The following is a 57,671-nucleotide window of genomic DNA, read 5'->3' on the forward strand; positions in this document are numbered from 1 at the left end:
ACCGGTATGGACGGGCGCGGCCCGGCCTCCCCGCACGACGTACCGGCCGAATGGACCGAACTGGCCTGGCTGGACTCGACGTTCGACTACCCGCTCAGCCACTCCCCGCAGGCGTACGCGATCTCGCTGCGCGGCATCGCCGCGGCGCAGCGGGAGACCGCCAACACCCTGCTGAGCCGCTACGACGGCGAGATCGCCGGCAACCAGCTCTATCTGCTGCGCGACCACTGAACCCGGAAGGCTTCCCAAGGTGACCACGACCACCGCAACACCGGCCCAGACGCCCAGGCCTTCCGCACTCTGGTCCTGCGAGGGTGCCGTCCTCGGCGCCCTGCTGACCGCACGGCAACTCCCCTGGCTCGACGCACCCGCCCGCGCCCTCGGCGTCCGGCCGTTGACCCTGGACGGCCTCACCGAGCTGCTCGCCGGGCACCTGAACCGGGTGCACGCCGGGCATCCGCTCCGGCTGCCCACCCCGCTCGGCACCTACCTGGTGCCGGTCAGCGCGACGGACGCGAGTGACCTGCTCCGGGCTGCCGGTGCGGCCGGCGCCCTCGGCCCCGGTGAGGGCCTCGACCAGGCGGGCCGCCCCCGCGGACAGCTCGCCTGCGCCCCGGTCTTCTACCCCGTCCGGGCGCTGCACCGGGCCGCCGCCACCGTCGCCGTACAGGAGAGTGACCGGCTGCTGACGCGCCGGGACTCCGAGGATCTGATCGCCGCCGAGGACTGGACCGAAGCGGCCCGGCGGATCGCCCGTCGCCTGGTGATGGGGGAAGCCGCGGCCGACGACACGGTGCTCAGCCGCCTGGTCGCCGCCGCCGTGGACACGACCGGTACGCGCCGGCAGGCCGACTGGGCCGACGCCCTGCACCGTCGCCTGACCCCCTACCTGGACAGTTCGGCCCGCAGCGGTCTGGCCGGCTACCTGGCCCGGCGCAGCGAACAGCGGCCCGCCGGGCCCGCCCTCGCACACACCCTGGCCGTGGTGACCGAGGCGCTCTGCCACACCGTCCCACTCGCCCTCGCGCTTGCCGTCGCTGCCGATACGGCGACCGGCGGGGAACCCGCCGAGGACACCGTCCGGACCGCGCTCGACCTGTGGCCGCCGATCGCCGCCACCGTCTACCGGACGGGTAAGGCCGTCGAGTGGCGGGGGTCCAAGGTCCCGGCCGGGTCCAGGATCCTGTGCGCCTCCGCCGTGCTGAACGCGCTGGCCCGGCAGCAGCGGGACGAGGCCCGGCCTGCTCCCCTGCCGTCGCCGCTGTGCGGCTCACCCGAGCCGTGCCCGGCCACCGACCTGGCCGTCGCGGTGGCCGGGAGGGTGGTCCAGGCCGTCCTCGAAGCCACCCGGCCGGCCCTGCTCGCCCCGGCGCTGGACCGTGACCGGCTGCCGGGGACGCTCGAACCCGAGGCAGTACGGCTGGCCTTCCGCGACCCTGTCGACGGGCCGGTCCGCGAGCGGCTGGAGCCACGCCGGTCCGGCACCTCGCGCGACCTGGCCCCACAGGGTGAACCGACCTCCCAGTACGCCCGGCTGGCCTCGGCCGGTGCACTCCGGCTGGCCCGGCACGCGGCGGACCTGGCCGAGTGCGCCGAGGACTCCCGGTGGAGCGGCCCGGTCGGTGAGCGGTTCCGGCTGGCGCTGCTGGGCCATGCGCGCCGCTGCACCGTTACGGCGGCGGACCTGAAGCACGCCGCGGACCTCCTCGGCCGGCTGCCGGGCGGGCCGGAGGGAACCCGGCGGCCGTGAGCACCTGTGCCCCCCTCCCCGACCGGGGTCCTGCTACTGGTCGGGGAGGGGGGCACGGATACAGGTGCAGATACAGGTGCAGATACAGGTGCAGGTGCAGGGTCAGACGCGGGCCCCGGGTGTCAGCCGAAGCCGCCGTTGCGGCGACGGCCGACCCAGGAGTCCAGGGTCGTCTGGATGACCGAGCGGACCTGTCCGCTGAGGGCCCCGGCGCGCTCGCGCATCGCAGCGGCGCCCGTCGCGGGTTCGGTCCCGATCGGTTCGCCGAAGACCAGGGTGATCTTCGCGGGCAGCGGCAGGAGTCCGGCGAGGCCGAGCAGCGGCAGGGTGGGAGTGACGGGGGCGTACGGCAGGTCCAGCAGCCGGGCCAGCGGCTTGTAGTTGGCCAGCACCGGATACGCCTCCTCGGTCCCGATCACGGTGACCGGGACGATCGGCACCCCGGTGGCCATCGCCACGGCGGCGAACCCGCCGCGTCCGAAGTCCTGGAGTTGGTAGCGCTTGGCGTAACCCTTCCCGAGCCCTCGGGTGCCTTCGGGGTACGTCAGCACCAGCTGACCATCCGTCAGAAGCCGTTTGGTGGCAGCCGGATCGGTCGCCCAGACCTGGCCGGAGCGCCGTGCCTGCTCGCCCAGCACCGGGATCTTGAACAGCAGTTCGTCGGCGATCGCGTGCACGGTCCGGGCCCGTGGGTGATGCCGGCGGACGGAGGAGACGATCAGCACCGAGTCGAGCGGGATCATGCCGGCGTGGTTGGCCGCCAGCAGCGCCCCGCCCTCGTCCGGCAGGTTCTCCAGGCCGATCAGCTCGATGCGGAAGTAGTGCCGGGCGAGGAACTCCACCGCCGCGTCGACGAGTTGACGGGGATGCCAGGGTTCCCAGATGGGGTGCTGGGCGGTGCTGTACATGTGTGCGGGCTCCCGGTGGGGGTCGTCAGAACGAGGTGAGAGCGAGGACCGCGTTGTGTCCGGCGAAGCCCAGTGACTGGCTGAGCGCCACCCCGATCCGTTGCGCTCTGGGCTGCCCGGCCACCACGTCGAGGTCGATCTCCGGGTCGAGCTTGTCGAGGTTGGCGGTCGGCGGTACCAGGCCGTCCCTGATGCTCAGCACGGTGCAGGCCGCCTCGATCGCACCCGCGGCGCCCAGCGGGTGGCCCGTGACGCCCTTGACCGAGGTGACGCTCGGGGTGGACCGGACGGCGGCCCTGATCGCCCGGGCCTCGGTGACGTCGTTGAGGCGGGTTCCGGTGCCGTGCGCGTTGATGTGGTCGACCTCGGCCGCCGAGACTCCCGCGTCGGCCAGCGCTCCCCGGATCGCGGCGGCGGCCCTCGTGGCAGCCGGATCCGGAGCGGCAGCGTGGTACGCGTCGTTGGTCGCGGCGTACCCGGCCACCGTGGCCAGCGGGCGGGCGCCCCGGCTCCGTACCAGATCGGCGCTCTCCAGTACCAGCACGGCGGCCCCTTCGCCCATGACGAAGCCGTCGCGGTCGGCGTCGAACGGCCGGGACGCCCCGGCCGGATCGTCGGCCCTGCGGGAGAGCGCCCCCATCCGGGAGAAGCCGGTACTGATCAGCGGGGTGACGGAGGCCTCGCAGCCACCGGCGAGCACCACGTCGCAGGCCCCGGTGGCGATCAGCTGCCGTGCCTGGCCGATCGCACTGGTTCCCGACGCGCAGGCCGTGCAGACGATGTGGGTCGGCCCGTGCACACCGAACTCGATGGCGATCGGCGCGATCGGCCCGGTCGGCAGCGCCATCGGCAGGAAGTACGGGCTGACCTTGGCCGGCCCCTGGGCCAGCAGCCGTTGGTGCTGCGCCTCCAGGGTGTTCGCACCCCAGCCGCCCATGCCCAGCACCAGACCGACCCGGGTGCCGTCCCAGTTCCGGTGATCGAGACCGGATGCGGCGACCGCCTCGCGGACCGCCGTCAGCGCGAACTGGGAGACCCGGTCCAGCCGATGGGCCGGGCCCGCGCCCAGCAGGGCCACCGGGTCGAACTCCGGTACCCGGCAGGAGATCCCGACCGGGGACTCCCCGAGCAGCGGATCTGCCTGTGCGACAGAGCGGCCGGCGCGGATCCCGGCCCAGCTGCGCTCCGTTCCCACACCGGCCGGGGTCACCATCCCGATTCCGGTGACCACGGCTCGCCTCATCCGGACACCGACCCGGCGGCGGACGGGTCGCCACCACTGTGCCCGGCGGCGCTGTGGGCGGCACCGCTGTGTCCGGCGGCGGTCAGCTCGGCGCCGCTCAGCCGGGCGGCGAGCTCCGCCAGCGGCACCCGGGCGAGGTCGTCCGGCGCGGCCCCGGCACCGCCGAACTCCTCGGCGGCCAGCAGCACGAACTCCTCCGCCGCGAGGGAGTCCAACTGCATGTCGGCCAGGGTGGCTTCGGGCGAGATCAGTGCGAAGTCGACCTCCAGCGGGCCGATCAGCAGGCTGATCAGGCGGTGGTACGCGTCGTTCGGGTCAGTCACGGGAGTCCTCCGTACGGGAGTGGGCAGGCGTCGTCGCCGCGGAATGGGCGGGACGGGCAGGACGCGGGAAGGTCCGGTCCAGGGTGACCGGCAGTGCGAGCGCATCGGTGAAGCTCGGTCCGCCGCGGCGGACCAGCGGCCCACCGCGCCGGACGGAAGGGAGGTGTGCGGCGAGGCTCTCCAGGAAGGCTTCCGCCTGGGCTCTGGCGAGGGCCGCGCCCGGGCAGAAGTGGCCGCCCTGGCCGAACGGGAAGCCGGGGCGGTGGTCCCGGTCCGGGTCGAACGTGTCCGGGTCCGAGTCCGCAAAGGCGGCCGGATCTCGGTGTGCGGCGCCGACCATCAGGTGCAGCACCGTTCCCTCCGGGATGGCCGACTCACCGAGTTGAGTGGGGTGTTGGGCCCGGCGGGTGGCCAGTTTCACCGGCGGGTCCCAGCGCAGTGTCTCCTCGATCAGTGCCTGGCGGCGTTCCGGGGCGGTGGCCTTGCGTTGTTCGCGGGGGGTCATCGCGAGCAGCCGGTCGCAGAGGTTGCCGAGGAGGTGCGTGGTGGTGAAGAGGCCCGCCGCGATCATGACGAACAGCTGGCTGCTGGTGAACGGGGTGATGTCCGGGCCGGGTGCGTGTGCGGGGCGCGGCGCGGCGGCATCCCGCTGGGCGGTGAACCTGCCCAGGTAGCAGAGGAGTTGGTCCACGGAGTGGTCGGCCGACCCGAGTTCCTCGACCGGTCGGCGGATCTCACCGCCGGTGGAGATCGCCGTGGCGAGTTCCGCCAGCAGGCCCGCGTCCCGCTCGGGGAGGCCGGTCAGCCGGCACAGCACCTCGGCGGGCAGCCGCTTGCACAGGTCTTCGATCAGATCCGCCGTGGTGTCCCGGTGCAGTTTCCGGGCGAACTCCTCGACGGCGTCCGAGACCTGTTCCCGGATCGGGTCGCCGAGCAGTGTCACCGAGCGTGTGGTGAGCGCGGCCACCAACGGGCGCCGGTTGACCGGGTGTTCCGGCGGGTTCTGCATCAGCAGTGAGCCACAGAGCGCCGTGGTCGCCGCGCTCTGCCGCCAGCCGGGCGTGTGGACGTCCCGCCAGGACGCGTCCAGCATCACCAGCGCCGGATCGACCAGTGCCCGCCGTACGTCCTGGTGTCCCGGGACCAGCAGTGCACCCCAGGGGGTCCGCACCAGTGGCCCGGCTCCCCGCAGCCCGGCGTACACCGCGCCGGCCTCCGCGGGATCCGTGGTCCGCAACCAGCGGCGTACCAACTCCCGGCGCAGTGCGACCGAGTTGCCGGTCAGCACCCTGACACCGGCGCCTCGACAGCACGACTTTTCGGGCCGCACCTCAAACGAATACCTGTCCAGCGGAGGGGAATTCGCGGTTGCGCGAATTCAACGCCCTTGTCCAACACGCGAATGACTCACTTCGTATCGCCCTTGGAGCCGACCACAGCCCACCTGTGGTCGGGAAGACTCTGCGTGACACCGTGCCGAAAGTCCAATTCCCGTAACGGGTCGCGCAACGGAATCCCATTCACTGTCGGAATTCGAATGAATGGATGAGTTCCGCGTCGGGAGCCGGTGTCCGCCGGTGCCTAAGGGGTGCAGGTGGGAAGCACGGCGGTGAGCTGGTTCAGGTGATCGGGGTGGATGCGGATTCCGGGGAGCCAGAGGTGCTTTCCGTTACGGGTGACCTGGACCCAGATGCTGGTGTGCTTGTGGTTCTCGTCGGTGACGGCGACGCCGTTGGCGACCGTGCAGCGGGCCTGGAGGAGGTCGTGGTGCCAGACGCGGTCGGCGGAGTTGGAGGTGATGTAGGGGCGGTAGGGGCTGTAGGCGAGGGACAGTGCGCAGGAGTTCGTGCGGGGTTCCTGGCACTTCTTCTCGACGTTGTGGACCAGGACGCCGGCGTGGCCGCCGGTGTCTGCCTCGGCCTCGGCGCCCTGCGAGGGCTCTCCGCCGGGCTTGGCCTGGAAGGGCAGCAGGAGCAGCAGGGCCGCCACGAGTGCCGCCGCGAGGAAGGGGAGTACGACGGCGAGCGCGGTCCCGCGTCCGGAGAGGCTTCCCGCTTCACGCAGCCGCCGCCATCGGGTGGGGCGGGGCGGGGGTGCCGGAGCGAGGGCCACGGCGGCGGTGGCGGAGGGGGCTGGTTCGTCGGAGCGGTGCGGGTCGGCGGCTTCCCACAGGGCTCGGTAGGCGGAGGGGTCCGCGTCCAGCGCCCGGCACAGGTCTCTGACCACGGGCCAGGTTGGCACGGTCTCGCCGCGGAAGTAGCGGGAGAGGGACGAGTCGCTGATCCGGACCTGGCTCTCCAGGCTGCGCAGGGGGCGTCCCGATTGCTGCTGAAGGCTCCGTAGCGCCTCTCCCAGTTTCCGTGCTGCCGCTCGCTGGTCCGATCGCTGGCCGGTCATCGATGGGGGCGCCCTTCCGCAAGGCGGGGTTTTCGGCGTCCCGCCATCTGTCCCGTGTCCCGGGACGGAGACGTCCCAGCAGGTCAGGAATGTATTTATCCCGACATCGGTGAAGCAAGCGGGATCCGGTTGTGAAGGTGCAGCTTCCTGCGCAAACTCGGCATACCGGCCCAGCAGACCACCCCTGAGGGTGAGCGTGCCGGTGGTCGTGGCCGTCCCTGCGGACGCCGTACGGGCCGACTTCACGACCCAGCCTCTGATCGAACCCCTGACCGAAAAGGAACTTCGTCATGCGTGTACGCCTCGCACTCTCCGCCCTCGCAGCACTCTCCGTGGCCGGGCTCGGCCTCGCCTCGGTGACGCCGGCGGTCGCCGCACCCGTCGCGGCGACCCCTCAGGCCGCCACCGTCCAGGTCGCCGCCATCCAGGGGGCCGAAGGCCTCGACATCCACCGCGGCAAGTACTGGACCCTGGGCGGCTGCCAGACGGCCGGCCAGCAGGGCATCGACCGTGGGCACTGGGACCAGTACCAGTGCGCCGAGGGGTGGATGTGGAACCTCTGGACCAATCGCTGAGCAATTGACCTGCTCCCCGGGACGATTCCCGGGGAGCAGGCCTTAATCTGATGGGCCATCAGTTCACAAGTTCATGGCCATCGGCTCATCGGAAGTGGTGACGGATGATCGACACCCTCGGCACGGACGTCCCCGAAGGACAGGAGCGGTTGCGCCTGGACGTCGGGGAGGACGGGATCGGCACCGTCACGCTCTGCCAGCCCGGCAAACTCAATGCCTGGAGCTGGGAGTCCACCCGCCAGCTGGGCCTGCTCGCGGACCGGATCAGGTTCGACGACCGCATCCGGGCGGTCCTGCTCCGGGCCGAGGGGAGGGCCTTCTGCGCGGGCATTGACGTGACGGCTCCGGGCGGTGCCATCACCGGCCGCTCGGCCGCGCAGCGGACCCGTAACTACGCCGAGGGAATCCGGTGGGCGCACGAGCGGTTCGCGGCGTTCGCGCGGCTGCCGCAGCCCGTGGTCGCGGCGGTCCAGGGCTACTGCCTGGGCTTCGGGTTCGAGCTGGCGCTGATGGCCGACATCCGGATCGCCTCGCACGACGCGGTCTTCGCGCTGCCCGAGGCCCGGCTGGGCGTCGCGGTGGACGCGGGCGGCGACCTTCGTATCGCGCGGGACGCGGGGGCGGGCTGGGCGAAGCTGCTCGCGCTGACCGGCCGCCGTATCGACGCGGCCACCGCCGAGCGGCTGAAGCTGTTGCAGGAGGTCGTCGCGCGGGACGAGCTGGAGAGGACGGCCCGCGCCGTCGCGGCCGAGATAGCGGCCAACGCGCCCCTGGCGGTGCAGTCCGTGAAGCGTGGCATCGACGCCTACGCGGACGCGGCGATGGCCTCCACCCTGGACCGCACCGCCCTCGCCGCCGCCCTCACCCTCACCTCCGAGGACGCGGGCGAGGGGTACGCGGCGGGGGCGGAACGCAGGACGGCGCGTTTCGAAGGAGCGTGAGCCGGTCGCACTACACGAGCCCCTCCGGCCCGAACGGCCCGCGCCCCAGTTGCTCGCGCACCACGACAACCGGCGGGCTCACCACGCCCCGCCGCTGCCAGTTCGCCCCGTCGACGACGAGGGTGTGCCCGGTGATGTACCGGGCGTACGGGGAGGCGAGGAAGGTCGCCGCCCAGCCCAGCTCGCGCGGCAGCCCGACCCGCAGCGCGGGCTGCCGGGAGCCGAGACCGGGGGGCGTGTCCGGGGTTGCGGTGGCCTCCGCCATGCGCAGACCGCCGCGGATGTCGGCCGTCATGTCCTCGTGCGGCATCAGCCCGGGGACCAGTCCGTTGATCTGGATGCCGTACGGCCCCCATTCGACGGCCAGCGTCTCCACCAGGTTCTTCACCCCGGCCTTGGCGGCCGAACTGTGCGCGAATCCCGGGCCGCCGGTCCACGCGTACGACGCTCCGACGCAGATCACCGACCCCGGCGTCCCGGCGGCGAGGTGCCTGCGCCCGAACTCGCGGGTCATGAACCACGTCCCCGTCAGCGTGATGTCCACCACCGCCCGCCAGGCGTTCGGCGACATGTCCTCCGCCGGTACGGGGAAGTTGGCGGCCGCACTGTTCACCAGGATGTCCGGGGTGCCGTGCTCGGCGAAGACCTCGGCTATCCGCTCGGGGTCGCGGATGTCGCAGGTGGCCGTCCGCACGGCCCTGCCCAGCGACGCCAACTCGGCCTGTGCACCCGCCAGATGACCCTCGTCCCGGCTGACCAGCAGCAGATCCGCGCCGAGCCGGGCGAACTCCGCCGCGATCGCCTTGCCGAGTCCGGTCCCTCCCCCGGTGACGAGCACGGTCCGTTCCTGGTACGTCGCCGGGGGCAGCGCACTCGTACCCGCCGGCGGCGGCGCGGGCATCCCCTGCCGCGCCGGGCCGCCGACGGGGACTTCCGCTTCCGGCTCGCTCGCTTCACTCATTGCGGCATCCGAGCCCATGGCGCACGAAAAGGGAAGGCGCAGGGGGCCGGTCCCGCCTCTCGGAGGTTGTGTCCGGAGGCTCTCAGCGCAGTTCGGCCTGACGGACCGCGCGGGAGGTGAGGGCGAAGGCGGCGCCGATGATGCCGAGGACGCCGAAGGACAGGAAGGCGGTGGTGAGGTTCCAGGTCGTGGCCACGTGGTTGAAGAGGGGGTAGGTCAGGGGGGCCAGGCCCAGCGTGGTGAGGGTCATGACCGAGGTGATGCGGCCCAGGTAGGCGGGGTCACCGAGGGTCTGGACCAGGGCCTGGGCGAGGCCTCCGTGAATACCGGCGGCCAGGCCGCACAGGCTGGTCAGAGCCGCTGTGGTGAGGAGGGACGGGGTCAGCGGGAGGCAGGCGAGGCCCCCGGCGCCGAGGATCAGGCAGTACGCCTGGACCAGGCCCGCCCGGGGCAGGGTGCCCCGCAGGATGATCAGCAGTGCGCTGGCTCCCGAGCCGATGCTGTACGCGCCGAGGAGCCAGCCCGCCCCGGCCGCTCCCCAGCCCCTGCCGTTCGCCAGCAGGACCAGCCCGATGTTGAGTGACGCGATGCCGGAGAGCTGCCCCAGGGAGATGACGGTGACCAGCCGGGCCAGTACCGGGTGGCGGCGGAGGTAGCTGAGCCCGCCGCGCAGGTCCTCCCAGAAGGAGGTACGGGCGGGAGCGTCGGTGCCGGCGGGGGTGGCGGGTGGGTGGGGCGGTTTGAGGCGGAGGGTGATCAGGAGCAGCAGGGAGAGGCCGAACAGGGCGGCTGCGGTGCCGAACGCCAGCGCTGTTCCGTTCAGGGCCATCGCCAGGCCCGCCAGGGGGCCTCCGGCTGTGGCGCCGAGGCGCAGGGCCAGGGCGCGCAGGCCCTGGACCCTGGCCAGTTGGTCCGGCGCGGTGAGGCGGGGTGGCAGTGCGCCGATCGCGGGCAGGAAGAGTGAGTCCACCACCCCGAACACCAGGGCCGCGGCGATCAGGAACCAGAGCCCCGGACTGGCAAGGGCGAGTGCGGCTGCCAGCGAGAGCAGGACGAGGAAGCGTACGGCGTCACTGGCGATGACGACCTTGCGCGGGCCGATCCGGTCCGCGACCACTCCCCCGCCGAGCATCAGGGCCACCCGGGGGACCGCGCCGACGGCCAGCACCAGGCCGACGCGGTCGGAGCCGCCGATGTCCAGGGCCGCCCAGCTCAGGGCCAGGAAGTAGATGCTGTCGCCGACTGTGGAGAGCGTGTAGGCGGCGAGCCAGCGCAGCACGTTGACGTCGCGCAGTGCGGAGCGCCCCGGGGGAACCGGGGGGCGGGTCTGCGAGGGAGTGCCGGTGGCCTGCTGTGGGTCGTGGGGTGGGGCCGCCATGGTGGCCGTACTCCCTTCCTTGCGTGGGCGGGGTCCTCCGGTCGGTGGAGGGTTCAGCGAGTGGTGACGGGTTCGGCGGTCGGTTTCGGCAGTCGGTTTCAGTGGGTGGTTTCAGTGGGTGGTGAGGAAGGCGGCGAGGGCGGCGGCGAGGTGGTGGGGGTCGTCGGCTCCGCAGAGCTCGCGGGCGGAGTGCATGGAGAGGCCGGGGACGCCGACATCCACGGTGGTGATGCCCAGTTGGGCTGCGACCAGGGGACCGATGGAGGTGCCGCAGCTGCTGGAGTTGTTGGTGACGAAGGACTGCCAGGGCACCCCGGCCCGTTCGCACGCGGTGGTGAAGACGGTGTGGCTCTCGCTGTCGGTGGCGTACCGCTGGTTGACGTTCAGTTTGACGGCAGGGCCGCCGTTCGGCAGCGGGAGATGGTCCGGGTCGTGGCGCTCCGGGTAGTTGGGGTGGACGGCGTGGCTCATGTCGGCGGAGACGCAGTAGGCGCCGGCCCTGGCCCGCTCCCAGTCCTCGTCGCTGCCGCCCCGGGTGCGCACCGCACGGCGCAGCACGCTTTCGAGGAGGGGGCTGCTGGCTCCGGTGGCGGAGGTGCTGCCGGTTTCCTCGTGGTCGAAGGCGGCCAGGACCTGCACGGGCTGCGGGGCGGACCGGTCGGTGGCGGACCGGTCGGCGGCGGCGTGCAGGAGGGCGGTGAGCCCCGCGTGGGTGGAGACGAGGTTGTCCAGCCGGGAGCCGACCAGGAACTGTTCGCCGTCGCCGAGGAGGGCGGGGGGCTGCAGGTCGTGGAGCATCAGGTCCCAGGCGGCTACGTCGGCGGCGTCGAGGCCCGCCGCCGCGGCCACCTTGCGGCGCAGGTCTCCGTCCGTGGCGGGCCCCAGACCCCACAGCGGGCGGATGTGGTGCTGGCGGTCCAGGCGGAGGCCTTCGTTGGTGTCCCGGTCCAGGTGGATCGCCAACTGGGGGACGCGCAACAGGGGTTGGTCGATGCGTACGAGGCGCGGGGTGCCGTCGCGGAGGGTGAGGCGGCCGGCCAGGCCGAGGTCACGGTCGAGCCAGGTGTTGAGGGGCACTCCTCCGTAGATCTCGACGGCGATCTGGCGCCAGCCGGCGGCGCCGGTGTCGGGGCGGGGCTTGACCCGGAGATTGGGAGAGTCGGTGTGGGCGCCGACGATGCGGTACGGGGCGTGGGCGGGGGCGCCGCCGGGGACGTACCAGGCGATCAGGGTGCCGCCGCGTACGAGGTAGCGGCCGCCGGGGCCGTCCTGCCACGCGTCCCTGGCGTCCACGCGGACGAATCCGGCCTCGGTGAGGCGCCGTCCGGCCTCGGCGACCGCGTGGTACGGGGTGGGGGACGCGGTGAGGAAGGCCATCAGGTCTTCGGTGTGGGTGGAGGTGTGGTCGAACGCGGGGCGGGGCGGGGCCGCGGAGGCCCGGGAGGAGGCTCCGTTGGAGGCGGCGGCCCGGGAAGGGGCTTCGTCGGGGGCGGGCGTCGGGCCGGTGGGGCGGGGGGCCACGGGGGTCTCCGTTTCGGCGTCGGAGGAACGTCGTACGACGGCTCCCAGCAGGTCTTCGAGCGGTTGGCCAGGGTCGGCGCACACCTCGTCGAGCAGGTCCGCGTACCAGGTGAGGAGGCGCTCGGCGGTTTCCTCGTCCCACAGGTCGGCGGCGTATTCGAGGAAGGCGTCGTAGCCTCCGCCGGGCGCGGGGGCCAGGCCGAAGGTCAGGTCGCCCCGGGAGGCGGGGGCCGCCACGTCCTCGACCAGGACGTCCAGGTCCGGCATGGAGATGTCGGTACCCAGGGAGCTGTTGAAGGCGAAGCCTATGGGGAACCGGTCGGGGACCTCCGGGACTGCTGAGGCGCGGAGGGCTTCGACGACGCGGTGCATCGGGGTCAGGATGCCGAAGGCGTGGTAAGCGGACTCGGCGGTGTGGGCGACGAGGGCGTCAAAGGTGGGGGCGTCCGATCCGCCGAGGCTGTCCGATCCGGCATGTCCGTCCGATCCGCCGAGGCTGTCCGATCCGGCATGTCCGTCCGATCCGCCGAGGCTGTCCGATCCGGCATGTCCGTCCGATCCGTCCTCTCCGTCCCGCCCCTCCGGTTGGCCCGGTGCGTCGCCGCCGTCGAGCCGGATGCGTACTCCGGTGGCCATCGCCACGCAGGTGACCAGGGTTTCCTGGTCACGGCGTTCCCGGTTCGCGTAGGGGATGTTGAGCAGGATGTCCCGGGTGCCGGAGAGGCCGGCCAGCATGACGGCCACCGTGGCGGCGGTGACGGCGAACGCGGTGGTGCGCAGCCCGCGTGCGGTTGCCTCGACGGCCTGCCGGGTGGCCCGGGTGATCGGGAGGCGTACCGTGCCGCCGCGTCCGCTGGGGCGGGCCGGGCGGCGGCGGTCGGCCGGGAGGGCGAGACGGAAGGGTACGCCGTCGAGATAGGCGCGCCAGGCGTCGAGGAGTCCCTCCCGGCCCTCCGGCGGGTACTCCTTGTGCTGCCACTCGGCATAGGTCGTGCACTGGGAGCTGGGTGGGGGTAGCGGCGACGGCGGCCGGTCGGCCGGGGTGAGGGGGCGGCCGGACTCCAGTGCGTACAACTCGCTTATTTCGGACAGGAGTTGAGTGAGGGACCAGCCGTCCACGCTGATGTGGTGCAGGACGAAGAGGAGGGCCCAGCGCTGGGTGTCGAGGCGCAGGAGCTGGGTGACCGGAAGGGTGGTGCGGGTGAGGTCGTAGGGCGCGGAGACGACAGTTTGGGTCAACTCGGCCGCGCGGGCCGCACGTTGGGATTCGGGCAGGGTGGTGAGGTCGTGCAGGGGGAGGGCGAGGGGCGGGGCTTCGTGGATCTCCTGCTGCCAGGAGCCGTCCGGGGTGCGGGTGAAGCGGCAGCGCAGGGCCTGGTGGCGTTCGATGAGGGTGGCCAGGGCGCGGGACAGCGCGGGGACGTCGAGGTCGCCGGTGAGGGTGAGGCGGGTGGGGACGTTCCAGACGTCGGGGCGGGCGGTCTGGCCTGCGGCGCGCATTGACGCGGCCTGCTGGAGGGTGACGGGTGCGCGCGCCACGATGCGGCCCGGCGGGCCGGTGAGGAGCTCCATCACCTCCCGCTTGTGGGTGCGCAGTTCGGCCAGCAGCGGAGTGGTGACGGCGGTGCGGGGGCCGTCGTAGCGCAGGAAGTTGCCGTCGTCGGAAACGGTGAGTTCGACTCCCAGGGTGCGGGCCCTGTCGAGAAGTTGCTGGGCGTTGCCGGTCGGGTTCATAGTTCGCCCCTTACGCGGACGTCGGCCGAGGGAGTGTGCGGGGCGGGGGGTGCGAGGCGTTCCGCCATGGCGCGTACGGTCGGCTCGGCGAAGAAGTCCGGCATGGCGTAGTCGGTGCTGAACTCCTCGCGCACCCGGTTCAGCAGGCGCATCGCGAGGACCGAGTGCCCGCCGAGGTCGAAGAAGTGCTCGTCGTCGGAGAAGTCGTCGGTGCCCAGGACGTCCTGCCAGAGCGCGCGGACCCGGCTGAGCGCCGAGGTGGGCGGTGCCGTGGGACTGGGCGCGGGGGTGTCGGTTGTGGTGGGGGCGGCCCGGGTGGCGGCCCGGTCCCATTTGCCGTGCGCGGTGACCGCGAGGGCGTCGACGACGGTCCAGCATTCGGGGACCATCGGCCGGGGCAGGATGCGGGCGAGCGCCCTGCGCCAGGCGCGTTCCTGGGTGGACCGGTCGGGGACCGGGTCGCGGGGGACGACGTAGCAGTGCAGCAGCGCGGCGCCCTCCGGGTCCAGACCGCCGGCGACCCGGGCCTCTCGTACGTTGTCCAGGGTGCGGACGGCCTGGGCGACTTCGGCGGGTTCCACCCTGACGCCCCGGATCTGGACCTGTTCGTCGGTGCGGCCGACGTAGTGGAGCTGTCCGTCGGGCAGCCAGCGGGCCAGATCGCCGGTGCGGTACCAGCGGGTGCCTTCGGTGTGGGTGACGAAGCGTTCGGCGGTCAGCGCCGGGTCGCCGGGGTAGCCCCGGGAGACCTGGCCGCCGCCGACGTGGATCTCGCCGATCGCGCCGGGCGGTACCGGCAGGTCCCGGGCGTCGCGCAGGGCGATGTCGGTTCCGGCGACGGGGGTGCCGATGGGGGGTGGTCCGGCGCCGTCGGGGGTGACGCGGGCCGAGGTCACGTAGGTGGCGGTCTCGGTGGGGCCGTAGACGTTCAGGAGGGTGAACGGGGTGGCCGCGGCGGGCCGTTTGCGCAGCCGCTCACCGCCCACCACGAGGGTGCGCAGGGTGGTGTCGGCGGGCCAGTTCTCGTCGAGCAGGGCCTCGCCGATGACGGTGGGCACGAACGCGACGGTGATGCGCCACTCGTTCAGCCAGCGGCTCAGGGCGCCGGTGTCCAGCCGGAGGTGCTCGGGCACCACGTGCAGGGTGGCCCCGGTGGCCAGTGCGGGCCAGATCTCCAGGTGGGCGGCGTCGAAACCGGTGCTGCTGTACCAGGACAGCCGGTCGTCGGGGCCGATGGCGAGGTCACTCAGGTAGTGGGCCAGGATCTGCGCCACGTTGCCGTGTTCCAGTACGACGCCCTTGGGGGTGCCGGTGGAGCCCGAGGTGTAGAGGCGTACGGCGGGGTCCCCGGGGGCGGGTGGCGCCGGTTCGTGGGCCGGAGCTCCGGGAGCGGCGCCCGGGAGTGCGAACTCGGCGACGCGCAGCCGCGGGGTGTCGTCGGGGACCGCTGGGTGCGGGGTGTCCTCGCAGATCACCGCGGCGGGTTTCGCGTCGGCGAGGATCGCGGTCAGGCGGGGCCGCGGCTGACCGAGGTCGAGCGGCAGGTGTACGGCGCCGGCCCTGAGCACGCCGAGGAGCGCGGCCACGTAGGCCGGGCCCTTGGGCAGGGCGGCGGCGACGGTGTCCCCGCGCCGGACACCGAGGCCGGACAGCCGGGCGGCGACGACGGTGGCGGCGGCGTTCAGCTCCTTGCCGCTCCAGGCGTGCGGGGCGGCTGCCCCGTCGGCCTCGGCCGGCTCTCCGGCCGGGTGGAGGAGTGGGCGGTCGTCGTCGGCGGGGCACAGCGCGGTCAGGGTGCCTTGGTGGCGGACGGGCGGGCCGCCGTTGCCGAGGGCGCGCAGTTCCTTCTGCTCGCCCGGGGCGAGCGCGGGCAGGTCAGCGACGCGCTGGGCGGTGCCCCGGGCCATGGCGGCGAGGACGGTCACCAGGTGGGCGAGGAGGCGGTTGGCGGTGGACTCCGGGTACAGCGCGCTGTCGTACCGCAGCCGCAGCCGCAGGCCGGTGCTGCTGCGGGTGGCCATCAGGGCGAGTTCCAGCGGCGCGGACTCGGTGCCGCCGTCGACCGGTTCGGCGCGCAGGCCGGGCAGGTCGAGCCTGGGCAGCGTCTCGGTGTCCAGGTCCACGGAGGTCGCGGCGAGCGGGGCACCCGTGCCGGACTGCGCATGGTGCGCGGCGAGCAGCGCGTCGAGGTCGGCGCCCTGGTGGCGGGCGGCGGCCATGAGGGTGTCGCGGGTTTCGCGTACCGCGTCGGCGAGTTCGCTCCCGTCGGTGACGGCGGCCCGCAGCGGCAGGAGTACCGCGTGGAAGCCGAGGGTGTCGCGGGTCGCCTCGGTGCGCTCGCCGAAGGTGCTGCCGATGACGAAGTCTTCCTGTCCGGAGAAGCGGCGCAGCACGAGGCGCCAGGCGGTCACCAGTGAGGCGAGCAGGGTGACGCCCTGTCGTCCGCTCCACTCCTGGAGCGCGCGCAGCTGGGCCTTGTCGAGATGGGTGGCGGCGGCGGCTCCGGTGGGTTGCCCGGGGCGCCGGGGGGCGGGCTCGCGGGTGGGCAGCTGTACGGCTTTGGGGGTGCTGCCCAGGTGAGTGCGCCACCACCGGAGGCTTTCCGGTCCCGCGACCGGCTCGGGCGAGTCGAGGGGGGAGCCCGCGGGCCGGGCGAGCGGGAGGGGCGGGCCGTCGAGTGCGGCGCGGTAGAGCTCCTGGAGGTCGGCGGCCAGCAGCCGTGCCGAGTGGCCGTCGGTCAGGAGGTGGTGCATGCCGAGGACCAGGGCGTGGTCGTCGGTGCCCAGGCGGAGCAGCCGGGGAGTGAACAGGGGCCCCCGGGCGAGGTCGTAAGGGCGGTCGCTCTCCTCGCGCAGGGCGGTGCGGAGGGCGTCGGCGGGGGTGCGGTGACCGGTGGTGTCCGTGATCCGCAGGGGGATGCGGAGGTCGGCGTGCACGGTCTGGTGGACGGGGGCGTCGTGGGGGTCGCTCGCATCCTGTTTGGTGCTCGCGTCGTGCGCCGAGCTCGCGTCGTGCGCCGAGCTCGCGTCGTGCGCCGAGCTCGCGTCGTGCGCCGAGCTCGCGTCGTGCGCCGGCCTTTCGTCGTGCGCCGAGCTTTCGTGGAAGACCGTGCGGAGTACGTCGTGGCGGGCCACCAGGGCGTCGATGGCGGTGCGCAGGGCCTGTTCGTCGAGGTGGCCGTGGAGGCGGACGGCTTGGACCTCGTTGTACGACCCGGGGGCGGCCAGCCGGGAGGCCAGCCAGAGCCGGTGCTGGGCGCGGGTGGCGGGGGCGGTACGGGTGCGCGGGCGGGGCGGCGCGGGGCTGTCCGGAACGGCCGATGCCGGTGGTGCGCTGCTGGAGCCGCTGACGGCGGGGGCGGGAGTGGGCGTCGTCCGCCGGGTCGGGGCCGCGCTCCGGGTGGGCGTCGCGGGCTGTGCGGGCGTCGCGGACTGTGCGGGCGTAGCGGGCTGTGCGGGCGTAGCGGGCTGTGCGGAGTGGAAGTCCTCGCGCAGGGCGTTCAGTTGACGCAGGCCCGCACGCAGGTGTTCCGGGGACATTCCGAAGTCGACCAGGGCCGCGATCTCGTCCGCCCCCGCCCGGTGCAGTGCCTCGATCATCGGGGCGCAGCTCTCCGGTGAGCCGATCAGTGCACGGTCGTCGCAGTAGCGGCCGTAGGCCCGCCGGAAGAGGTAGTCCAGGTCGTCCTGCGACGCCGAGGCCACGTCCTTGGCGCTGTGGCCCGCCGCGGTCGCTGCCGCGCGCATGGTCAGTGAGGAGCGCAGGTAGGTGGTCATCGGTTCGCGCGCCTGTGCGCGGGCGGTGGCGGCTTCGGGGCCGAGGTAGGTGTGCAGGAGCACCGTGACCCGGCCGGTGGCCGGATCCAGACCGTGCTCGGCGCGGGTCTCGCGGTACAGGGCGACGTTCGCGGCGAGGTCGTCGACGTTCTGGTGCATCAGGTTGGTGAGGACACCCAGGTCGTGGCGGGCCGCCTGGGCGTACGAGTCCGGCCGGCCGGTGGTGGCGAGCGCCATCGGCAGGGTGGCCTGGAGCGGACGCGGAAAGATCCGTACGTCGGCGTCGGCGCCTTCTCCGGTGCGGCGGGTGAGGGCTTCGCCGCGCCACAGCCTGCGCACCTCTTCCAGGTGCCGGAAGCTGATGTCCCGGCGGTCGGCGAACCGGTCGGGATGCAGCACGAAGTCCTGTGCGTGCCAGCCCGTCGCGCAGCCCATCCCCACCCGGCCGCCGGACAGGTTGTCGACCATGGACCACTCTTCGGCGATGCGCACCGGGTCGTGCAGGGGCAGCACGACGGAGCCCGCGTTGATCCGGATGCGTTCGGTCTGGGTGGCCAGGGAGGCGGCCAGTACCGCCGGGTTGGGGAAGACGCCCCCGAAGGAGTGGAAGTGCCGCTCGGGCAGCCAGACGGCGTGGAACCCGTGGGTGTCGGCGTAGCGGGCGGTCTCACCGATCACGGTGTACTTGCCGGGGGTGGGGGTGGGGGTGGGGGTGGCGCGGTCGGCATCGTCGGCGTAGTCGCCGAAGAAGGCGATGCTGAAGTCGGGGGCGGCACGGTGGGGCACCGGGGCGGACGGCGCGACCGTGGCGGCGGCGGTCGGCCTCGGCGTGACCGTGGCTGTGGATGTGGCCGTAGTCGTGGCTGGGGCTGGGGCTGGGGCTCTGGTTGTCACCGCGGTCGGCGGGTTCACGGTGTCCGGTGCTGCCGGTGCCGCGGGCGTGACCGTGCGGGCGGGCGTCGGACGGGTGGTGGGCTTCCGGGTCTGGAAGAAGCCACCGTCCCGCAAGGCGGTGAGGGAGTCGCGGACTGCCTGACCGATGCCTTCCAGGTCCGCTTCGGTGTGCGCCGTCGAGAGGTAGAAGCTTCGCCATTCCCAGACGTACAGGCCCCGCATCAGCAGGTGCGGGTAGAGCAGGTCCATGTCGGCGCGGGGCGTGAAGCGGAACATGGAGCCGAAGTGGTCGATGTGGAGCGGGAACTGCTCTTCCCTGAAGAAGCCGTTGAGGGAGTGCGCGAGGGTGTCGGTGCGCCCGTTGAGGGTCTGCTGGAGTGCGGGGCCCGATTCCTTGAGGTGGGTGAGGACCGCGCGGGCGGCGGCCATGGACAGCGGGTGCTGCATGTAGGTGCCGCCGAAGAAGGTGGTCTCGTGCGGGGGGCGGCTGTCGTCGCCGTACTGCCAGAAACCGCCGTCGATGCCGTCCATCAGGTCCGCCCGGCCGGCGATCGCGCCGATCGGGAAGCCGCTGCCGAGTGCCTTGCCGTACGTCGCGAGGTCGGCCTGCACGCCGAAGTGGTGCTGGGCGCCGCCGGGGTGGGGGCGCAGCCCGGTCAGCATCTCGTCGAAGACAAGCACGATGCCGTGGCGGCGGGTGATCCGGCGCAACTCCTTGAGGAATGCGGTGGGTTGGAGCGAGGGGTTGCGGCACTGGACGGGTTCCACGATGACCGCGGCGAGGCTGTCACCGAGCGCGTCGATGGTGTGCAGGCTCTCCTCGGCTCCGTACTCCAGGACGGAGAGTTCGGCCACCGCGCTGTGCGGGATGCCCCGTGACACCGGGACCGCCCGGTGCGGGGTGTCGCCGCTGCCGCCGGGGCGGCCGAGTACCGGGTCGATGTGTCCGTGGTAGGAGCCGCGGAACATGACGACGCCGTCGCGCCCGGTCGCGGCGCGGGCCAGTCGCAGGGCCGCGGAGTTCGCCTCGGTTCCGGAGGCGGCGAAGGCGACGCGTTCCATGCCGGTCAACTCGGCCAGCAGGGACGCCACTTCACCGCAGTCGCCGCTGCGGGGGCCCAGCCGCAGGCCGTCCGCGAGGTGGGCCCGGACGGCTTCGCGGACCGGCCCGGGGTCATGACCGAGCAGGAGGCTGCCGAAGCCCATGGTGATGTCGATGTACGCGTTGCCGTCCACGTCCGTGAGGCGGGAACCGTGGGCCTCGCGTGCGGAGAGCGGGTAGAGCATCTCCTTGGTCGCGTTGCGGAAGCCGACCACGGCGCGGCTGTCGGCGAGTACGGCGCGGGTGCGCTGGGTGGCTTCCTTGGAGGTGCGGGTCCGGGCGGTGAACCCGGCCACCAGGTCTGCCACATGGGCCTGTTGACGGCTGCTCGCGGTCGGCCCGGTCATGCCCGAGGCGGGGCTCACAGTGACCTGGGGGCCGTGTTGCGCGGGGGCGGGCTGCGCGTCGGCGGGCTGCGCGGGAGTGGCCTGTGCGGGGGCGGCGTCGCTCGCGCCCGAGGGGGTTGCCGGCAAGCCGGCCCGGGCCGCTGCCAGCTGTTCGGACACCTTGCGGGAGAGCTCTTCGACGGATGCGATCCGGTCGGTGAGTGCGGTGCTGCTGCCGGTCATCGGATCACCGAACCGCGGTCGGCCGTCAGCAGGGCCAGGACGTCGGAGAGCTGGGTCAGCATGCGCGACTGGGTTTCCGCGACGACTCCGATGTGGCGTACCAGTTCGTCCACTTCGGCCCGGGTGGCGAATTCCGGGGCGTGGTCCTGGGGCGCGACTTCCGGGGAGCGGTCCTGCGGCTGGGCCTGGGCCTGGGCCTGGAAGGGGGCCGGGCTCGCCTCGGGGGCGGACTGCTGCGGGGCTTCCCCGGAGGCGCCGTCCGCTACGGCCTCCGCTCCTGCCTCGGAGCGCGAGGCCAGCATCCGGGCGGCCAGGCGGAGGGTTCCCGCGTCCTCCAGCAGTTCGTGCAGGGCTATCTCCGCGTCGAACTCGGCCTCCAACTGACGTATCAGCCCGATGAGTTGGAGCGAGTCCGCACCGAGCCCGACGAAGGTGGTGTCCACGTCCAGTTCCTCCGGCGGGTAGCCGAGGTGGCGTGCGGTGAGTTCCACCACTCGCTCCAGTACCTGGGCGGCGCTCTCTTGCGTCATCGTGTTCTCCGCATCAGTGGGGCTGTTCGTCGGTCGGTCTTGCGGCGCGGGTGTGTCCAGTGGCGGCGGTCCCAGCCAGTGCGGCGTGGGCCGGAACGCGTAGCCGGGCAGGGGCACCCGCCGCCCCGCCGCGCCTTCCAGGAGGACCCGCCAGGTCAGCTCCGCGCCCCGGCAGTGCAGGGCGGCCGCCGCGTTCCACAGCGCGCGTGGGCGGCCGGGTGCGTCCTTCCGTTCCTGGGTGGGGACGGCCGGTGTCGCGGGGAGGGCGCGGCGTGCCATGCCGGTGAGGGAGGCGGTGGGGCCCAGTTCCACCAGGGCGCCGGGTCGGGTGGCGCCCAGGGTGCGCAGTACCTCGTGGAACTCCACGGGCTCCCTTGCCTGCCGGACCAGGAACGCGGCGTCGGGCAGCCAGCCCGCCGGGTGGGTGGCGCCGTCGAGTCCGCTGACGAACCCCTCGCATACCGGCTGGAACACCACCTGCTCGGCGGCGGCGCGGAACTCGTCCAGGACGGGTTCCAGGAGTGCCGAGTGGAAGGCCCGGTCCACCGGTACGGGGTGGGCGTCGAGCCCCTCCTTCGCACAGCGGCGGGCGGCCTCCTCGATCGCCTCGGGCGGCCCGGCGAGCACGTGATGGGCGGGCCCGTTGACCAGGGCCAGCTCGACCTCCCCGCTCTGCGCGGCGATTTCGGTGCAGAGGTCCCGGGAGGCGAAGACGGCGAGCATGCGGCCCGGCCGTACCTTCTCCTGCATCAGCCGTCCGCGCAGGGTCAGCAGGCGCATGCCGTCCGCGAGGGAGAGGGCGCCCGCCGCGTGCAGTGCGGCGTATTCGCCGACGCTGTGTCCGGCGACCGCGGCGGGCCGTACGCCGAGGCTCTCCCACAGCCGCAGTTGTGCCGCTTGCAGGGCGAACAGGGCGGGCTGCGCCAGGGCGGTCCCCCACCGCCAGGGGCCCTGGATGCCGAACAGCGCGTCGGCGAGGGCGGGGCCGCCGCCGGCCTGCCGGTGCAGGTCCAGGCAGGCGTCGAGGGTTTCGCGTACGGCCGGGTGGCGGTCGGCGAGGGGGCGGCCCATGCCCGCGTAGGGGGTGCCCTGGCCGCTGAAGAGGAAGGCGACGGGCGGCGGGGCGTGGCCCTCGGACGTGGGGGCGGGGGCGATTCCCGTGGCGCAGTGGGGGGCGGGGGTGGGGCTCACTCCGGCACCGGCACCGGCACCGGCATCGGTTCCGGCGAGGAAGCCGTCCAGTGCGGCCGCCTGGGCCTCCGGGTCGGCGGGGTCCGCCGTGACGACGAGGCGGTGCGGCAGGGCGGGGCGGCCGAGGGCGAGAGTGGTGATCAGGTCGCGGGGCGCGGGCGGCTGGGGTGCGCGCAGGCGGTCGCGCAGCAGCCGGGCGCCGTCGCGCAGGGCGTCCCGGTCGTGGGCGGAGAGGGTCAGCAGGGCGGGCGGAGAGCTCTGGTCGGGGAAGGGGCCGGGCCGGGCCGGGGCCTCTTCCAGGATGACGTGGGCGTTGGTGCCGCCCATGCCGATCGAGTGGACGCCCGCGCGCCTCGGGGTGTCTCCGCGCGGCCAGGTGCGGGCCGCGGTGGGGACGGTGAAGGGGCTCGTTTCGAGGTCGAGTGCCGGGTTGGGGCGGTTGAAGTTGACCAGGGGAGGGATCGTGGCGTGGCGCAGCACCAGTACCGCTTTGACGAAGCCCGCGAGCCCCGCGCAGGAGTCGAGGTGGCCGATGGCCGGTTTGGTGGAGCCCAGGGAGCAGAAGCCCGTGCGGTCGGTGTGGGCGCGGAAGGCGCCGCGGAGGGCGGCGAACTCGATGGGGTCGCCCTTGAGGGTGCCGGTGCCGTGTGCTTCGAGGTGGCCGATGGAGTCGGCGGATACGTCGGCGTCGGCCAACGCGCGCAGTACGGCGTCCTGTTGGCCGCTGACGCTCGGGGCGGCGAAGCCGCGTTTGGCGGCGCCGTCGTTGGTGACGGCGGAGCCCCGGATCACCGCGTGCACGGTGTCGCCGTCGGCGAGGGCCTCGTCGAGCCGCTTCAGTACGACGGCGGCGACGCCGTTGCCGCCGACGGTGCCGTCGGCCTCGGCGTCGAAGGCCCGTACCGTGCCGGTCGGGGAGATCGTCGAGCCCTTCACATGGACGTGCCCGGTGACCTGGGGCAGGTGCAGGGCGGCGGAGCCCGCGATCATCAGGTCCGCCTCGCCCGCCCGCAGCGCCTGGCAGGCGAGGTGGACGGAGACCAGCGAACTGGAGCACGCGGTGGCCACGTTGAGGACGGGACCGGTGAGGCCCAGCCGGAAGGCGGCGCGGTTGGCGGTGAAGTCGGGGTAGTTGCCGACCTGCACACCCTTCACTTCTACCCAGTCGTCCGAACCGGCCTGTGCGGCGAGGTTGTTGGCGAGGTAGCTGTGCAGTGAGTACAGGCGGTAGCCGCTGCTCGCGTACACCCCGATCCGGGTCTCCTCGTCCCGGCCCGCGTAGCCGCCGTCCTCCAGGGCGTGGTGGCAGCACTGGAGGAAGAGGCGTTGCTGGGGGTCGGTGACCGCGGCCTCCCGGCCGCTCATGCCGAAGAACGCGGCGTCGAAGCGGTCCACGCCGGACAGCGGGGCGCTCGCGCCGACGTATCCCGGGGCACCGTACTGGGACTCGGGTATGCCCGCCGCCGCGAACTCCTCGTCCGTGAAGCGCCGTACGTGCGAGACGCCGTCGCGGATGTCGCGCCAGTACTGGGCGGGGGTGTCCGCCCCGGGGAAGCGGAACGACATGCCGATCACGGCGATCGGTGCTGCCGCCATCAGCGGCTCCTCTCCGCGTCGGGGGTCTCCTCGGCCGGTGTCCCAGGTGCGTTCCCGGCCGGCTCGGGCGGGGCGAGCCGGGGCTTGCGCAGGACGACCACCGCGAGGAAGACCAGTGCGAGCGCGATCGCCGCTCCGTGCGACCAGGCGACGACCGGCAGCGGCCCGTGCGAGTCCAGCAGGGCGGACACCGCGATCATGCCGATGCCGAACCCGAGCGACTCGACGGTCGCCGACAGGGCGAACGCCTCGGTGCGCAGCTTCGTCGGCAGGGTCTGCAGCTGACCGGTGTACGAGACCTCGGTCAGCCCGTCCGCGCCGCCCGCCACCAGTGCCACCGCCACGGCGGCCACCAGCGGGAAGCCGCAGAAGGCCAGGATGAACGCGGACGACATGACGACCGTGCCGACGCCGAAGCCGACCGCGCCGACGGCCGCCCTGCCCCGGCGGGCGCGGCGCCGGATCACCTGCTGGACGAGCACGTTGCCGATGGCCCAGCAGCACCAGAAGGTACTGACGAACACGGCCGGGCTGTCCGGGTCGAGTCCGCTGGAGTAGACGGGCAGGGCCGCGTTGTGGGACGAGGAGCCGAAGGCGTCGACGGCGCGCAGACACACCATGAGCAGCAGCGCGGGGGTCGCCGCGAGGGCCACCAGCGCGGCGCGGCGCGGACCCGGCTGTCCGGCGGCCTGCGGCTGGGCGGACCGGGTGGTGTCCTGCTCCTCCTTCGGCGACGGCAGGGCGGCGACCGCCGCGACGCACAGCAGGAACGACACCCCGTCGATCACGAAGGCGGCGGTGTAGCCGAGGAAGGACACCACCAGTCCCGCCGAGGCGAACCCGGCGACCATCGCCAGTGAACGCCCGGTCACGGTGAGGGAGTTGGCCCAGTCGCGCCGGTCCTCCCCCACCAGGTCCGGGATGGCGCTGCGCAGCGCGACCATGAACACGGTGGCGCACGCCCCGGCCACCACCGCCGAGGCGAACACCGCGCCGGTGCGCCAGGCGTCGGGCGCCAGGACGAGCAGGAACAGGGCCGCCGCCTGGAGGATGTTGGACCACAGCATCACCGATTTGGTGCCGAACCGGTCGACCAGGGTGCTGGAGGCCATGCCGCCCAGGACGCCCGACACCAGCCGGGCCGCCATGAACAGGCCCATCGACAGGGCGCTGCCGGTGGTCGCGTAGACGAACAGGTTGAGCGCCACCATGTTGAGGAAGCTGCCGTACGAGGAGAGGGCGAAGCCGAGGATCAGCAGCCGGAACCGGCGGTCCACCTGCTCCTGGCCGGCCCCGCCGGGCCGCGTACCGGCTTCGTCCAGGTCCGTCCCGGCTCCGTCCCGGCCCGTACCGGTCATGCCGCCACCGCCGTGATCCGCGCGACCGCCGCGTCCAGCGCCTGGCGGGCCGTCGACCAGCGGGTCCGACGTTTCTCCAACTCGGCGTCCAGCCTCGCGAGTTCCGCCTCAAGTCGGCTGAGGGTACGGCTGACTTCGCCGCCGCCGGGGCCGCCGCCGTACGCACATGCCTGGGCGACGTTGGCGGGGTCGAGCCAGTCGGCGCCCCGGTCGCCGGGGCCGCCGGGGCGTTCCTCGGCGGCCTGCGAGAGGGTGTGTCCGTGGTCGAGGGCGGCCAGGACGGTGGCGCCGACCTCGTGGTGGGCGGCCCGGAACGGCATGCCCTCGGCGACCAGCCGTTCCGCGTAGTAGGTGGCGGTGGTGTGGCCGTTGACGGCGATGGCCCGCATCCGCTGTTCGTCGGGTTCGGCGCCGGCGATGACCAGCCGCAGCAGGGTCGCGGTGTCGGCGGTGGAGCTCAGTCCCGGCCAGAGGTGGCGCATGGCCTCGGTGCCGACGGCGATGGCGTTGGTGTAGCCCGCGGTGCTCATGGCGGTGACGGCCGCGGTGAATCCGCCGAGGGCCGCGGTGCCACGACTGTGGATGTGTTCGAGCAGGAAGGGGTTGCGTTTCTGCGGCATCATCGAGCTGGAGCCGACGAGGTCGTCGGCGAGGCGCAGCAGTCCTGACTCCTCGGCCGTCCAGGTGCTCAGGTCGCGTCCGGCCCGTGCCATGGCGACGCCGAGCACGGCCGACGCGGACAGCAGGCGCAGGGCGAACTCGCGGGAGGCGACCGCGTCCACGGAGTTGACGGCGCATCCCTCGAAGCCGAGCAGGGCGGCGGTGCGGGCCGGGTCGATGGCCACGGAGGTACCGCCGACCGCTCCGGCACCGAGCGGGTTGTGTTCGGCCTCGCGTCCGGCGGCCAGCAGGTCGTCCAGGCCGCGCAGTACGGCGGCGGCGAGGGCGGCCAGGTAGTGGCCGTAGGTGATGGGGACGGCGGGCTGGCCGTGGGTGTACGCGGGCATGGTCACCGCCCGGTACGCGGTGGCGCGTTCCAGCAGGGTCGCGGCCAGCGACCGTACCTCCGCCAGCAGCGGCAGGAGCGCGTCGCGGGTGCGCAGCCGGGCGGTGGTCGCGTTGAGGTCGTTGCGGGAGCGGCCGGTGTGCAGCACTCCGCCGGTGTCGGCGCCGAGGGTTTCGGTGAGCCAGCCCTCGTAGGCGAGGTAGACGCCCCGGGGGATGGGGCGCTCGCGCAGGGCGTGGAAGTCGTCGGCGCGCAGCCCGTCGATGGCGTGCAGCAGCCGGGCGGCGGGTTCGGTGGGGATGAGGCCGCGTTCGGTGAGCATGACGAGGTGGGCGCGGTCGACCTCGCTGATGTAGCCGAGTTCGGCGACGGCGGCCCGGTCGCCGAGGTACTGGTCGTAGACGATGCGGTGGGCCTCGGGGTGCAGCGCGGTGCGCAGCCGGCCCGTGTCCACGCCTGCCTGGGGGGTGGTGGGTGCGGGGTGCTGGAGGTCGGTCACGCGGGCACTTCCCGTCCACCGGGCCCGGCGGGCCGACCGGCGGGCCGGCCGGCCTGTTCGCCGGTCCGGCCGGCCGGATCCCGTACCCCTGGATCCCGTACCCCTGGATCCCGTACCGCCGGATCCCGTACGACGTCCTGGAGCAGTTTCTGCGCGTGTTCGGCGGCGTTCCGGGCGTCGGCGGGGGTGGTGCCCGCCGCGATGACGTGTCCGTAGCGGTCGCGGAAGTCGGCGGCGGGGCCGACCGGTTCTCCGGGCCTGCGGTAGACGGTGGCGTCGGTGACGCCGGGTACGGCGCGCGCTGCCGCGAGGGCGGCCGTGTACTCCTGGAGCAGTCCGTCGTGGGCGGCGGTCAGGAAGCGGATCGAAGCCCTGCGGCCCGGGTGCGGGGCCGGGCGGGGGGCACGGCCCAGTGCCGCTTCGACCTGGGCGCCGACGAGGTCGACGCCGTGGGAGAGCTTGATGAGTTCGGGGATCATGCCGCCCGCGAGCCGGGGGTTGACCTCGATGACGCGTGCGTCGGTGCCGGTCATGCGGAGTTCGACGTGCAGCGCTCCCCAGCCGAGGCCGAGGGCTTCGGCGGCCTCGCGGGCGCATGCGAGGAGGGCCGCGTGACGTTCGGCGGGGAGGGGGGCGGGGGTGTCGTGGCCGGTTTCGACGAAGTGGGGGTGGGGGCCCACGTGTTTGGCGACGGTGGCGACCGGGTGGCCGTCGAAGAGTTCGACGGAGAACTCGTCGCCGGGGAGGTACTCCTCGACGAGGATCCGGGCGGGGGCGGCGAGACCGCGTTCGTTGGCCCTGGCCTCCAGCAACTGGGCTGCATGGGAGCTTACTTGCTCGGCGTCGGTGCACAGCCGCACACCGAGGCTGCCCGAGCCCATGACGGGCTTGACGACCACCGGCAGGCCGATCTCACGGGCGGCCGGTGCGGCGTGGGCCGCGTCGTCGAGGACGGCGAAGCGGGGTTGCGGTACTCCGGCGGCGGCGAGCCGGGCGCGCTGTTCGCCCTTGTCGCGGCAGGCCTGGACGGCGGCCGCGTCGGGGCCGTCCAGGCCCAGGGCATGGGCGGTGGCGGCGGCGGTCGCCACGTAGTACTCGGAGCTGGAGAGGACTCCGGCGACGGGCTGTACGGCAGCCAGGGTGCGCGCGGTGGTGAGGACGGCCGCCGGGTCGGCGGTGTCGGTGACCACGGTGCGGATGCGGTCCTCGGCGACGTACGGGTAGCGGCCGGGATCGGCGCAGAGCAGGACGGGCTCGACGCCGAACAGGGCGGCCCGGGCGGCGAACTGGCGGCCGGTGCCGGTGGTGTTGCTCTCCACCAGGAGCAGCAGCGGGGTGTCCGGGTTCATCGTGCGTCCTTCTCGTCGGGTGCGGTCGCGGCGGCGTAGGACCGCCGGGCCCATTCAAGCCTGGTCCATGAACTCCCGGCCATCGAGGGGTGGTTGACGGTGGTGGGGCCGTCGGGGCACGGGACGGGCACGATGTTCTGTTCGGCGAGCCAGGTGTCGTTGTAGACGGTGGGCTGGTAGCGGTAGCCCTCGTCGGGAAGGATCATCAGAGTGGTGCGGTCGGGGTGCCGGTCGGCCCACCAGGAGGCGGCGAGGAAGGACGCGCCGCTGGTGGGGCCCATGAACAGGCCGTGGTCGCGGTAGAGCCGGTGGGTGGCGTGGAACGCTTCGGCGGCGTTGATCCAGTGGACCTCGTCGTAGGCGGTGTAGTCGACGTTGCCGGGGTGGATGCTGCTGCCCAGGCCGCGCAGGGTGCGCTTGCCGTTGGGCAGCCCGAAGATGATGCTGCCCTGGGTATCGATCCCGGCGAGCCGCAGATCGGCATTGCGGGTGCGCAGGGCGGCGGCGAGGCCGCCGGTGGAGCCGCCGGAGCCGACCGGGCCGAAGAGGCAGTCGACGGGGCCCAGGGTGTGGGCGACGAGGTCGCCGACCGCCCCGTAGGAGAGGCCGTTGTCGGGGTTGTCGTACTGGCCGGGCACGAAGCTCTCGGGGCTCTGGGCGTGAAGCTCGTGGACCCGGTCGAGGCGGGCGCCCTGGATGCCCCCGGGGTGGCCGCGCTCCTCGATGATCTCGACAGTGGCGCCCAGACGCTCCAGGCGGTCCTTGAGTTCGGCGTCGATGGCGTGGTCGCCGACGATGGTCAGCGGGTGGTTGCGCAGCCGGCAGACCAGGGCGAGGCCCAGGCCGAAGGTGCCGGAGGAGGTCTCGATGACGGGCGCGCCGGGGGCGAGTTGGCCGGTGGCCTCGGCCCGGTCGATGATGAAGCGGGCGGGCAGCAGCTTCATGAGGGTGAAGGCGGCGGCGTACAGGTTGTCCTTGACCCGGATGATTCTGGGCAGTTCGGTCGCGTCCACGATGGACGAATGAATCCTGGGCGCCGTGGCCAGCGTTGCTTCACTCACCGGTCGAAAATCCCCACTGTTCGTTGAATCCGACGGCGCGCAGCATGGTGCGCGCCCTGTCCGTACGGGCTTCGACCTCGGGGTCGTCCCGGTCGAAGAGGAACCCTGCGATGTCGCCGCTGTGGGCGGTCTGGAGTCCGGTGGCGCCGGTGGCGCGCAGGATCGCGGTGACCTCGTCCCACTGCGGGATCGGCAGGTGGCGTTGGTTGATCTCGGTGGAGCGGGTGGCGACCGCGCCCATCAGCGCGACGTCCTTGTCGGCGACGGCGATGCGCAGCATGTGGCGCAGTTCGCCGAAGGTCTCCAGTTCGGGGCCGGTGTAGCGGGCGGGCCGGTATCCGAGGGTGTCCACTCCCCCGGCGCCGCCGCGTGCGGTGCCGAAGCCCAGTACCCGGGCGGGTGGCAGGGCGGAGCCGAAGTCCTCGATGAGGACTCCTTCGCGGTGGGCGAAGAGGACGGCGCTCTGGTCGTACATCAGGGAGTCGGACGCCGTCTCCGCGCGTACCGCGAGCATGGCGGTCTCGTCGGGCGGCAGCGGGGTGCGGAAGGCGTCCTGGACGGCGCGGATGGTGGCCAGCACGTCGCTGGTGGAGGAGCCGAAGCCGCGGCACAGGGGGACGTCGGAGGCGATGTCCAGGTGTCCGCCGAGCGGCCGGCCGAGCGGGCCGGACAGGTGACGGGTCGTCAGTTCGGCGGCTCTGCGCGACTTTTCGCAGCTCTGCGGGGTCACTGTGACGACTCCTGTGGCGTCCGGGGTGAACCGGGCGCGCGAGGTGTACAGGGTGGACGGCAGGGTGACCAGGCCGCGCTTGATGCCTTCGCCGACCGGGAAGGCGCCCTGCACGATCTCGCCGTGGTGCACCGGGGAGGATGCGGAGCCGATGCCCCACGTGCTCTCGTCCGCCGCCGGGCCCGGGGGAACCGGCGTACCGGACGTGCCCGGCAGACCCGACGAACCCGGCGCTCCCTGCGGACCCGGTGGCGTCCGTGTGTCGTCCATCTGCTGACTCGCCTCTCCCGTCCGCGGTCGTGGGCCCCGCGTCGTCGGTCCGGTGCGCGGCCCCCTCGCGTGCCTCACAGCTTCTTCGCCAGGATCTGGCCCATGTGCTTCAGAGGTTCGGGTGCGGTCATGTCCGCGTGGGTGCAGTCCACTTCGTACGACTCGACGGCACCCCGCAGGTACGGGGCCCAGGCCTCGGCGCCGCTGCGGCCGGTCGGGCTGCGGCGGGCGCTGAAGAACAGCAGGTCGCCCTCGTAGGGTTCGGCGGGCCGGTAGGTCCAGCTGATCGCGACGTGGCGGATGGTGGCCTCCAGGACGGCACGGGTCTCCTCCTCGGTGAGTGCGCCCAGTGTGGAGTCGTGTCTGCGGACCAGGCCGGTCAGGCGGGTGACGTCCAGGCCGTCGCCCCGGGTGGGCCCGGCCAGTTCCCGGCCGCTCTCGCCGAGGAGGCCGACCAGGACGTCGGTCTCGGTGACCTCGGGCACCTCGGACCTCGGGGGGCGCGGGTAGGAGTCGAGGAGGGCGAGCAGGGCCACCTCTTCGCCGAGGTCACGCAGTTGCCGGGCGAGGGCGTGCACCACCAGGCCGCCGAAGGACCAGCCGAGGAGGTGGTACGGGCCGTGCGGCTGGACGGCCCGGATGCGGTCGAGGTAGTCGGCGGCGATCTCCTCCACGCTCGCGGGGAGGTGGTCGGGTTCGGTGAGGTGGCGGGACTGGAGGCCGTACAGCGGCCGGTCGGCGGGCAGGTGGCGGACCAGGCCCGCATAGCACCAGCTCATGCCGATGACGGGATGGACGCAGAACAGGGGCGGGACGTCGGTGGCACCCGCCGGGCGGATCGGCAGCAGGCTGTTCATGGGGTCGCCCTCCGGGCCGGGGCCCGTCGTGGGGTCGGTGGGGTACGCCGTCGCGGCGGCCGGGTCGCCGTCGGTGAGGCGGGCGGCGAGGCCGGCGACGGTGGGGGTGCGGAAGAGGTCGCCGATGCCGATCGGACGGCCCGTCCAGGTGGTGCGGATGCGGCTGATGAGGCGGGTGGCAAGGAGGGAGTGGCCGCCGAGCCGGAAGAAGTGGTCGTCGATGCCGACGGACTCCACCCCGAGAGTGTCGGCGAAGAGCGCGCAGAGCTGTTCCTCGACGGGGGTGCGGGGGGCGCGCCGTGCGGAGCTGTCCGTGGTGGGGCGGGGCAGGGCGCGCCGGTCGAGCTTGCGGTTGGGGGTGAGCGGAAGTTCCGTCAGCGTCACGAAGGCGGACGGGATCATGTACTCGGGCAGGGCGCCGCCGAGCGCCTCGGCCAGTGCGTCGTGGGCGGTGGGCGGGTGACCGGTGGCCGGGACGAGGTAGGCGACGAGCCGTTTGTCGCCCGGCTGGTCCTCCCGTACGACGACGGCGGCCTGCGCCACCGACGGCAGGGAGGTCAGCGCCGACTCGATCTCCCCGGACTCGATGCGAAAACCCCGCAGCTTGACCTGCTGGTCCGCCCGTCCGACGAACTCGATCTCGTCGTCGGGTGTCCACCTGACCAGGTCACCGGTGCGGTACATCCGGCTGCCCGGCGGACCGTAGGGGTCGGCCACGAAACGCTCGGCGGTCAGGGCTGGCCGGCCGACGTAACCGCGCGCCAGGCCGGCCCCGGAGACGTACAGCTCGCCCGCCGTGCCGGCCGGTACGAGTTGCAGCGCCCGGTCCAGGACGTAGAGGCCGGTGCCGTCCATGGGGCGGCCGATGGGTACCGGGCCCCGGTAGTCGTAGGGCTTGCGCACGGTGTGGGTGGTGCAGCAGGTGGTGGTCTCGGTGGGCCCGTACACGTGGAAGACGGTGGTACCGGGGCAGTGCGCGGACGCCTGGCGCATCGCGGGCGAGGAGGCAGCCTCGCCCCCGGTGACGACGTACCGCAGCAGGGAGAGCACCGAACGGCCCTCCTCCGCGAGGAGGTTGAACAGTGCGGTGGTGAGGACCGCGCTGGTGACCCCGCATTCCTCGATGACCTCGCGCAGGCGGTCGGCGTCGATACCACCCTCGGGCAGGACGACGACGGCGCCGCCGGTGAGCAGCGGGGGCCAGAGTTCCTGGGAGGAGCCGTCGAAGGACAGCGAGGACAGCAGGAGCGCCCGGCCGGGGGCGGAGCGGGCGAAACCGGAGTGCAGGGCGCGGGCCGCCACGTTGTGGTGGGTGGTGGTGATGCCCTTGGGGGTGCCGGTCGAGCCGGAGGTGTACATGGTGTAGAGCGCCTGGTGGGCGTGGACCGTGGTGGGGAGCGGGGCGGTGGGGCCGCCCTCGGCGGTCAGGGCGGCGAAGGACAGGACCGTCGTCGCTCCGGTGGTGAAGGGGTGCTGCGGCTGGTTGGTGACGATCAGTGCGGCGCCGGTGTCCTCCAGCATGTGCTGGAGGCGGTGCGGGGGCTGCTGGGGGTCGAGCGGGAGGTAGCAGCCACCGGCCTTGGCGACGGCGAGCAGGGTGATGACGTATTCCGGGGAGCGGCTGAAGTGCAGGCCGACGGGGGTTTCCCGGCCGACGCCACGGGCGGCCAGCCGGTGGGCGAGGGCGTTGCTTCGCTCGTCGAGCTGCCGGTAGGTGAGGGCGCGGCCCGGTGTCATCAGGGCCGGGGCGTCGGGGGTGCGGGCCGCCTGGGCCTCGAACAGGGCGGTGAGCGGGGCGGGTGGGGGCGCCGGGGTGGGGTTGATGTGCGCGGCGAGCAGCCGGGCGCGTTCGCCGGCGGACAGGATGTCGATGCCGTGCAGGCGGACGTCCGGGTCGGCGGCGACGGCGGCCAGGATGCGGGCCAGACGGTCCAGGGTGCGGCCGATGGTCGCCTCGTCGTAGAGGTCGGTGGCGTACTGGGCGGTGAGGTCCAGTCCGTCGGGGGTGCCGTCCGGGGTGCGGCGCTCGTAGAAGTGGAAGCTGATGTCGAACTTGGCGACGGGCAGCGCCACGATCTCCGCGGTCAGGCCGAGGTCGCCGAGCGTGCCGGTGGGGCGGGCGGCGTCCTCGACGGTCAGCGCGAGCTGGCACAGCGGGTGGCGGGCGGCGGACCGTTCGGGGTTGAGCTCCTCGACGAGCCGGTCCAGCGGTATGTCCTGGTGGGACAGGGCCGCCAGGTCGACGTCCCTGGTGCGGGCGAGGAGTTCGCGGAAGGCGGGGTCGCCGGTGGTGTCGGTGCGCAGCACCAGGGTGTTGATGAAGAACCCGACCAGGTCCTCCAGTGCCTCGTCGGTGCGGCCCGCGACGGCGGTGCCCAGCGGCAGATCGGTGCCCGCGCCGGTGCGGGTGAGCAGGGCGCACAGGGCGGCGTGGGCGACGGTGAAGAAGGTGGTGCTGCTGTCCCGCGCGAGCCGGTGCAGGGCGCGGTGCACCTCGGCGGGGGCGGTACGGGTGACGGAGGCGCCCCGGTAGCGGGCGAGGGCGGGGCGCGGCCGGTCCAGCGGCAGGGTGACCTCGTCGGGGAGTCCGGCCAGCGTCTCGCGCCAGTAGGCGAGTTGCTGCCCGGCGATGCCGTCCTCACCGGTGTCGTCGAGGATTTCCTTCTGCCACAGCGTGTAGTCGGCGTACTGGACCGGCAGTTCCTCCCAGTCCGGTGCCAGGCCCCGGGTGCGCTGCCGGTAGGCGGTGGACAGGTCGTGCAGCAGGGGCTTGACGGATCCACCGTCGGACGCGATGTGGTGCAGGACCAGCAGGAGTACGTGGTCGTCCGTGTCCCTCCTGAACAGGTGTGCGCGCATGGGGAGTTCGCGCGACAGGTCGAAGGGTTCGGCGGAGCGGGCGGCCAGCAGCGCGGGGAGGGTGTCCGTGGTGGCGGGGTGCGGCTCCAGCGGGAAGAGCGCCTCACCCGGCGGCCGGACGTCCTGGTGGGGGGTGCCCTCGTGCTCGGGGAAGACGGTGCGCAGCACTTCGTGGCGGCCGGCCACATCGGTGAGCGCCGCCGCGAGGGCGGCGCGGTCCAGCGGGCCGCGCAGGGTCAGGGCGAGCGGTATGTGGTAGGTGGCGGAGGGTCCTTCGAGCTGGGCGAGGAACCAGAGCCGCTGCTGGGTGTACGAGAGGGAGATCACGAGGTCGCTCCGGTCCGGCGCATCGGGCGCAGCTTGGGGCGGGCGGGGCGGGCGGCGCCCACCTGCCCGGCCAGTTCCGCCACGGTGGGGTGCTCGAAGAGGGTCTTGACCGAGAGGTCCGCGCCGACGCGGCCGCGGATGCGGCTGATCAGGCGGGTGGCGAGCAGGGAGTGGCCGCCGAGCCGGAAGAAGTGGTCGTCGATGCCGACGGACTCCAGACCGAGGGTTTCGGCGAAGAGCGCGCAGAGCTGCTCCTCGACCGGGGTGCGGGGGGCGCGGGCGGTGGTGACGGCCGTGGGCTTCGGCAGGGCGCGGCGGTCCAGTTTGCCGTTGTGGGTCAGCGGCAGGCGCTCCAGCGCCACGAACGCGGAGGGGATCATGTACGCGGGCAGCGTCGCGGCGAGCGCGTCCGTCAACTCTCCTTGTTCCGGCTCGCGTTGGCCGGGCTGTACGACGAGGTAGGCGACGAGCCGTTTGTCGCCCGGCTGGTCCTCCCGTACGACGACGGCGGCCTGCGCCACCGACGGCAGGGAGGTCAGCGCCGACTCGATCTCCCCGGGCTCGATGCGAAAACCCCGCAGCTTGACCTGCTGGTCCGCCCGTCCGACGAACTCGATCTCGTCGTCGGGTGTCCACCTGACCAGGTCACCGGTGCGGTACATCCGGCTGCCCGGCGGACCGTAGGGGTCGGCCACGAAACGCTCGGCGGTCAGCGCGGGCCGGCCGACGTAACCGCGCGCCAGGTGGCTGCCCGCCACCCACAGTTCACCGACCACACCGGGCAGGGCGAGCCCGAGGTGGGCGTCCAGGACGTACATGGCGGTGTTCGCCATCGGTATGCCGAGGTCGAGCGCGTCGGCGGTGTGCCGTTCGGGGCCGAAGTACTGGTAGCTGCAGAAGACGGTGGTCTCCGTCGGCCCGTACACATGGCTGACGGCGGGGTGCACGGGGCGTTCCAGCAGGGTGCGCAGGGCGGTGATCTGGAGGACGTCGCCACCGGTCCAGATCTCCCGGAGCTCCGCCAGCCCGTCCGGGGCCTCCTGGGTCATCACGTCGAAGAGCGCGGTGGTGAGGTACATCGCGGTGATGCCGTGGGTGCGGATCGCGCGTTCCAGGGCGGCGGGGTCGATCTTCTCGTCGGTGAGGACGACCGTGGTCCCGCCGTGCAGCAGCGGCACCCACAGTTCGTAGGTGTGGGAGTCGAAGGCCGGCGGCGAGTAGGAGAGCACGGTGCGGTGCCGGCCGTTGTCCCAGCAGGGGTCCAGGGCGAGTTCGGCCACGTTGTGGTGGGTGGCGGCGATGCCCTTGGGGGTGCCGGTGGAGCCGGAGGTGTACATCGTGTAGGCGCTCTGGTGCGGGTGCACGAGCACGTCGGGCGCGGTGGTGTCGCACGTGGCGAGGTCCGGGCCGTCGGCGGTCAGGGCGTCGATGTGGCGGACGGGGACGGTGGTGAAGGGGTGCTGCGGCTGGTTGGTCAGCACGAACGCCGTGCGGGTGTCGTCGATCATGTGCTGGAGGCGGTGCGCGGGTTGCCGCGGGTCCAGCGGCAGATAGCAGGCACCCGCCTTGAGGACGGCCAGCAGGGCGACGGTGTAGTTCCACGAGCGGGTGAAGTGCAGGCCGACCGTGGCCTCCGGGGCGAGCCCGAGCGCCAGCAGGTGGCGCGCCAACACGTTGGACTGCTCGTCGAGTTGACGGTACGTCAGTGAGGTGTACGGCGCGACGAGGGCGACCGCGTCGGGGGTGCGGGCCACCTGTGCGGCGAACAGGGCGGGCAGTGTGGCGGGGGTCATGCCGTGGAGCGTGTCGTCGGCCGTGTCGTTGTAGGTCACCAGGAGCCGGTGGCGCTCCTCGGCGCTCAGCAGGTCGATTCCGTGCAGCGGGAGACCGGGGTCGTCGGGCACGGCGGTGAGGATGCGGACCAGGCGGTCCAGGGCGCGGGCCACGGTCGCCTCGTCGTACAGGTCGGTGGCGTACTGCGCGGTGAGGTCCAGTCCGTCGGGCGTCCCGTCCGCGGTGCGCCGCTCGTAGAAGTTGAAGGTGATGTCGAACTTGGCGATCGGAAGCGGCACCGTCTGTGCGGAGGCCCGCAGCCCGGGGAGCCGCGGCGGCACCTCGGCGGCGTCGCCGACGGTGAGCATCACCTGGAACAGCGGGTGCCGGGCGGCGGTGCGCTCCGGGTTCAGCTCCTCCACGAGGCGGGCGAAGGGGACTTCCTGGTGGGCCCAGGCCTCCAGGTCGACGTCACGGATCCGGGCCAGCAGTTCCCGGAAGGTGGGGTTGCCCGAGGCGTCCGCGCGCAGCACCAGCGTATTGATGAAGAACCCGACCAGGTCCTCCAGGTCCTCCTCGTCGCGCCCGGCGACCACGGTGCCGACCGGCAGGTCGGTGCCCGCGCCGGAGCGGGCGAGCAGGGTGCACAGCGCGGCGTGGGCGACGGTGAAGAAGGTGACGTCGTTGTCCCGGGCGAGGGCGTGCAGCGCCTGGTGCCGCCGCGCCGGCAGGGTCCGGGTGAGCAGGGCTCCCCGGTAGGAGGCGACGGCGGGCCTGGCCCGGTCGGCCGGCAGCACGGTCTCCTCCGGAAGGCCGGACAACACCGTGCGCCAGTGAGCGAGTTGACGGCCGAGCGGCCCTGCGCCGGACTCGTCGTCGAGCAGTTCCCGCTGCCACAGCGCGTAGTCGGCGTACTGGACCGGCAGCTCCTCCCAGTCCGGGGCGAGCCCCTGGGCGCGCCTCCCGTAGGCGAGGGAGAGGTCCCGCATCAGCGGCCCGGCCGACCAGCCGTCGGACGCGATGTGGTGTGTCACCAGCAGCAGTACGTGGTCGTCGGCGGCGAGCGTGAACAGAGCTGCTCGCAACGGCAGTTCATTCTCCAGCGCGAAGGGCAGCTCCGCGTGTCCGGCCAGCAGTGCGGGCAGCGACTCCTCGGTGGCGGGCAGCGGCTCCAGCGGGAAGGCGACCTCGTCGATGGGGTGGACGTGCTGGTGGGGCACCCCGTCCCGGTCGGGGAAGGTGGTGCGCAGCACCTCGTGCCGGGCCGTCACATCGACCAGGGCCGCCGACAGGGCGGCGCGGTCGAGTGTGCCGCCGAGCCGGATCGCCCGGGGGATGTGGTACGTCGCGGAGGGCCCTTCGAGCTGGGCGAGGAACCACAGTCGCTGCTGGGTGTAGGAGAGGGGGATCACGAGGTTGCTCCCGTCCGGCGCATGGGCCGCAGTCTCGGGCGCGCGGGGAGTGCGCTTCCTGGGGGCCCGGCCGTGGGTCCGGCCAGGTGTCCGGCGAGTTCGGCCACGGTGGGGTGGTCGAAGAGGGTCTTGACCGACAGTTCGGGCAGCGCCGTCAGAGGGGCGACCCTGGTGCGGATGCGGCCGATGAGGCGGGTGGCGAGCAGGGAGTGCCCGCCGAGCCGGAAGAAGTGGTCGTCGATGCCGACCGACTCCACGCCCAGCACCTCGGCGAAGAGGGCGCAGAGCCGGGTCTCCACCGGGGTGCGGGGAGCGCGGGCGGTGGTGTCGGCGGTGGGTTTCGGCAGGGCGCGGCGGTCCAGTTTCCCGTTCGGGGTCAGCGGCAGGCACTCCAGCGTCACGAACGCGGAGGGGACCATGTGACCGGGGAGCGTCCCGGCGAGCTGAGCGGCCAACTCGCGCTGTGCGGGCGGGGTTTCACCGGCGTCCGGCACCAGGTAGGCGACGAGGCGCTGGTCGCCGGGCCGGTCCTCGCGGACGACCACGGCGGCCTGGGCGATGCCGGGCAGCACGGTCAGCGCGGACTCGATCTCGCCGGGCTCGATGCGGTAACCGCGCAGTTTGACCTGCTCGTCGGCGCGGCCGACGAATTCGAGGTCGCCCCCCGCGGTCCACCGCGCCAGGTCTCCGGTGCGGTACATGCGGCTGCCGGGCGGGCCGAAGGGGTCGGCGACGAAGCGTTCGGCGGTGAGCGCCGGACGCGCCAGGTAGCCGCGCGCCAGGACGACCCCGGCCACGTACAGCTCCCCCGGTGTGCCCGGCGCGACCTGCTCCAGGCGGGCGTCCAGGACGTACATCCGGGTCAGCCAGAACGGCCGGCCGACCGGGACGGGCCCGGACGGGGCGGGGGCGCCGGGCGGCAGGTGGAAGTCGGCGCAGTTCACGGTCGCCTCGGTCGGCCCGTAGGCGTTGACCACCCGGGCCCCGGGGTGGGCGGCGCGCCAGGGGGCGATCGCCTCGCCGAGGAGGGCCTCGCCGCCCACGACGAGGGTGCCGGACGGGGAGACCCCGGCGGGAAGGTCGCGCAGCAGGGCGAGATGGGACGGCGTCACCTTCATGAAGGTGGGGCGCACGGGCGCGGGTCCCACGGCCGTGGGACCGGATGCGGTTGTGCGCGTCTCCCCCAGGGCTTCCAGGTGTACGTGGCCGCCGCCGGTCAGGGGGGTGTAGAGGGCGGTGACCGTGAGGTCGAAGGCGTAGGAAGTGCTCACCAGCGAGGTGCCCGCGGCGTCCGGGTAGCGCAGCCGCGCCTGCTCCAGGTAGGCGCCGACAGAACGGTGTTCGACGACGACACCCTTGGGGCGGCCGGTCGAGCCCGAGGTGTAGATGACGTACGCGGGGTGGTCGAGGGACAGCGGGAGGGCGCGGTCGGCGTCGGTGACGGGGCCCGCTTCCGTGCGGGCGAGGAGGGCGGTGACGGAGGGGGCGTCGAGGAGCAGGCGCTCGGTGGGGGCAGGCCGCCGCCCGGTGGGTGCGGCGGGACCGGACTGTGTGGGGCCGGACTTGGTAGGGCCGGTCGCGGCCGGGTCGGCCGCGTCGGGACCGGGCGCGTTCCGCGTTCCGTCGGGCGTCGACGTGTCGGTCAGCAGGAGGACCGGGGCGGCGTCGCCGAGGATCAGCGCGGCGCGTTCCGCCGGGTACTCCGGGTCCACCGGAACGTATGCCCCACCGGTCTTGAGGACGGCGAGCAGGGCGACGGCGAGCCGCACCGAGCGGCGCAGCGAGACCGCCACCAGGCGTTCGGCGCGGACGCCCCGGGCGATCAGCAGCCGGGCCAGGCGGTTGGCCGCTTCGTCCAGTTCTCGGTACGTCAGGGTGTCGCGGCCACTGGTGACGGCAGGGGCGTCGGGGGTACGGGCGGCCTGGCGGGCGAAGAGTTCCGGCAGCGACTCCTGGGCGGTGCGGGCGCCGCGCGCCAGGCCCCCGGGGTCGTCGGGGCCGTGGTCGGCCAGCGCGGTGAGCATCCGGGACAGCCGTACGGCGAGCCCGTCCGCCGCCGCGGGCACCACCCGGTCGGTCCGGTGGCCGAGCGCGTACCCGGTGCCGTCCGCGCTGCGGGTCAGCACCAGGCCCGTCGCCGCCAGGGTGGCCGCGTCGCCGGTCAGCGCGGTGCTGAGCGTGGCCAGGATGTCCGCGCAGAACTCCCGCGGCGCGCGGCCGGCGAGGAGTTCGGTCAGGCGGTGGGCGGCCGGGGCGGGCAGGGTCAGCGGCACGCTGGTGGCGCGGGGCGGTCGGCCAGTGGATGCCTGGACTGCGGACGCCTGGACTGCGGGCGGCCGGCCAGTGGACGCCTGGTCTGCGGGCGGCTGGTCAGTGGGCGGCTGCGGCATGACCACCCCAAGTCGACAGATCTTGCGCGGAGTCGGAACCCGGCGGGGTCGATGCCGCGAGGACGCTCAGGCGCTTCCTGGCGGCCTCCAGGGTGTCGGTGGTCCGGTTGAAAGCGACCCGGACGTGTCCCGCGCCGTCCCGGGGGTCGGCGTAGAAGGCGGTCGCCGGGGCCATCAGAACTCCGGTCCGGTTCATCAGTTCCCGTACGAAGTCGGGGCTGTCCAGGGTGGTCAGCTCGCGAATTCCGGCCATCACGTAGCAGCCGCCGCGCGGGGGCTCGCAGGTGAAGCCGGACTCGCGCAGCAGCGCCACGGCAAGGTCGCGGCGTTCGCGCATCGCCACGGCGGTCCCGCGCACGTCGTCACCGAACAGCTCCATGGAGGCGGCGGCGTGCTGGAGCGGCGTGGGCGCGCCCGCGGTGGTGGCCACATGGACCTGGCGAAGCAGCCGGGTCCAGTGCGGGCGGGCCCGCAGGAACCCGATGCGCCAGCCGCTGACCGCATGGCTCTTGGAGAGGCTGCCGATGACCATGGAGCGGTCGGCGAGGCCGGGGATCTCCGCGACCGAGCAGTGCCGGGCCAGGGCGCTCACGCCGGTGCCCGTGTGGGTGCCCGCCTGAGTGCCGGTGGAGCCGTCGTCGTACACGAAGGGCGCGTACACCTCGTCGGAGACGACGGTGACGTTCCACTTTTCGCAGAGTTCCGCGACGAGGTGCAGCAGGTCGCGGTCCAGGACGGTGCCGGTGGGGTTGGCGGGGCTGTTGAGGATGAGGGCGCGGGTGCGGGGGCCGAAGGCGGCGGCGAGTTCGTCCGGGTCGGGCAGCCAGTGCCTGCCCCGCAGGGGGACGCGGACCGGGACGCCCTGGGCCATGGCGATGGCGCTGAGGAAGTTCTCGTAGAACGGTTCCAGCACGATCACTTCGTCGCCGGGGTCGACGACGGTGAGCAGGGCGACGCACAGTCCCTCGCTGCCGCCGACGGTGACGGTGATCTCGTCCGCCGGGTCGGGGGAGCCGGGCAGCCCTGCGGCGATCCGGGCACGCAGGGCTGGCAGGCCGGACGGATCGGTGTACTGGTGGGCGCCGGCCCGCAGCGCGGCGTGCGCCGCGTCGACGAGGGGCGCCGGGGTGGCCGGGAACTCCGGGGTGCCCATGGCGAGGTTGACCAGGTCGGCGGGGAGGCCCGCGGAGAGCAGGGCGGCGAGCCCGCCGCCGGGGAGGTGGCCGACGCGGGTGGCGGGAGTGGCGGCGAAGGGCTCGGGGGTGCCGCTGCGCCCGTGCGTCGTCGCGCGGGTGTCGGTGGCCGTGGACGCGCGGGGGTCTCCGTCCGTGCTCGCGCGGGTACCGGTGTGCTGGGGGTCGGGGTGGGTCACCGGGCCACGTCCGCCGTCTCGGGGGCCGCCGGGTGTGCCGCTGTCCGCGCGTCGAAGACGCCTCGGGGGATGCGGGGCAGCCAGGCCGGGCGGGTGCGTTCGTACTCCTCGATGAGCGGGGTGCGCCGTAGCGTCGCCTCGATCACGTCCAGACCCTCCAGCAGCAGTCGGCGCGAGCGGCCGTCCGCCGGGAAGTTCCAGGCGCGGCCGTCCGCGCGCAGTTCGCACTCCCGCAGGTCGACGGTGACGGTCAGGCCCTGCGGTGATTCCGCCAGGTCCATCAGCTCCCGTACGACGTCGACGGGGAGGTCGACCGGGACCAGGGCGTTGTTCCAGGCGTTGCGGCGGAAGATGTCGCCGAAACCGGTGGCGACCACCGCGGTGAATCCACCGTCCCGCAGGGCCCACACCGCGTGTTCGCGGGAGCTGCCCACGCCGAAGGACTCCCCCGCCAACAGGACCGAGGCGCCTTGGGCGGCGGGCTGGTCGAGCACGAAGCCGGGCTGCGCCCGCCAGCGGGCGAACAGGGCGTCCTGGTAACCCGACTTGACGACGCGCTTGCAGAACTCGCCGGGGACGATCTGGTCGGTGTCGACGTGGTCGCGGCGCAGAGCGACCGCTCGCCCGGTGTGCGTGATCAACGGTTCCACGGAGTCTCTCCGTTCCTCGGGGCCCGGCCGGTGGCGGCCGGACCGACGGGCGCGGCGGATGCGCCGGGCGCCTCGATTACGGCGGCCGGCAGGTCAGCGGTCGGCAGATCGGCGGCCGGCAGGTCGGCTGGGGCGGTGAGCCGGCCTGTCACCGCTGTCGCGGCGGCGACGGCGGGCGAGACGAGGTGGGTGCGGGCGGTGGCGCCCTGCCGGCCCTCGAAGTTGCGGTTGGAGGTGGAGGCGCAGCGCTGCGGGCCGAGCAGCCGGTCGGTGTTCATGCCCAGGCAGATCGAGCAGCCGGGCAGCCGCCATTCGGCCCCGGCGTCGGTGAACACCCGGTCCAGACCCTCCTGTTCGGCCTGTTCGCGCACCTCCATGGAGCCCGGGACGACCAACAGGCGCGTACTGTCCGCCACTTGACGGCCCTTCAGGACACCTGCGGCCGACCGCAGGTCCTCGATGCGGCCGTTGGTGCAGGAGCCGAGGAAGACCACGTCCACCGCGACGTCGCGCAGGACGGTGCCCGGGGCGAGGTCCATATACGCGAGCGCCTGTTCGGCGGCGGCCCGCTCCTGCGGGTCGTCGAACTCCTCGGGCGAGGGCACGACGCTGCCCACCGGGGCGACCTGGGAGGGGTTGGTTCCCCAGGTCACCAGGGGGGTCAGGGTCGACACATCGAGGGTGACGGTGCGGTCGAACTCGGCGTCGTCGTCGCTGCGCAGGGTCCGCCAGTACGCGAGCGCCTCGTCCCACTGGTCGCCCACCGGGGCGTACGGCAGCCCCTTGAGGTAGCTGAAGGTGGTCTCGTCGGGGGCGACCAGACCGGCCCGTGCGCCCGCCTCGATGCTCATGTTGCAGAGCGTCATCCGGGCTTCCATGGAGAGTTCGCGGACGGCCTCGCCCCGGTACTCGACCATGTGCCCCTGGGCGCCGTTGGTGCCGATGCGGGCGATCACCGCGAGGGCGAGGTCCTTGGCGCCGACACCCTCCGGCAGCGTGCCGGTGAGGTCGACGGCCATCACGCGGGGCCTGCGCACCTCCAGGCACTGGGTGGCCAGCACGTGTTCGACGTCGCTGGTGCCGACGCCGAAGGCGAGCGCGCCGAAGGCGCCGTGCGTGGAGGTGTGGCTGTCGCCGCAGACCACCGACATGCCGGGCAGCACAAGACCGAGCTGGGGCCCGACCACATGCACGATGCCCTGGCGGCGGTGGCCCAGCGAGTACAGCTCGACGCCGAAGTCGTCACTGTTGCGCCGCAGGGTCTCGATCTGGGTGCGGCCCACCGGGTCGGACAGCACGAGGGAGTCGGTGGGGACGTTGTGGTCCTCCAGGGCGAGCGTCAACTCGGGCTGCCGTAGGGTGCGTTGGGCGAGCCGGAGCCCGTCGAAGGCCTGCGGGGAGGTCGCCTCGTGGGTGAGGTGCAGATCGACGTAGAGCAGGTCGGGATCCTCGGCCTCGGCCGGTACGACGACGTGGCTGTCCCAGAGCCGGTCGGCGAGGGTGCGGGGGCCGACGGCGGTGGGGCCGGTGGTGCTGGAGGTGGCGGGCAGGACGGTCATCGGGGTATCTCCTCGGCGGTGGCTGCGACGCCCTCCTTGCGGAGCTGGCTGACCGCCGAGCGCACGGCGGCGGCGACCGCGGGCGCGGACGCCGCGGCCAGTCCGAAGCCCCAGCACGAGCGGCCCTCGGCGACGACCTCGCAGCACGCGCTGTCCGACTCTCCGTCGGATCCGGCCCGCCCGGTCACCAGCTCGCGGACCTCGCCCTGGACTCCGTACGCCAGCAGCAACCGCACGGCCAGCTCGTGAAGGCCGGTAACGGGCACACCGTCTGACGCACCGTCAAGGTCACCGCCGCGCTCCAGGCCCAGCTCGCCGCCCAGCGCGCCGTCGGCACTCTGCGGGAACGACTCGTCCGTCCCTGGCTGGATGTAGCGCTGGTCGAAGTGCTGCCAGAGTTCGGCGGCCGTGATCTCGCCCTCGCGGGTCTCGGTGACCCGCTGCATGGCCGCGGCGAAGTCGATCTGGAGCCTGCGGGGCATCTCCACCCCGCGTTCGGCGCGCAGCAGATGGGCGATGCCGCCCTTGCCGGACTGGCTGTTGATGCGGATGAGCGCCTGGTAGTCGCGGCCGATGTCGCGCGGGTCGATCGGCAGGTAGGGCACGTCCCACGGGGAGTCGGAGGCGTCGCCGCGCGCCTTGAGACCCTTGGCGATGGCGTCCTGGTGGGTGCCGGCGAAGGAGGTGTAGACGAAGTCGCCCGCCCAGGGGTGGCGGTGCGAGACCGGCATCAGGTTGCACTCCTCGACCACACGCCTCACGCCGTCGAGGTCGCGCAGGTCGAGCATGGGGTCGACGCCCTGGGAGAAGAGGTTCATCGCGAGGGTGACCAGGCAGACGTTGCCGGTGCGCTCGCCGTTGCCGAAGAGGGTGCCCTCGACGCGGTCGGCGCCCGCCATGACGGCCATCTCGGCCGCGGCGACCCCGCTGCCCCGGTCGTTGTGCGGGTGGACCGAGAGCATCACCCGCTCGCGGTGGGCGAGGTTGCGGCTCATGTACTCGATGCGGTCGGCGAACTCCTGCGGAGGGTAGACCTCGACCGTCGCCGGCAGGTTCACGGCAAGGGTGTGCCGGGCGCGCGGGGCCCAGAAGTCGAGGACCTCGTTGCAGATCTCCAGGGCGTAGTCCGGTTCGGTCTGGGTGAAGGACTCCGGGGCGTACTGGAGGAGGATCTCGGTGCCCGGCAGCGAGTCCTGGAGGCGCAGCGCCTGTGCGGCGCCGGCCAGGGCCATCGCCTTGACCTCGGCGCGGCTCTTGCGGAAGACGAGTCTGCGCTGGATCTCCGAGGTCGGGTTGAAGACCTGGAGGACGGCGCGGCGGGCGCCGGCGAGCGAGGCGACGGTGCGTTCGATGAAGTCGCCGATGACCGGGGTCATCACCTGGACGACGACGTCCTCGGGGATGGCGTCGGTGTCGATCAGATGGCGTACGAAGTCGTGGTCGTCGCGGGACGCGGTCGGGTAGCCGACCTCGATCTCCTTGAAGCCGAGCCGGACCAGCAGGTCGAACATGGTGCGCTTGCGTTCCAGGGTCATCGGGTCGATGAGGGCCTGGTTGCCGTCGCGCAGGTCGACGCTGGCCCACAGCGGGGCGCGTTCGACGCGCTTGCCGGGCCAGTTGCGGTCGGCGAGGCCGATCGGCTCGTACGGGGCGTACTTGGCGATGCTCATCGGGCCGGGAGCCGGGGTGCCCCGGGTGACGACGGTGGTGGGCGCCCCGTCGGCGGTGGTGGCGGTCATGACCTGCCTCCGGTCTCGGCACGGGCCATCGCCTCGGCGACGGAGCGGGGGCGCAGATCGGTCCAGTGGCTCTCGATGTGGTCCGTGCAGGCCTGCTTGGAGGTGGCGGCCAGGGCCACGGTCCAGCCCGCCGGGGCGTCCTGGGCGGCGGGCCACAGCGAGTGCTGGCCCTCGTCGTTGACCAGGACCTGGTACGTGCCGTCGGGATCGTCGAAGGGGTTCGTCGCCATCGTCGTTTCCACTTCCGTTCAGTACGTGGGGAACGTGCGCCCGCACCCGGCGGGGAGGTCCGCGGTGGGGGAACTCTGCTGTTCTCGGGACGAGTCGGGGACGGCGGGTCAGCCGCGGGCGTCGGCGCCGCGGCCGTCGTGGCCACGCGTCTCCCCCGTACGGACGTTGCCGCCGCCCACGCCCCTGCTGCGGACGTCCCGGTCGCGGGTGACGGCCATCCCGGTCACCACGACCAGGGCACGTGCCGACTCCAGGGCCCGGTGCAGCAGTGCGGTGCTGGCCTCGTGGTCGTGGGCGGCCAGCCGGTCGGCGCGCAGTACGTGCAGCGCGACCTCCAGGGCCGCCACGTGCGCCTCGCCGAGCACGTCGTTGCGGTCGACGCCGTCCAGGGCGGCCATCAGCGCGCTTTCGGTGGCGCGGAGCGCCTGCGCGGAGCCGGCCCCGGCCCGCACGCCGGGGGCCGCCTCGACGGCCGCCGGTCCCGCTGCTCCGTCGACGGCACTGCTCACTGCGCGCCGCCCACCACGCACCACTCCAGGACGGACATGGCTGCGGTCATCTTGTGGTACGCCTGACGCCAGGCGAGGCTCTCGGGGCCGTCGAGCATGTCGTCGGTGACCTCCTGGCCCCGGATGGCGGGCAGGTCGTGCAGGAACACCGCGTTCGGCCCCGTGACCTTGGCGAAGAAGTCCCGGTCGACCCGGAAGCCGTCGAAGGCGCGCAGCCAGTTCGGGTCCGCCTTCTCGACGCCCATGGTCTGCCAGCGCGCGGTGTAGACCGCGTCGGCCGGGGCGTCGAGTTCGTCGATGTGCTGATGGTGGGTGACCAGGGCCTTGCCGCCGCCGAGTTGCTCGACGCGGGCGAGGATCTCCGGCGGCAGGCCGTAACCCTCGGGGCACAGCACCGACAGCTTGAAGCCGGGGGTGAGGGCGGTGAGCAGGGCGAGGGCGGCGGCGGAGCTGTTTCCCTCGCCGACGTACAGGAGGTGCTTGCCGTCGAGGTCGCCGAAGTGCTCGGCGAGGGTGGCGAAGTCGGCGACGGCCTGGGTGGGGTGCTCGTCGAGGCTGAGCGCGTTGACCACGGCGAGGTCGGGGCTGGAACCGAGCGCTCGCATCTCGCCAACATCGCCGTTGGTACGGATGACCAGGGCGTCGAGGTATTGACCAAGGACGCGGGCGGTGTCCTCGCGGGTCTCCCCCGTGTTCAACTGCAAATCGTCCGGGCCGTAGGTGATGACGTCCGCGCCGAGCCGGGTGGCTCCGGCCCAGAATGAGGAGCGGGTGCGCGTGGAGGTCTTGCTGAAGTAGATCCCCACCGGGTGTCCGGCCAGACTGCGCGGTGCCCGGCGGTCGCCGACGCGCGCGAACTCGACGGCGCGGTCGACCAACTCCCGCGCTTCATCGGCGCATATGTCATTGAGCGAGAGGAAATTTCGCATATCTCGTTTCGTCCCTGCTTGTGCGCGATGTGTGCTTATTTGTTCCCGCACGGCGCGACAGTGCGTCGGACCGTCATCGGGAAAAGGGCATGCCTTGGCGAATGCGAAGAACTGAGGCATGCGGAAGTGTCCGCGGAGCCGGGACTTCCGGGGATTTCGGAAAACCCTCGAAGGAAATCCCGGCCTCCTTTCGGACAAGCATCGGAAGAAGGCGGCCAGAATCTGGCCAGACGTTATGATCATGCGGCGCGCGAGCTTGTCGCGTCTGCCGGACAGGGGGAGGTGAGCTGGTGGATTACCGTTCCGCTCACGGTGGCCCAGACATCTCGCCGACTACGGATTCACTTCCGCAGGGCGGTTCGGGCCGACCACCCGGAGAGTCAATTCCCGGTAAATGTCTTCCCTGGTGTCCGGAGTCCGGGAACCGGCACCACGTGCCGGAATGTGCCCGTGTTCCGCTCTTTCACTCGACTCAGTGCTCAGCGGCCCAGATGATGTCGCTCTGCATTGCGGCCGTCCTTGCCGCACAAAGGGGCGCGACAGAGGAAAGGACCGTGCGGGGGGAAGCGGCGACAACAGCGTTGCTCATGAACAGCACCTTTCGAAAAGCTCACCGAATGGGGGGCAGCAGGAACTTGGGGTGCCCCTGCCTCGTGCTCGTACGCCACGATCTTGTCCGACAAAGCCTCCGGAGGCCACGGAATCCGGGTGACCACAAGTCCGTGACGAGTTCCCGTCACCGCGACAGCACGCTTCCTCACGAGAAAGGCGTAAGCCTGTGACCTCTTCCCGCCGCCTTCCGCCCCTCGACGAACTCCAGGTACAGCTCTACCGGCTCGCACTTGAGCGCGGCCAGTGCGTGCCCGACGACATGGCGCGCGAGCTCGGCCGCTCCCAGGACGAGGTGGGCAGGGCAGTCGCCGACCTGATGGATCTGCACCTGCTGCGGCCCGCCACCGACGACACCTGCGACCGTCCGGCCGGCCGGACGACGTACCTCCCCAGCAACCCGGACGTCGCCGCCGCCAACCTCACCGGCCCCATCAACACCCAGATACAGCAGCTGCACCGGCAGGCCGACGAGGTCAGCAGCCGGGTGATGTCGATGAAGACGGTCTTCGAGGAGTCCTGGCAGAACCGGGTCGTCAAGTCCCCCATCGAGCACCTGGTGCTGCGCGACAGCGTGCAGAACCTGCTGGAGCATCTCTCGTACACCGTCCAGAAGGAAGTCGTCGCCGCCTACCCGCAGTTGCCGTCACCCGAAGCGCTCGCCGAGGGAAAGCCCAGGACCGCTGACGTCATCAACCGTGGGGTGGTGATGCGCACCCTGTACCCGCACTCCGTTCTCGCCCACCCCTACGTCCGGGAACATGTGGAGGAGATGCTCGAACTCGGCGCGCAGATACGCACGGTGAGCACCGTCCCCAACAAGATGATCATCTTCGACGTCGCGACGGCCGTCGTCAGCGACGAGTCCGAGGAACAGGGCAGCGCGGCCGTCACCTTCCAGGACCCGGCACTGGTACGCGTGCTGTACGGGACGTGGCAGAGCATCTGGGAAGTGGCCCGCCCGGTCCTCGGCCCGGTCCGCGAACTCGACGACACCCGCGAGGACCTGCGCCGCAACGTACTGCGCCTGCTGGCCTCCGGCATCAAGGACGAGGTGGCCGCGAAACGCCTGTCCGTCTCGGTGACCACCTACCGCCGCCACGTCACCAGCATGCTGACCGAGCTGGGCGCCCAGAGCCGCTTCCAGGCGGGCAGCTACGCGCAACGGCTCGGCTGGCTCACCCAGGACTGATCGCGCGGGGTCGACGGACGCGGCGCTCTCCCGCCGGGTGGAAGCCCTGCCAGTCGGGTCCGTCAGGTCTGCTGGGTCTGCCGGGTCCGTCGGTTCCGCCGGGTCAGCGCACCGCCACCGGGGAGGACCCGCCCCGGACGATGAGGCGAGGGGTGCCGGAGCCGTCGGCGGGGGCCGTCCAGATGTCGCTCTTGCGGCCGTCGCTGCCCGGCAGGGCGTAGCCGACGGTCGTGTCGTCCAGCCAGGCGGCCTGGTCGTCGACGCTGCGGGCTTCGGCCAGGGGGTGTTCCTTGAGGGTGGCGAGGTCGAGGACGTGGAGCCGCCAGGGGGCCTGGGGGTGGTCCGAGACCTTCTTCTTGAACGCGAGGCGGGTGTTGTCCGGGGAGAGGGAGGGACATTCGACGTTGGTGCGCAGCGCCTTGGCGGACCACTTGCGCAGGTCGCCCTGGACCAGGTGGGTGCTGCCCTTGGAGGAGACGGTGGCGTAGAAGCGGTTGTCGTCGCGGGCGAAGGTCACGCCCCAGAAGTTGACGTCGGGGGCGTGGTAGCGGGTGCCGTCGATGGTCAGCGGGATCTCTTCGATCGACTTGACCAGGTCGCCGGTGCGCAGATTCAGGATGGCCGTACGGGTGGAGAAGGCCGAGGTCGCGTAGGAGTCGCCGGTGGCGAACGTGGTCCAGGACAGGAGTTGGCCCGAGGCGGATACGCGGGCCCGGTTGGGGATGCCAGCGACGATCACCCTGCGGATCTGCCGCATCCGCCGGTCGAGCACGAGTGCCTCGGTGCGGGCGGGTACGCCGGGAAGTTTACGCAGACACAGGGCGCGCTCCCCCGCCGCGTAGAACCGGTCGCAGGAGGGGCCGCCGTTCACCCGCGGCGCCTGGCGGCCCGGTTGGCGTACGACCCGTCCGGTGGCCGCGTCTCGGAAGTACAGTCCTGGTTCGGCGAGGGTGAACGAGGCGTCCGCGTCGGCCTGTTGAGCCGGCACTTCACGCTGCCGGGCGTGCAGTACGTAGCCCAGGGAGCCGCCGCCGAGGAGGAGCACCGCGGCGATGACCAGGACGATATGGAGCTGCCGGGCGCGGGGGTTCATGAGGCCTCCGGGGTGGGAGAGGGCGGGGGCGGGGTGGCGGCCGGGGTGGCACCCCCGGTGGACAGGACCCGCCGGGCGGCGAGCAGCGCCGCGGCCAGCGCACACGCCGCCACCAGCAGCGCGGGCCCCTGCCCCCAGAACGTCCAGGCCGCCCCGAATCCGGCGGCGCCCACCAGCCGGGCCAGTGCCTGGCCGGTCTGCAGGATCGCGAACCCGCTCGCCCGTCCGTGCGCGGGCAGCACGGGGCCGGCCAGTGCCATCAGTACGCCGTCGGTGGCGGCGTAGAAGATCCCCAGCAGCGCCAGTACGGCCACCAGGCCGGCCCAGGAGACGGGGGCGAGCAGCACGGTGTACGCGCCGAGCAGGGCGGCGTGTCCGAGCAGGAACGGCACCCGGCGCCCCATCCGGTCGGCGATCCGTCCCGCCGGAACGGCGAGCAGCAGATAGCCGGCGGCGGCACCGAGCGGCAGCAGCGGGAAAAGGGTGGGAGGGAGGTCGAGGCCGCGCTGGAGCAGCAGGTAGAGGAAGGCGTCGCCGATGGTGGCGGCCCCGAGCAGACAGGCCGCGTACAGGATGCGCCGGAAGGCGGGGTCACGAAGCGGCTTGTGCGGTTCGGGCTTGGCGGGGCTCTCGTCCGGCCTGGCGATGCTCGCGTCGGGCTTGGTGATGCTCGCGTCGGGCCCGGCGGTGGCGCGGGGCTTGGGCGTGGGCGGGCCGGAGGCGTTGGGGACGTACAGGATGAGCAGCAGCACGCCGAGCAGGCCCGCGCAGAAGCTGACGACGAACACCGCGTCGTAGGCGTCGGCGGTGGCCCACAGGACGGCGAAGGCGACGAGCGGGCCGAGCAGGGCGCCCGTGGTGTCCATGGCGCGGTGTACGCCGAAGGAGCGGCCGAGGGTCTCGGGCGGGCCGCTGAGGGAGATCAGGGCGTCGCGCGGTGCGGTGCGGATGCCCTTGCCGAGGCGGTCGGCGGCGAGCGCGGCGGCGATTCCCCCGGCACCGCCGCCTGCCAGCAGCAGGCCGAGGCGGGAGAGGGCGGAGAGCAGATAGCCGGCTCCGGCGACCCGTTTGTGGTGGCCGCCGCGGTCGGCGAGACGCCCGCCGAGGAGCCGCACGAGGGCGGTCGCACCATTGAACAGGCCGTCCAGGAAACCGAATTGGAGGGGTGAGAGGCCGAGCCCCAGGACGAGGTAGAGCGGCAGTACGGCCGTGACCATCTCGGAGGAGATGTCGGTGACGAGGCTGACCGTGCCGAGTGCGAGGACGGTACCGGGGACGCGCCGCCGCACCCCTGCGGGGCGGGGCGGCGCGTCCGGGCGGCCGTTGGCGGCCAGGTACATCAGTGGCAGCTGTACTTCGGGCTGGTGTCCTTGACCTGGTTGTCGGTGCCGACGTAGGTCCAGCTGTAGCCGTTGTCCGTGAAGTCCATCTTCAGCACGCCGTACGGGCCGCTGATGCGCTTCTGACTGTTGGGCTGGATCTCCTCGATGGCGTACGGTTCGGCGCCGCCCATGCCGCCGACGATCTCGACGATGCCGTCGGAAGTCGCCTTGCCGTCGGCGTTCTGCGGGGCGAACCGCTCGTAGTGGTGGTCGTGTCCGCCGAGTACGACGTCGGTCTTGGCGCCGTACAGGAGCTTCCACACCGGCTTGGAGACCGGCTGGTTGCCGTGCCCGCCGGAGGAGTAGAGCGGGTGGTGGAAGTAGGCGGCGATGCACTTCTTGCTGTTGGCGGCGAGGTCGGCCTTCAGCCAGTTGATCTGCTCGGTCTTGTCGAAGGAGTTGGAGTCGAGGGCGATGAAGTGCCAGTTGCCCTCGTTGTAGCTGTAGTAGCTCTTGCCCTGCGGGTAGGCGATGGAGCCGAAGTAGGACTTGTACCCGGAGAGGGAGCCGGCCGGGTCGTAGGTCTCGTGGTTTCCGGGGACCGGGCGGGTCTTGGCCTTGAAGGCGCCCCAGGTCTTGTCGTAGTAGTCGCGGAAGTCGGAGAGGCGGGCGTCGTCGTACTGGTTGTCGCCCATCGTCAGGTAGAACTTCGGGTTGATCCGCTGGGCGAGCGCCGCGGTCTTGGGGTGGGCGCAGCTGCTGCTGGAGGCCGTGCACTGGGCGGCGATGTCACCGACGGCGACCACCGTGAAGGCACCGGTGGGCGGCGGTCCCTCGTCGAGGGTGCCGTACACCTCGGCGTCGAAGAGCGAGTAGCCGTACGAGGTGCCACGCGTGGTGCCGTACACCCGGAGGTAACGGCCCTTGCCGGTGAGGCCGGTCAGGTCGTCGGTGCCGCCGTTGCCGGCCGTCTCCTCAGCGATCTTCGTCCAGGTCGTGCCGTCTGCCGAGGTCTCGACGCGGTACGCCTTGGCGTAGGCGTCCTCCCAGGTCAGCTTGAGCCGGGAGACGGTGGCGGTGGCCCCGAGATCGACCTGGATCCACTGCGGGTCGACGCCCTCGGCGCTGGCCCAGCGGGTGGCGGGGTCGCCGTCGAAGGCGTTGCCCGCGCCGTACGACGAGGACTCGGTGGAGGAGGCGGTGGCGGGTTTCCCGGTCGAGACGACCGGGTCGGCTGCGGCCCCGGCCGATCCGGAGGAGGCGAGCAGCAGTCCGCCGACGAGTGCGAACACGGCGGCGAGTGTGAGGAGGAGGGTGGGGTGTCGTCTGCCGTGGGGCTGCGGGAAAGGGGCTGAGACGTTCAGGCGCATACCTGGACTCCCTGGCGTGGGGGTGGCGAGAGCTGGATGGTGGGGCTGGCCGCCGCCCCGGGTGCAGGGAGGGGCGGCGGGACGGCGGCCGGGTCAGAGCTCTCACTGAGCGCGTCATGCCCGTGAAATGGGGCACCGCGCCAAGCCGCCGTCAGGTGGAGGGTGAGGCAGGCAGGTCTTCTGCCAGTACGTCAGTCGGGTTGGCCGGACGGGGAGTTGGACGTAGAACCGTCCCCGCGTCTCACTCGCGGATGCGGTTGCGGATCCAGACTCCGGCCTCCTTGAGCACCGAAGTGCCCGTCCACTTGTCGTCGGTGTCGCAGACGCCCTCCTTGAAGACGGCGCCCGAGCGCTCGTCGTCGGAGTAGTTCCAGTTGACCCACGAGATCTTCTTGCGCTTCATGAGGTCGAGGTACTTCTGCGCCATCGCGAAGTCGTTGGCCCCCTCGCCCTCGTAGTTCTGGGTGCCGAACTCGGTGACGAAGACCGGCAGTCGGTCGGAGGCCCGGTCGAGGGCCGACAGGTACTCCTCGCGGTGCGAGGCCGCGTAGAAGTGGAACGTGTACATGATGTTCGAGGCCCGTACCGGGTTGTTCACGACCTCCGACTCGTCCGCGTCCTCGGAGACGCCGAACGACGACCACGCGCGGGTTCCGACCAGGATCACCGAGTCGGGGTCCTGGGCGCGGATGACCGGGATGATCTTCTCCGCGTACGACTTGACGCGGGACCAGCTGACGCCGGACGGCTCGTTGGCTATCTCGTAGAGCACGCCGGGGTGGTCCTTGTACTTCTTCGCCATGGCGGTGAAGAAGGTCTTGGCGCGCTCCAGGTTGAACTGCGGGTCGCCCGGCTCCAGCATGTGCCAGTCGATGATCGCGTACATGCCCTGGGCGTGGGCCATGTCGACGAACTTCATCGCGCGGGCGGTGAATTTGGCCGGGTCGTCCTCGTATCCCCCGTCCTGGACGTAGGTGGAGATGCGCAGGACGTCGGCGCGCCAGTCGGTGGCGAGGGCGCCGACCGACTTGCTGGTGACGCACTTCGGGTACCACTGGGTGCCGTGCGTGCTCATCCCGTTGAGCTGGACGGCTTTTCCGTCGGCGTCACAGAGCTGGGTGCCGCAGACCTTGAGGGGGCCGTTGATCGCCTGCGCCCCCCGGGCGGAGGAGTCGGACCCGGCGGCGGACGCCGAGGTGGGGCTGGTCAGTGCGAGAAGGACAGCCGCGAGAGAACCGGCGGTCATGGGCATGACAGATCGGAGTGATCTTTGCATCACGGGCTCCAAGTGTGGGGTGGGCGCGTGTTCCTGGCGTGAAAGCTAGGGGGCTCCACAGGTGGCGTCAAGAGTGTTGTGAAACCTTCCTAACTATTAACCGGAACGTCAGCCGGCCCACCCCGCCACGAGTGCGGCCGGTCATTGCCCGCCGGCGGCAACCGGGGGTACCGGCAGTGCCGGACCGGCGAGGCGGTCGCGGGTCAGGCGGTACTGGGCGAGCGAGGCGGCGGTGAGGGCCGCTCCCAGGCCGAGCCATCCCAGCGGGCCCGCGGCGAGGGTGGCCGAGACGACGAGCGGGCCGAGACTGCGCTGCACGGACACGGCCAGTCCGTGGACCCCGAGATAGGCACCTTGGGCGTCGTCGGCGGCCAGCACGACGGAGAGCTCCCAGGAGAGCGTCGCGTGGAGCATCTCGGCGCAGGTGAGGGCGGTGGCCGCGAGGATCAGGGCGGCCACGGCGGTCCAGGTCCCGGCGGCGGCGGAGGCGGCGAGGGCGACGGTTCCCACCACGAAGGCCCCGGCCAGCGGGAGAAGGAGCCGGCGGGCGGCCCGGGTGTCCGGGGCGAGCTTGGCCATCGGCACCTGGAAGGCCACGACCAGCACGTTGTTGAGGACCAGGAGCAGCGGGGCGAGGCCGTGCGGGGCGTCGGTGGCGTGGATGATCCAGAGCGGCAGGCCCACGGAGAAGATCACGTCATCGAGGAAGAGAACCGCTTCGCTCGCGGTGTAGAGGAGGTACGTACGGTCGCGCCAGGGGCCGGAGCGGGAGACGGGCACGGACTCCTCGGCGGCGGAGGAGGTGACGACCCGGGAGGGGCGGGCGGGCTCGGCGCAGCGCGAGACGACCACGGCGGCGCAGAGACTGGAGAGGGCGTTGCCGACGACCAGGGCCTGATAGGCGGCGGTGCTGCCGATCGCGAGGGCGCCCGCGGCGGCGAGGCCTCCGATGGCGAAGCCGACGTTGACGACGGTGCGGTTGACGGCCTGGAAGCGCACCCGGTGGGGGCCGGAGACGCGGGCCGCGAAGAGTTTGGTGAGGACGCTGGTGGCGCGGTCTCCGAGGCTGGTGGCGGCGGCGAAGGCGAGCAGGAGGGTGAACTCGTCGGTGAGCAGCAGGGCGGCGGAGCCCAGGGCGCGCAGCAGTTGGGTGGCGACGAGGACGTGGGTGACGAGGAATCGGTCCGCCAAGCGGCCCGCGAGGGGCGCGCCCGCGATGCCGACGCCGGCGGATATCGCGAGGAGCAGGCCGACCTGGGCGACCGAGAGGCCCGCGACGTATGTGAAGTAGAGGGCGGCGGTGCCCGCCCAGAGCCCGGATCCCGTCTTGTCCACGAGGGAGACGGCGAGCAGCCGGCGTCCGTCACGGCCCCCTGGAATGCGGTCCTGCCACGCGGTGCGGTCCCGCCGCGCGGTGTGGCCCTGCCCTGTGACTCGGCCCTTCTCCGGCACCGTTCCCCCTTGCGTTCTCTTTTGTATTGATACATAATTGATTATGTGGCAGCACAATATGCGATCAGTGGTACGTCCGCCAAGGAGATTTCCGCGTCCGTCGAGCGCGGAGTGGCGGAGGGCGGCCTCGCGCCGGGCGACGCCCTGCCCCCGGTGCGGCGCCTGGCCGAGGAGCTGGGGGTCAGCCCCGGGACGGTTGCAACCGCGTACAAGGAACTGCGCGGACGCGGAATCGTCGTGACGCGGGGACGCGGCGGAACCGTGGTGGCCGAGGCGCCGGCGGTGGGATCGCGGAGGCCGCCCAGGGTGCCCCCGGGGGTGCGGGACCTGGCCGGCGGCCATCCCGACCCGGCATTCCTGCCGGTACTGCTGCCCCCCGCCCGGGTGGAGCCCGTCAGCGGGTCGCACCGCGCGTCACCGCGGCTGGCGGAGCTGGAAGTGGCGGCCAGGCAGTGGTGCGCGCAGGACGGCGTACCCGATGCACATGTGACGTTCGCGCACGGAGCGCTGGACTGCGTCTCACGGCTGCTGTCGGCGGAGTTGAGGCCGGGGGACGCCGTGGCGGTGGAGGACCCCGGGTTCCATCACCTGCTGGATCTGGTGCCCGCGCTGGGTCTGCGGGCGGTGCCGGTGGCCGTGGACGCGCAGGGGATGCGGGCCGAGCCGTTGCGGGCGGCACTGCGGGCCGGAGTGCGGGCCGTGGTGTGCAGTCCTCGGGCCCAGAGCCCGGGGAGCGGGTACTTCTCGGCGGCGCGGCGCGGTCAACTCCTGTCAGTGCTGCGGGAGTTCCCGGATGTGCTGGTGGTGGAGGACGACCACAACGCGGACATCGCCGGAGTGCCGCTGCACTCGCTGGCGTCCGGCGGTCTCCCCCGCTGGGCCCATGTCCGTACGGTGTCCAAGCATCTGGGCATCGACCTGCGGTGGGCGGCGCTGGCGTGCGACGCGAAGACGCTGGCGCGGCACGACGGGCGGCTGCTGCTCACCTCGGGGTGGGTGAGTCATGTGCTTCAGGAGACGGTGCTGCGACTGATGACGGACGCCGGGACGCGTGCGCTGGTGGCGCGCGCCCAGGACACGTACACGGAGCGGCGCGAGGAGCTGGTGGGGCAGCTGGCACGGCGCGGCATCGCGGCCCGGGGAAGCAGCGGGCTGAGCGTGTGGGTGCCGGTGCGGGACGAGTCGGCGGTGGTGAACGGGCTGCGGTCGTACGGGTGGTGGGTGGCCGCGGGGGCGCGGTTCCGGATCGCGTCGGGGCCCGGGGTGCGGATCACCACGGCGGGTCTGGAAGGGGCGGATGCGGCCCGGCTGGCCGCGGACTTCGCGGAGGTGCTGGGCGAGTCCGAGGCGACGTACGGGGGTTGAGCGCCTGTGGGGGGGGGGGGGGGGGGGGGGCGGCGGGGGGGGGGGGGGGGGCGCCCGCCGCCCCCCCCCCCCCCCCCCCCCCCCCCCCCCCCCCCCCCCCCCCCGCCACAGGTCACCCCGCCCGTCAGGCGGCCACGAGCTCCTCCGCGGCGAACTTCTCCACGAACTCCCCCGCACGCCGGTCGAGATCGGCGTACTGCGCCTCCCGCTCGGCGCCCGTGACCGCCGCGCCGACCAGCAGGTTGCCCTCGGCGTCGACGCGCTGCGGGCGCTCCTCCACGTCGGTGAGCAGGCCGACGGTGGACCGGGAGAAACCGCAGTAGTAGGCGATGCCTTCACTTAGGTTGGTTTCGAGGACGGTCTGCATCCCCTGCACGATGGGATCGTCACCCGTGGCGCCGGCCAACCCCAGCCACAGCATGCGCTTGCCGGCGAGGCGGGGCTTGCTGCGGCCGTAGGCGAACCCGTAGTTCCACACGCGGTCGATCCAGCCCTTGAGAATCGCGGGCACGCTCTGCCAGTACACCGGGAAGACGGCGACGACGACATCGGCGTCCAGGACGCGCTGCATATGGGCGTGCACTTCGTCCGAGTACGGCTTCTCCCGGTTGCCCCAGTCCGGCTGGTCGGCCGCGTTCATCCGTGGGTCGAACCCCTCGGCGTGCAGGTCGAGCAGGTCGATGCGGTATCCGGCGGCTTCGAGCCGGGCGGCGGCCCGGCGGGCCGTGTGCGCGGTGAGGGAATCGGTGCGGTGGTGTGCGACCACCACGAGGGCTGTCCTGGTGCGGTCGGCGGAGTGCGTCACGGTGTCTCCCGATGAGTCTCGGCGTATCCGGGTGGTTCCCGGTTGGTGCGGTGAATCCAGTACAGCCGCAGCGGCGTGGATGAACCATGGGAGAAACGCTCCGGGACATAGGAGATCGTCTACGATGCGTGGCGTGGATCCGTTGAGTTCGCTTCTGAGTGGCATACGGGCCGAGGGCTCGGTCGTCAGCCATGCCGTACTGTCCGCCCCCTGGGCCATCCGCTTCGCCGACGACGCACCGCTCACCATGATCAGCGTGCTGCGCGGCGGGGGCACCCTGCTGCTGCCCGACGGCACCGAACGCGCGGTGGGCGTGGGCGACACGGCCATCGTGAGCGGCTCCGCACCGTTCCACCTCGCGGACCGCACCGCCTCCGTGCACAGCGCCCATGCCGCGTACGAGATCGCCTGCTTCGCCACGGACGCCGAGTGCGCCGGCCAGGACCTCGGCGGTATCCGCTGGGGCGAGGATTCGACGGAGGCGACCGCGCTGATCGTGGGCGCCTACCGCGCATCGGGCCACCGTCACGAGCGGCTGCTGCGTTCCCTGCCGCCCGTCCTGGTGGTGCAGGAGGACGTCGAGGTCTGCCGCTGGCTGGAGACGGCCGCCGTCGACGCCGCCCAACTCACGCCCGGTTCACAGGCGTTGATGGACCGTCTGCTCGACTGGGCCCTGGTGTGCACCCTGCGCAACTGGTTCGACCGGGCGGGCGCCGACGCGCCCAACTGGTACCGGGGCCTCGCCGACCCCGTCCTCGCCCCCGCGCTTCAGGCCTTCCACGAACGGCCCGCCGAGGCCTGGACGGTGGCCTCGCTCGCCACCCGGTCCGGCGTCTCCCGGGCTCTGTTCGCCAAGCGCTTCACCCAGCTGATGGGCCGCCCGCCCCTCGCCTACCTCACCGAGTACCGGATGGACGA

38 protein-coding genes and 1 pseudogene (2 of these 39 cut by a window edge) are annotated in these 57,671 nt (G+C 72.7%); 7 read left to right on the forward strand and 32 right to left on the reverse strand.

All coding sequences use genetic code 11. From position 1 onward, the window contains the following. A protein-coding gene (locus ACIA73_RS00495; RefSeq protein WP_399435994.1) for a hypothetical protein crosses the window boundary here: on the forward strand, positions 1-231 show its 3' portion. 1,158 nt of this gene lie to the left of the window's left edge; 231 of the gene's 1,389 nt are visible here — the last part of the coding sequence; its start codon lies off the left edge, out of view; it ends in the stop codon at positions 229-231. 19 nt (positions 232-250) lie between these two features. Continuing rightward, positions 251-1,750 (forward strand): hypothetical protein, encoded by a 1,500-nt coding sequence (locus ACIA73_RS00500; protein ID WP_399435995.1) that lies wholly within the window; start codon positions 251-253, stop codon positions 1,748-1,750. Positions 1,751-1,872: 122 nt separating this feature from the next. Here ACIA73_RS00500 and ACIA73_RS00505 read toward each other — a convergent pair whose 3' ends face one another. The 5 genes from ACIA73_RS00505 to ACIA73_RS00525 form a co-directional block, all read right to left on the reverse strand. Next, entirely contained in the window at positions 1,873-2,658 is a 786-nt protein-coding gene (locus ACIA73_RS00505; protein WP_399435996.1) for a lysophospholipid acyltransferase family protein, read from the reverse strand. A gap of 25 nt (positions 2,659-2,683) precedes the next feature. Next, positions 2,684-3,901 carry a beta-ketoacyl-[acyl-carrier-protein] synthase family protein gene (locus ACIA73_RS00510; protein ID WP_399435997.1) on the reverse strand — a complete coding sequence of 406 codons (1,218 nt, stop codon included), beginning with the start codon at positions 3,899-3,901 and terminating at the stop codon, positions 2,684-2,686. Then, complete coding sequence (locus ACIA73_RS00515) at positions 3,898-4,224, reverse strand: hypothetical protein (RefSeq protein ID WP_399435998.1); 327 nt, start codon at positions 4,222-4,224, stop codon at positions 3,898-3,900. Before ACIA73_RS00515 ends, ACIA73_RS00510 begins: the two co-directional genes overlap by 4 nt. Further along, complete coding sequence (locus ACIA73_RS00520; protein WP_399435999.1) at positions 4,217-5,512, reverse strand: cytochrome P450; 1,296 nt, start codon at positions 5,510-5,512, stop codon at positions 4,217-4,219. Before ACIA73_RS00520 ends, ACIA73_RS00515 begins: the two co-directional genes overlap by 8 nt. A 293-nt stretch (positions 5,513-5,805) precedes the next feature. Then, the gene (locus ACIA73_RS00525; RefSeq protein WP_399436000.1) at positions 5,806-6,621 is read right to left on the reverse strand and encodes a helix-turn-helix domain-containing protein; all 816 of its coding nucleotides are present in this window, start codon (positions 6,619-6,621) and stop codon (positions 5,806-5,808) included. 290 nt (positions 6,622-6,911) lie between these two features. On the opposite strand from ACIA73_RS00525, the gene ACIA73_RS00530 reads away from it, so the two are divergent. Together ACIA73_RS00530 and ACIA73_RS00535 are read left to right on the forward strand one after the other, a co-directional pair. Next, a complete protein-coding gene (locus ACIA73_RS00530; RefSeq protein WP_399436001.1) occupies positions 6,912-7,196 on the forward strand; it encodes a hypothetical protein in 285 nt (94 codons plus the stop codon). 104 nt (positions 7,197-7,300) lie between these two features. After that, entirely contained in the window at positions 7,301-8,137 is an 837-nt protein-coding gene (locus ACIA73_RS00535; RefSeq protein ID WP_399436002.1) for an enoyl-CoA hydratase/isomerase family protein, read from the forward strand. Positions 8,138-8,147: 10 nt separating this feature from the next. Here the strand turns inward: ACIA73_RS00535 and ACIA73_RS00540 are convergent, their stop codons facing one another. From ACIA73_RS00540 to ACIA73_RS00640, 21 genes and pseudogenes are all read right to left on the reverse strand, one after another. Beyond that, on the reverse strand, positions 8,148-9,098 hold the full coding sequence (locus ACIA73_RS00540; RefSeq protein WP_399436003.1) for an SDR family oxidoreductase: 951 nt from the start codon (positions 9,096-9,098) through the stop codon (positions 8,148-8,150). An 82-nt stretch (positions 9,099-9,180) separates the two neighbouring features. After that, complete coding sequence (locus tag ACIA73_RS00545) at positions 9,181-10,476, reverse strand: MFS transporter (protein ID WP_399436004.1); 1,296 nt, start codon at positions 10,474-10,476, stop codon at positions 9,181-9,183. Positions 10,477-10,587: 111 nt separating this feature from the next. Further along, positions 10,588-11,997, reverse strand: coding sequence for a M18 family aminopeptidase (locus ACIA73_RS00550; protein ID WP_399436730.1), 1,410 nt, complete (start codon positions 11,995-11,997; stop codon positions 10,588-10,590). Between the two features lie 660 nt (positions 11,998-12,657). Beyond that, positions 12,658-13,731: pseudogene (locus ACIA73_RS00555) on the reverse strand (condensation domain-containing protein); the annotation flags it as partial. Continuing rightward, on the reverse strand, positions 13,728-20,072 hold the full coding sequence (locus tag ACIA73_RS00560) for a MupA/Atu3671 family FMN-dependent luciferase-like monooxygenase (protein ID WP_399436005.1): 6,345 nt from the start codon (positions 20,070-20,072) through the stop codon (positions 13,728-13,730). The gene ACIA73_RS00560 and the pseudogene ACIA73_RS00555, both read right to left, overlap by 4 nt. Then, complete coding sequence (locus ACIA73_RS00565) at positions 20,069-23,389, reverse strand: type I polyketide synthase (protein WP_399436006.1); 3,321 nt, start codon at positions 23,387-23,389, stop codon at positions 20,069-20,071. The genes ACIA73_RS00560 and ACIA73_RS00565 overlap by 4 nt, the downstream gene beginning before the upstream one ends. Further along, positions 23,389-24,747, reverse strand: a complete 1,359-nt coding sequence (locus tag ACIA73_RS00570) for an MFS transporter (protein WP_399436007.1) — start codon at positions 24,745-24,747, stop codon at positions 23,389-23,391. The genes ACIA73_RS00565 and ACIA73_RS00570 overlap by 1 nt, the downstream gene beginning before the upstream one ends. After that, positions 24,744-26,252, reverse strand: a complete 1,509-nt coding sequence (locus tag ACIA73_RS00575; RefSeq protein WP_399436008.1) for a lyase family protein — start codon at positions 26,250-26,252, stop codon at positions 24,744-24,746. Before ACIA73_RS00575 ends, ACIA73_RS00570 begins: the two co-directional genes overlap by 4 nt. Continuing rightward, positions 26,249-27,601 carry an ATP-grasp domain-containing protein gene (locus tag ACIA73_RS00580; RefSeq protein ID WP_399436010.1) on the reverse strand — a complete coding sequence of 451 codons (1,353 nt, stop codon included), beginning with the start codon at positions 27,599-27,601 and terminating at the stop codon, positions 26,249-26,251. The genes ACIA73_RS00575 and ACIA73_RS00580 overlap by 4 nt, the downstream gene beginning before the upstream one ends. Beyond that, complete coding sequence (locus ACIA73_RS00585) at positions 27,598-28,662, reverse strand: PLP-dependent cysteine synthase family protein (protein WP_399436011.1); 1,065 nt, start codon at positions 28,660-28,662, stop codon at positions 27,598-27,600. The genes ACIA73_RS00580 and ACIA73_RS00585 overlap by 4 nt, the downstream gene beginning before the upstream one ends. Further along, positions 28,655-29,662, reverse strand: coding sequence for a kinase (locus ACIA73_RS00590; protein WP_399436012.1), 1,008 nt, complete (start codon positions 29,660-29,662; stop codon positions 28,655-28,657). Before ACIA73_RS00590 ends, ACIA73_RS00585 begins: the two co-directional genes overlap by 8 nt. Before the next feature lie 74 nt (positions 29,663-29,736). Then, entirely contained in the window at positions 29,737-33,705 is a 3,969-nt protein-coding gene (locus tag ACIA73_RS00595; protein WP_399436013.1) for an amino acid adenylation domain-containing protein, read from the reverse strand. Beyond that, complete coding sequence (locus ACIA73_RS00600) at positions 33,702-36,890, reverse strand: amino acid adenylation domain-containing protein (RefSeq protein WP_399436014.1); 3,189 nt, start codon at positions 36,888-36,890, stop codon at positions 33,702-33,704. The genes ACIA73_RS00595 and ACIA73_RS00600 overlap by 4 nt, the downstream gene beginning before the upstream one ends. Beyond that, complete coding sequence (locus tag ACIA73_RS00605) at positions 36,887-39,280, reverse strand: amino acid adenylation domain-containing protein (RefSeq protein WP_399436015.1); 2,394 nt, start codon at positions 39,278-39,280, stop codon at positions 36,887-36,889. Before ACIA73_RS00605 ends, ACIA73_RS00600 begins: the two co-directional genes overlap by 4 nt. Further along, the gene (locus ACIA73_RS00610; RefSeq protein WP_399436016.1) at positions 39,261-40,652 is read right to left on the reverse strand and encodes a pyridoxal phosphate-dependent aminotransferase; all 1,392 of its coding nucleotides are present in this window, start codon (positions 40,650-40,652) and stop codon (positions 39,261-39,263) included. The genes ACIA73_RS00605 and ACIA73_RS00610 overlap by 20 nt, the downstream gene beginning before the upstream one ends. Continuing rightward, positions 40,649-41,302 (reverse strand): 3-isopropylmalate dehydratase small subunit, encoded by a 654-nt coding sequence (gene leuD, locus ACIA73_RS00615; RefSeq protein WP_399436017.1) that lies wholly within the window; start codon positions 41,300-41,302, stop codon positions 40,649-40,651. The genes ACIA73_RS00610 and leuD overlap by 4 nt, the downstream gene beginning before the upstream one ends. Beyond that, positions 41,290-42,861 (reverse strand): 3-isopropylmalate dehydratase large subunit, encoded by a 1,572-nt coding sequence (leuC, locus tag ACIA73_RS00620; protein ID WP_399436018.1) that lies wholly within the window; start codon positions 42,859-42,861, stop codon positions 41,290-41,292. The genes leuD and leuC overlap by 13 nt, the downstream gene beginning before the upstream one ends. Beyond that, on the reverse strand, positions 42,858-44,600 hold the full coding sequence (locus ACIA73_RS00625) for a 2-isopropylmalate synthase (protein ID WP_399436019.1): 1,743 nt from the start codon (positions 44,598-44,600) through the stop codon (positions 42,858-42,860). The genes leuC and ACIA73_RS00625 overlap by 4 nt, the downstream gene beginning before the upstream one ends. Further along, on the reverse strand, positions 44,597-44,830 hold the full coding sequence (locus tag ACIA73_RS00630; protein ID WP_399436020.1) for an MbtH family protein: 234 nt from the start codon (positions 44,828-44,830) through the stop codon (positions 44,597-44,599). Before ACIA73_RS00630 ends, ACIA73_RS00625 begins: the two co-directional genes overlap by 4 nt. Before the next feature lie 108 nt (positions 44,831-44,938). Further along, the gene (locus ACIA73_RS00635; protein WP_399436021.1) at positions 44,939-45,340 is read right to left on the reverse strand and encodes a hypothetical protein; all 402 of its coding nucleotides are present in this window, start codon (positions 45,338-45,340) and stop codon (positions 44,939-44,941) included. Continuing rightward, positions 45,337-46,269, reverse strand: a complete 933-nt coding sequence (locus tag ACIA73_RS00640; RefSeq protein ID WP_399436022.1) for an ornithine carbamoyltransferase — start codon at positions 46,267-46,269, stop codon at positions 45,337-45,339. Before ACIA73_RS00640 ends, ACIA73_RS00635 begins: the two co-directional genes overlap by 4 nt. Positions 46,270-47,047: 778 nt before the next feature. Between ACIA73_RS00640 and ACIA73_RS00645 the strand changes: the two genes are divergently transcribed. After that, the gene (locus ACIA73_RS00645) at positions 47,048-48,070 is read left to right on the forward strand and encodes a response regulator transcription factor (protein WP_399436023.1); all 1,023 of its coding nucleotides are present in this window, start codon (positions 47,048-47,050) and stop codon (positions 48,068-48,070) included. A 103-nt stretch (positions 48,071-48,173) separates the two neighbouring features. Here ACIA73_RS00645 and ACIA73_RS00650 read toward each other — a convergent pair whose 3' ends face one another. From ACIA73_RS00650 to ACIA73_RS00670, 5 genes are all read right to left on the reverse strand, one after another. Next, the gene (locus ACIA73_RS00650) at positions 48,174-49,163 is read right to left on the reverse strand and encodes a TolB family protein (protein ID WP_399436024.1); all 990 of its coding nucleotides are present in this window, start codon (positions 49,161-49,163) and stop codon (positions 48,174-48,176) included. Then, on the reverse strand, positions 49,160-50,503 hold the full coding sequence (locus ACIA73_RS00655) for an MFS transporter (RefSeq protein WP_399436025.1): 1,344 nt from the start codon (positions 50,501-50,503) through the stop codon (positions 49,160-49,162). Before ACIA73_RS00655 ends, ACIA73_RS00650 begins: the two co-directional genes overlap by 4 nt. Continuing rightward, complete coding sequence (locus tag ACIA73_RS00660) at positions 50,503-51,777, reverse strand: discoidin domain-containing protein (RefSeq protein WP_399436026.1); 1,275 nt, start codon at positions 51,775-51,777, stop codon at positions 50,503-50,505. Before ACIA73_RS00660 ends, ACIA73_RS00655 begins: the two co-directional genes overlap by 1 nt. A gap of 319 nt (positions 51,778-52,096) precedes the next feature. Next, positions 52,097-53,101, reverse strand: coding sequence for a glycoside hydrolase family 5 protein (locus ACIA73_RS00665; protein ID WP_399436027.1), 1,005 nt, complete (start codon positions 53,099-53,101; stop codon positions 52,097-52,099). A gap of 171 nt (positions 53,102-53,272) precedes the next feature. After that, entirely contained in the window at positions 53,273-54,583 is a 1,311-nt protein-coding gene (locus ACIA73_RS00670) for an MFS transporter (protein ID WP_399436028.1), read from the reverse strand. A 45-nt stretch (positions 54,584-54,628) separates the two neighbouring features. On the opposite strand from ACIA73_RS00670, the gene ACIA73_RS00675 reads away from it, so the two are divergent. After that, positions 54,629-55,948 (forward strand): aminotransferase class I/II-fold pyridoxal phosphate-dependent enzyme, encoded by a 1,320-nt coding sequence (locus ACIA73_RS00675; RefSeq protein WP_399436029.1) that lies wholly within the window; start codon positions 54,629-54,631, stop codon positions 55,946-55,948. Between the two features lie 124 nt (positions 55,949-56,072). Here the strand turns inward: ACIA73_RS00675 and ACIA73_RS00680 are convergent, their stop codons facing one another. Continuing rightward, positions 56,073-56,753, reverse strand: coding sequence for an NAD(P)H oxidoreductase (locus ACIA73_RS00680; protein ID WP_399436030.1), 681 nt, complete (start codon positions 56,751-56,753; stop codon positions 56,073-56,075). A gap of 124 nt (positions 56,754-56,877) precedes the next feature. Here ACIA73_RS00680 and ACIA73_RS00685 point away from each other — a divergent pair, with 124 nt between their 5' ends. Beyond that, positions 56,878-57,671, forward strand: the 5' portion of a protein-coding gene (locus tag ACIA73_RS00685) for an AraC family transcriptional regulator (RefSeq protein WP_399436032.1). It continues 145 nt past the right edge of the window; 794 of the gene's 939 nt are visible here — the first part of the coding sequence; it begins with the start codon at positions 56,878-56,880; its stop codon lies off the right edge, out of view.

This window comes from Streptomyces sp. NPDC051561 (assembly GCF_044454195.1).
GTDB lineage: Bacteria > Actinomycetota > Actinomycetes > Streptomycetales > Streptomycetaceae > Streptomyces.

Bases quoted from the DNA above. Each gene is read 5' to 3' on its own strand.
- ACIA73_RS00565 (WP_399436006.1), bottom strand. From the start codon at position 23,389: ATGGCGGCAGCACCGATCGCCGTGATCGGCATGTCGTTCCGCTTCCCC.
- ACIA73_RS00560 (WP_399436005.1), bottom strand. From the start codon at position 20,072: ATGACCGGCAGCAGCACCGCACTCACCGACCGGATCGCATCCGTCGAA.
- ACIA73_RS00665 (WP_399436027.1), bottom strand. From the start codon at position 53,101: ATGACCGCCGGTTCTCTCGCGGCTGTCCTTCTCGCACTGACCAGCCCC.
- ACIA73_RS00505 (WP_399435996.1), bottom strand. From the start codon at position 2,658: ATGTACAGCACCGCCCAGCACCCCATCTGGGAACCCTGGCATCCCCGT.
- ACIA73_RS00605 (WP_399436015.1), bottom strand. From the start codon at position 39,280: ATGCCGCAGCCGCCCACTGACCAGCCGCCCGCAGACCAGGCGTCCACT.
- ACIA73_RS00590 (WP_399436012.1), bottom strand. From the start codon at position 29,662: ATGGACGACACACGGACGCCACCGGGTCCGCAGGGAGCGCCGGGTTCG.
- ACIA73_RS00580 (WP_399436010.1), bottom strand. From the start codon at position 27,601: ATGAACCCGGACACCCCGCTGCTGCTCCTGGTGGAGAGCAACACCACC.
- ACIA73_RS00655 (WP_399436025.1), bottom strand. From the start codon at position 50,503: ATGTACCTGGCCGCCAACGGCCGCCCGGACGCGCCGCCCCGCCCCGCA.
- ACIA73_RS00625 (WP_399436019.1), bottom strand. From the start codon at position 44,600: ATGACCGCCACCACCGCCGACGGGGCGCCCACCACCGTCGTCACCCGG.
- ACIA73_RS00640 (WP_399436022.1), bottom strand. From the start codon at position 46,269: ATGCGAAATTTCCTCTCGCTCAATGACATATGCGCCGATGAAGCGCGG.
- ACIA73_RS00545 (WP_399436004.1), bottom strand. From the start codon at position 10,476: ATGGCGGCCCCACCCCACGACCCACAGCAGGCCACCGGCACTCCCTCG.
- ACIA73_RS00650 (WP_399436024.1), bottom strand. From the start codon at position 49,163: ATGAACCCCCGCGCCCGGCAGCTCCATATCGTCCTGGTCATCGCCGCG.
- ACIA73_RS00530 (WP_399436001.1), top strand. From the start codon at position 6,912: ATGCGTGTACGCCTCGCACTCTCCGCCCTCGCAGCACTCTCCGTGGCC.
- ACIA73_RS00540 (WP_399436003.1), bottom strand. From the start codon at position 9,098: ATGAGTGAAGCGAGCGAGCCGGAAGCGGAAGTCCCCGTCGGCGGCCCG.
- ACIA73_RS00535 (WP_399436002.1), top strand. From the start codon at position 7,301: ATGATCGACACCCTCGGCACGGACGTCCCCGAAGGACAGGAGCGGTTG.
- ACIA73_RS00570 (WP_399436007.1), bottom strand. From the start codon at position 24,747: ATGACCGGTACGGGCCGGGACGGAGCCGGGACGGACCTGGACGAAGCC.
- ACIA73_RS00525 (WP_399436000.1), bottom strand. From the start codon at position 6,621: ATGACCGGCCAGCGATCGGACCAGCGAGCGGCAGCACGGAAACTGGGA.
- ACIA73_RS00510 (WP_399435997.1), bottom strand. From the start codon at position 3,901: ATGAGGCGAGCCGTGGTCACCGGAATCGGGATGGTGACCCCGGCCGGT.
- leuC (WP_399436018.1), bottom strand. From the start codon at position 42,861: ATGACCGTCCTGCCCGCCACCTCCAGCACCACCGGCCCCACCGCCGTC.
- ACIA73_RS00630 (WP_399436020.1), bottom strand. From the start codon at position 44,830: ATGGCGACGAACCCCTTCGACGATCCCGACGGCACGTACCAGGTCCTG.